Consider the following 42,127-nt stretch of genomic DNA (forward strand, 5'->3'; position numbering starts at 1 on the left):
ATTTCCGCCAGAACCTGCTGATCCACGGGATCCTGCCGGTTATGCCCTCACGAAAAGACCGCAGTGTTCCACAAAAAAACAGACTGGCGACGTTACAGGGACCGCAACCGCATCGAGCGGATGTTCAACCACCTCAAGCAGATGCGCCGCAGCGCGACCCGCTACGACAAGACCGCCCTGTCCTTCATGAGTTTCCTCAATATCGCCGCAGCAAGGCTCTGGATCAACTCTTTTGTCAACGTGACCTAGCGAGTCACTCAAAAATCGATATTACCCCACAACGAAAGGGACAGACACAGTCCCATTAAGGATTCAAGGCGCCACGGACTACGTTTCATCACAATAACAAAACGAGAGTTTTCGATAGAAATTTAAATCAACAACCGATTAGAATCATCTTCAGACTAATGGCTCAATCTCTACAATACGCAATTATTTTACCAAAACATATTGTTAGCAATAAGATTCTATAGTAGCAAAAAAAACACTCCGTGACACCCTGGGTAGAAATTGACACAAAAAGACATACAAATCGTCGGAAAATCAATTTCTGTCTATTTCGAGTTATTATGAAAGATAGCCAAATGATTAAGATTAACAAAATTCATCTCAATGGGAAATATTCATCACGAAAAATATATATGTACTACACAATATACATAATGCTGGCTTTCTCGTATCAAAAAGCGTTCGCCAAGACGGTTTCTCTTCAAGGCTCCAGTACAACGCCCATCTCGATCTCCGGAGATGATGCGCTTTCCTTAACTTCCGGTACTACGCTCTCCACCGGCAATGAAAAAGCGGTTGTCATAAAAAAACCAACCGACATATCCATAAATATCGGTGTGGGTTCTAGCATCATCAGCGAAGATGATGGTGTGCAAGCGAAATCCTACACGGAAGGGTCAGCTGTAATTTCGCTAACAAACAGCGGAACCATTGAAAGCACATCAGGAGGTCAGAGTATTGATTTCGATAATATTTCATCACCATCTTCTTCAACAACAATAGTAAATACCTCTACAGGGTCTTTGATTTCAGATGATGCTGATGGAGTTCGTCCCGGGAATAACGCTACTGTCATCAATGACGGAAAAATATACGCTGACGGCGCAACAGGCGACAGTCATGATGGTATAGATTTTCAGGATTACGCCGGAACCGTAATAAATAATCAGTCCGGCACTATTTCCGGAAAACGTCATGGCATTACATCTTCCGTTGATGTGAACGTTGTTAATTACGGAACAATTGTAGGCAGAAACGGTTCTGGCGTTGGCTCGGATGGTGATGGTTCTGTTATGAATTATGGAACAATCATCGGAGAATATGATGGCTCAGGAACCGGCGATGGCGACGGCGTAGATATCGACAATAAGGCCGTTATTGAAAATTACGGACTTATTCAAAGCACCGGAGCAGCTGGATATGACAAAAACGGAGAAGGAAACGCTTCAGAAGCTGTTGCTGTAACAGGCGGCCTCGACCTCACAAATTATGCATCGGGCGTTATCGATGGACAGTGGGTGGGAGTTACAGCATTAAATAACACCAATAATATTAATAACCTTGGAGAAATAAAAGGTACTGGCTACGGATTGTACATGGATGGAAATGATAACATCTTGAATAAGGGCGATATTCAAGGTGAAGTCGTAGGCGTCTGGTCAAACGGAAATTTAAATATCACGAATTATGGGTCCATAGAGAGTAATGGATTCTCCGGTGGCGATGGTCACGCCATTGATACAACCGGCAATGGCTCAGTGAATATATATAATTTTGGGACAATATCATCAAACTCATACGCCATCCAATTAGAATACAACGGAACTCAACAGGAAAATAACCTCTACATTGAAAAAGGATCTTCAATTACAGGACTGGTTTCCGCGGACTCCAGAAACAATAGTAATAATATTTTCCTGGAAGATGGATCCGTATTTTCTTCCGCTGTAGGCTTTCATCTGTTGACAGCATCTGGATCGACTACCGTTACCGGTGATAGCGTTATAGATAATGTTGTTGTGAACAGTGGATCTTCCATAAATTTTGGTGTCGGCGGCAGCACTGGAATTATATCTGGAAACATACTTGATAATGGGGTGGTTGATTTTAACCATTCCAATGATTTGACGTTCTCCAATGCCCTTGAAGGATCAGGCGTCCTTGTTAAAGACGGTTCCAACAACCTGACTCTTTCCAATGCCAATACTTATACTGGAGGCACAATCCTGAATTCAGGTACCCTGACCGGTACCTCATCCAGTTTTGGTAGTGGTGCCATAACGGATAATGCCGCCCTGACTATTACACAGGACACGGACGGCACTCTGTCCAACTCCATCAGTGGCACTGGAACCTTGACCAAAGCCGGGAGCGGTAATGTCACACTGACGGGAATTAATACCTTTGCCGGTGGCACACTGATTTCAACCGGAACCCTGACGGGGGGAACGTCAAGCTTCGGCAGCGGCACCATAACGGATAATGCGACCCTGGCTATTGCACAGGATACGGACGGCACTCTGTCCAACCCCATCAGCGGCACTGGAACCTTGACCAAAGCCGGGAGCGGCAATGTCACACTGACGGGAACTAATACCTTTGCAGGCGGCACACTGATTTCAACCGGAACCCTGACGGGGGGAACGTCAAGCTTCGGTAGCGGCACCATAACGGATAATGCAGCACTGGCTATTGCGCAGGACACGGACGGCACTCTGTCCAACTCCATCAGCGGCACTGGAACCTTGACCAAAGCCGGGAGCGGTAATGTTACGCTTGATGCTTATACTACCTATACGGGTGATACGACGATTGAGAATGGAACGCTGACAGTCTCCGGTTCTATAGGAAACTCGGCGGTTACTGTGGATGATGGTGCAACGCTATCCGGCACTGGAACCGTTGGTACTACAAATATTCGTAGCTCCGGTACACTTGATACCTCAGCGAACGGTCTGGATAGCATCCTGCACGTAAATGGTAACCTGACGCTGGAACAAGGGGCGAATTATCTGGCTGTGGTAGGAGAGAATGGTCACTCAAGCCAGACAGAAGTGAATGGAGAGGTCATCCTCAACGGTAATACCCTGACTGTAAACACCGTTGGTAGCCCCATTCTATCCGCCAATAGCCGTTATCAGATTCTAACTGCTTCCAATGGGATTTCTGGCACCTTTGGTACAATTAATGATAGCGAACTAGTTAATAATTATTACTTCCTCTCCCCGACCATCGACTACACAGCGGACAGCATTTATCTGGATATGGATCGTAACAGCCGTAGCTTTGCTTCTGCTGCGGTAACACGTAACCAGTACGCCGTGGGAAGTGCCCTAGACAGCATGGGGGCTGCTGGCGGTGCTGTCACTGGGGCTGTTGAACTCCTGAATGAGAAGCAGGCTCGTCATGCCTATAATTCCCTGTCGGGTGAAATCCACGCCTCGGCGCGTACAACAATGATTGAAAACAGCTTCTACATCCGGAATGCTGCCCTTGATCGGCTGGTCTCATCAGATTGCATCGATGGCGTCAGCCAAAGCACGATCAAGACTGTATCCATCGGCACTGCCAGCAATGCCTCCGCTTGTCGCGAGCCCGGCCTGACGATGTGGGGCACAGCTTACGGGTCATGGGGTCACAATGGGGGCGGCAGCAATGCCGGCAGCCTCCATCACGAACTGGGCGGCTTTGTGATGGGAGCTGATACTCAAGCATTCCAGACATGGCGTATTGGTGGCCTCGTGAGCTATGGTCACTCAGCATTCAGCAGCAATGCAGTGCAGTCTTCCGGACACAGTAATGATGTCAATGTCGGTGGTTATGCTGGCACTCACTGGGGGCATCTCCATCTCCGGCTTGGAGCTTTTTACAGCTGGGATATTCTGGGTCTGAATCGGACCGTGAAAGCTCCAGGTCTCAGCGACCACCTATCGAGCAGCTATCTGGGCGGTACAGCGCAGACATTTGGCGACATCGCATATCAGTTCCGCTTTGGACGGGCCACACGGATCGAACCCTTTGCCAATGTGGCCTATGTAAATGTGCATACGAACGGCTACCATGAAGATGGCGGAAAGACTGCTGCCCTGAATGGGCGCGGCATGGATACAGGCACCACGTATTCCACTTTTGGTGTTCGCGGCTCCACCGTTTTCCATGTAGGGAATATCGTACTGATGCCTAATGGTAGCCTGGGTTATCGGCATAGTTACGGCGTCATAACACCAACAGCACACCAGAGCTTTGCAACGGGAAGCTCGGATTTTGAGGCGGCCGGCGCTCTTCTGGCTCAGGATGCGGCTGTCATCAATGCCGGGACAGCAGTACGTCTATCCGATCGTCTGAATGCTAACGTGTCGTATGTTGGTCAGTACGGCGCCAACTATATCGATAGTGGTATTCGCGGAAAAATTATCTGGAATTTTTAAGTCCCTCTGACGCGAAATACGCCTCTTGTTTAGATAACTCCACAGGTTAAAGCGCTATACCCAGATGATCTTATACTGGTTTAGCTGTTACTCTCCCTGACCCCAGGTTGCCCCTGGGTCAGGGAATACTCTCAAGTTACAAGAGACTTTTGAGCACTGAAACAAACGTATCCTGCCATAGCTCCCCATAAACGCTCATGAAGACGCTATCGAGCCAGCGTTCTTGGGCACGGATTATGGTATAGCCAATCGTCAAAAAATCGGGCTCAATCGACCTTCAGACCGACTGGACAAACAGCAATCGACCTTTCACTCTGGACACAGGCGAAGGAAACCAACTCATGTCCTATGATGACAACGACACAGATTCGGAAATTCTCGAGCTTCTCGGTGAACTTCAGGCCGATGCGGAACGACTGAATATCACTGCGGACAAATCAGACGTTCCAGAAAATTTAAAACACATGATTGCCGCACTGGCGGACAAGATCGACGGACTGGCTTCACTGATCCGCTAGGCTCCATTCTCTTCAAGCGACAGTTTCGCGGCAGTTTCAGGATGCCGCGCTACAACCAGACTGATGATCCGATGGTGCAGAGCCGCGGGGGTCAGGGATATACCATCGAGCCGTGACATGGCCGACAACGCCCCGAAACCTTTAACAACAACCGGCGTATGACGCGCACCCCCCGGCATGACGGCACCGGGAAGCGAGGGGCGATGATCCCCATAAAACACCAAAAGAGCGTCTCGACCGGTCTGCCCAAGAGCCTGCGTCACACGCCCCAGAAGCTCATCCCCTTGTTGAAGATGCTGAAGATAATCGGCCACTCCTCCTGACCAGGGACCATGATTTTCGATCGTAACCGTGAAAATGAATGTTCCCGAAGGCTTGGAGACACCCTCATCGATCAGTGCCAGTATCCGGTCTCCCACGGCATGATCTGCAATATGACCTTCCCCTTGCACCGCAGCAGCGAACCCTTCGGTACCGATCAGCCGGTTAAAGCCTGCGATCGGCATCAGGACGTCCCGCCCATAAAACCTGAGATCGTGGGGATGCAGAAAGACCCTGTCCCCACAGACCGAGGCCAGCCGCGCCGCAAGCGCGTCGGCAGCCTGCTTTTCTGCCGTGAGATAAGGATCGAAACGACAGAAGCCGAGCTCACTCTCCTCATGACCGAACAGCACACCGTATTCCGTGCGCATGGTATAGGCACCGAACCCCGAGACCTGGAGTTTTCCAACCTCCCCTTCCCGTTCTGCACACAGTAGATGAGGCAGCACACAGGCTGACACATCTTCGAGACCGAACTCGCGGGGATCGGCAAACGATTCACACTGGATCACCACAATCAGGGGAGCCTGATCCAGCTGCCCTGCGGACACCGGTGGCCAGCCAGGTAATTTCCGACGACGGTCGTCCTTCCATCTCAGCCAGCTCAGTACAATGGTTGCCAACAGACCGTAGCGCTGTTCTCCCATATCCAAATCCGCAGCAGGCAGCAGTCTGCGCGCCAACCCAGCACGCCCTAGGATATCAAGACAGAACCATCCGGTCACGAACAGGCATAGCCCCTGCACCCGAACGAAAAGACCAGAGCCGCTCCGAAGCCAGAGCGCATCCTCCAGAAGCAATCCGAAAAAGGATGCCCCCAGAAACGCCAGTCCTGCCAGCACCAAAATCCGGGCGAACGGCGGAATGGCCCCGATATAGAATCTGGGATGCCGCACAAAGGCACCAATGACCGCGACATCGCTGAACATCAGCGGCTCTCCAAGGACATTCCTTTTCAGACCCGAGCCAAAAACCAGCAGAACTCCAGTCAGAACTGCCAACACCGCAGCCGCCAGAGGATGTCCCACAAGCGCAACCAGTGCCCCAAAAATCATAAATACCGCAAAGAATCGGAAAATAATTCCCCGACAGAAAACAACCAAAACCCTACCATTCTGAGGATTTTTTCTTGAAAATTCGACATAACTGGATGTAATCAAGTCCATAAACTCAAAAACAACACAAACCGTAAATAAAAAATATAGCAATATCACATATTTATCCCGATTTATTTACTTGTTTATTATATTTAAATAATTTTAAATACTTATGAGAATCCATATTTTTATTTCATTTCATTTTGTAATTAATTTTTTATCTTTCATGCATACTCTTTGAATGTTAGACCATCCGATAAGATTTACACAGCCCCGCAGAAACGACACTGGACGAGGGCAAGAGAAAAGAAGAGTACCGGTCTTGCGTCCAGGAGCCATTTCGCCCGTCAATTCACTCCCACTCATTCTTTCTGCACCCCCTTTAGGAAATCCGGTCCAGCCACTGACGCAAATCCGATCCGTCATCCCCCCCCTGACGGCTGAAGACCTGGTTTCGCCCGAGCATATCCGAAACAACCCCGCTGTGCGGATGATTTCGGAAGCACGGGTGGGTGGTCTATTCTGGGAGCGTCCCGCGGCAACGACAGCCCCAATAGTAGTCTGCGCGCCCCCTCATGCAGAATATGCCCGACAGATGTGGCGGAAAGCAAAAGAGTGGACCAGCCCTACCCGACTCCTTCTTGTAACGCCGCATGACGGCGTGCAATGGCGCAGAATGCGGAACGAGGCCCGAGCCGAAGGAGCGCAAGCCCTCTCCGAAAATGTTGACGCGCACTCTCTTCTGGATGGAACGCGCACATTTTTCTTGCCCCCCGAAGGCCTGACGACACTGTCAGCACTCGGTGCACTGACCGGACATCCGGTTCTGCGCCCGGACAGCAACATGGGATGGCGACCGGACCTAAACGCCCCCTCCACCGCATTGCATATCCTTCACTCCGCAACGGAATACCGGTCACCATTTTCGGGGCTGCCGATCGACATCCTGGATGCGCTCTCTCTCTTAACGGAATGGAAGCACATCCTCACATCCAATCGCACCATCCGCGTGTGTGTCGGCATGTCGTTCTGGAAACGCGCCCGGATGAAAACATTTTTCGCCACCGCGGAAAAACGTCGTCCATTTCCCCTCTTCCGCCGCACGACAACCGGTGCCCTGACCGCAGCGCACAATCACAGAGGCCAGAATGGCATTGCTGTCTGGGCGACACGCATACCGCACAAACTGGAACAGGCAGCCCAGAAAAACCATCTTCCCCTTTTCCGCATCGAGGATGGTTTCATACGCTCTGTCGGTCTTGGCAGCGGTTTCCTGCCTCCTGCTTCAATCATCGCGGACAGCAGGGGCCCCTATTATGATCCCGCACGTCCCAGCGATCTGGAAGTCCTGCTAGCCACCCACCCGCTTGGAGAGACTCTTCAGGAACGCGCGCGCTCGCTGATCGGGCTAATCCGCACACAGAATATTTCCAAGTATTCGGCAGGCGGCAGCATTCCCGCACTCGACGCACCAGCAGGTCGACGGATCATCCTCGTCCCCGGCCAGGTGGCGGACGACATGTCCGTCCGACTGGGCGGTGGAAGCATAAAGGGTAACATGGACCTCCTGCGCCGTGTCCGAGCGACCTGTCCCGATGCTTTCATCGTCTATCGTCCGCATCCCGACGTGGATGCAGGCCACCGCGCCGGCGCCATTCCTGATGCCGATATCCTGCACGTGGCGGACCGGATTTCCCGCGGAGGAGGCATGGCGCCCCTGCTGGATGCCGTCGATGAAGTCCATACACTAACGTCGCTGACAGGCTTCGAAGCCATCATGCGCGGCCTGCCTGTCACGACATACGGACAGCCTTTCTACGCTGGCTGGGGTCTCACCGACGATCTGGCACCTGTCGCACGACGGACCCGGCGTCTGAACATCGCTCAGCTCACGGCTGCCACATTGCTGCTTTATCCACGATATATTGATCCCCTGACTGGCCTGTTCTGCGGACCGGAAGTTCTTATCGACCGCTTCAAAACCCCCGAAGTCTGGCGACCTGGTCTTCTCATGCGACTGCGCGGAGCCCAGGGGGGAATCAGAAGAGCCTTTGTTCAGGGAGTTCATACGGTGTTGCAAACACGCGCGAAAAAGAAGGACTGGTCATGACTTCCGTCAGGACATCTCCTTCCGCGGGAGATCATGCGTCCAATACAACGCACGGCACCGAAGGCGTACAGCGCAACATCCTGCTCCTTCAGGGGCTGATGGGACCATTTTTCCGACTGATCGGCAGGGAACTGCGTCGCCGGGGATACGGAGTCTGGAAAGTCAATTTCAATGGCGGTGACCGGCTTTTCTGGCGCCTGCCCGGCGGCATTGACTTCACTGGCCGCGCCGATGAATGGCCGGACGCCCTGACCCGGATCATCATTGAGCACGACATTACCGATGTTGTGCTGTTCGGAGACTGCCGCCCGCTACACAGCGCGGCCATCGCCGTCTGCGCACGGCTGCACATTCCGGTACACGTCTTTGAAGAAGGCTATCTCCGCCCCGACTGGGTGACGTTCGAGCTCGGAGGCGTCAATGGCAACTCCACTCTCTCTCGCGATCCAGCCTACTACGTCGAGCGCGCCAGAACCCTTCCCGCTCTGCCACCGCACCACCCGGTTCCGTCTTCTTTCCGGACGCGTGCCCTTCAGGGACTGGCGTACAATACCGCCGATCTTCTTTCCCGCTGGCATTATCGCCACTGGAACAATTACCGCCCCTGGCATCCCCTGACAGAAGGCATCGGCTGGCTGCGCAAACTGCTCGCCCGTGACGAACGTCGTGCCAGAAGCCAGAAGACACTCGAGGCGCTCCGGGCCTCCGACAGCCCTTACATGCTGTTTCCCCTTCAGCTCGACGCCGATGCCCAGGTCCGCCTCCATTCCTCCTTCAGCGGCATGGCAGAAGCCATCCGGGTCGTGATCGCCTCTTTCACGTCCCACGCCCCCCACGGCATGCGCCTCGTCATCAAGGAACATCCGCTCGACAACAATATCCGGAACTGGTGTCACGAAGTTGCCATGCAGGCCGCAGCGTACGGCGTCTCAGACCGTGTGGACTATTTCGAAACGGGCGATATCGCAGATCTGGTTCGCACTGCCACCGGTGTCATTACCATCAACAGCACAACTGGAACGCTGGCCCTCGCTGAAGGCAAACCCGTCATCACGCTGGGAAATGCCGTCTACGACATTCCAGGCATCACGTTTCAGGGCCCTCTGGAGAAATTCTGGTCGAATCCGGGACAACCAGACCCGGAAATCTTCGCAGCCTATCGCCGTGTCCTGATCGAACGCTGCCTGATTCCTGGAGGCTTTTTCTCGAATGAAGGCATGGCCAAGCTGGTGCGCCACGCAATCGACCGGCTGACACGCCACAGCCCGCGGGACTTTGCCACCGCGTCACGTGCCGAAATGGCCCGCCGCGAAACCCTGCGCCAGGAACTGGCCTGCCATCCCGATACGCCGGCAGAAATCATCTCTCCGGTTCTGCCTGAAACGGAGGCTGAGGCTCTGGAAAAGGTCTCATCATGAGCCAGTCACGATCTGACAACATGCCATTCTATACACTCGACATCTCGCGGATCCTCACCCGCGCGGGCGCCCGCGTTCCCACAGGAATCGACCGCGTCGAACTCGAATATGCGCGCTACCTGCATCAGAACGCGCCCGACCATCTCGAATTCGCAGCAGTCCACCCGATCGGCCGGTTCGCCGCTCTCCCCTATGACAGGGCTCTCGCCTTTATCAGGGCCATTGGCACCGTCTGGGATAATGGAGTTGATGACGGAGGACGGGCTGCCAGACTGGGCCGGGCCCTTCTGCATGGCCTTCTCTTCCCCCGCCCCGTCCGTTCTACCGCGCCACACGCGCGAACCGACGGTCGCAATATCTATCTTCTGGTCTCCCATCACCATCTGACGCGACCCGGACTGATCGCGGCTGCAATCCGGCGGCGCAATGGCCTGTTCGTTCCAATGATCCAGGACCTGATCCCGCTCGAATTCCCTGAATACGCGCGGGAGCGGGAGCCGGCACGGCACCTGCGCCGTATCGAGACGGTCGTCCAGTATGCCGACGCAGTCCTGGTCCCGTCACAGGCTACCCAACAGTCTCTTCTTCCCTATTTTAAAAACGCACACCGAAACGTACCCATATGGCCCGTCCCACTCGGGGTCCATCTGCGTGCCGCCTCGGAAACAGACATCCTTCCTGGCGACGAAGCCGATAGGGTTACCCGACGCAGCCATCCCTATTTCGTCTGTCTGGGAACCATCGAGGCTCGCAAGAACCATCTTCTGCTTCTCAACCTGTGGCGACGCCTTGTCGATATCCACGGAAAGGCCGCGCCCCATCTCGTCATCGTGGGCAAACGGGGCTGGGAGAACGAACAGGTCATCGACATGCTGGAGCGATCTCCGGCTCTCAAGGGAATGGTGGAAGAACACAACTCCCTGCCCGACACAACGGTCGTTGACCTGCTCCGCAAGGCCAGAGCTCTTCTGTTCCCGTCATTCTCCGAAGGGTTCGGCCTGCCTCTGGCCGAAGCTCTGGCACTGGGCACACGCGTTCTGTGCTCGGATATTCCGGTCTTTCACGAAATTGGCCGCGCTTGCGCCACATATCTCGACCCGCTGGATGGTCCGGCATGGATCCGGGCCATAGAGACCCTGTCTGGACTGACACCGGACAGAGCAGAACCTGCTCCAGCAGTGCCCCTGGCCGAAGAGCAGATCCTCACCTGGCCTCAGAGCATCGCCCGTGCGCTCGCACATATCCAGACCCTGTCCTAGCAAGCTGCGGCGTTTGGCATCCGGAAAAACCCTCCCCCGTCTTCTTCCTCCTTCGGCAGGACATACCCTTTGATGTTTTTCAAGCGGCTCTGGCCTTTCTCCACCCGACAGGCAGATACGGCGCAGCGCACGGACACACGTGTACATTCACCATCCGTGCCCGTGGAAGAACTGCTGACGTTGTGCCGTCAGGAAGACTGGCCCCGACTTGCCGGCCAGGAAGGTATTTCAGATGTGCGTACCCTTTGGGATCTTCGTCCTGCAACCTGCCAGCGGTGGATGACGACCCTGACCCGGGAAGCGGATCAGATGAGGGACAGTGGCAACCCCGCAGACGCCGCAAATTTCTACAGGGGTGCCTTCGCGCTCGCACCCTGGCGTCTCGATCTCGGCATGCAGCTGGGCAACATGCTCAAGGATAGCGGACAGCTCGAAACCGCCGAACATATCTACCGCACCATTATCACCCAGGCCCCAGAAGAGGCCGAAACCTATCTTCAACTCGGTCACGTCTACAAGATCCAGGGCCGTCGCATTCTGGCGCTGAACCATTACCGTGAGGCTCTTGAACGCGATCCCACGTGCGAAGCCGCACATCGGGAACTTTTCCTCGCAGGCGACACAGCCGCGCAGCGGGCCAGCATGTCACATCGGCATCTGTCCCACGGCACCGAACAAAGCCTTCACCTTGCGGCAACCCTGACCGACATGCGTCGCCGGCTGGACGACATGACCGCCGTGCTCCCGGACATTTCCGCATTCAACGCTTTCCCGAGCGAAGATTACGCGATCTTCCGAAAACTCTTCCGTATTCCGCCTCCCCCTTCCGCCCCGCCGCTACCGCTTACAGTCATCATTGCGCAGGATGATGTCTCAGAAGCCGTTGCCGCAGCCCAGATGACGGCTCTGGGCAGCATGCCATCCCTCACGAGGCTTTATACAACCGGCGCTTCCTCCACCCTTCGTGATGCATGGAACACGAGGATGCGACCGGGTCTTTCCCTAACCCATCTGCCTGATGCAGGCGCAATTCCAGCTACCTTGCCTCACACCGAAGAACAGGTCTCCGGAAACGTCCTGCTCCTCGGCTCTGATTGCATTCCCTCCCCGCTTCTCGCGGACTGGATTGCCTGTGCCGTCCAGACCGGCACCTGCGACATTGCTTTCTTCGACGCCGAAACCCTGACCCCGTCGATCTCCCGCAGTGCCCTATTCGAAGCCACAGCCCTTCAACCACGCCCCGGCGCAGACGCTATATGGCTTGAACAGGAAGACACTATTGGAGACGCCATCGCCTTCTCCGCAGAGCTATGGCCGACATATCGCGGCAAAAATCCTGCCGGGGTCATCCGCGATGGACTGACAACAGGGCAGCGTATCGCTCATATTCCCTACCCGCTCGTCGCCAGTCCCCGGCCGTCGGACCGCCCCCTCTGCAGCGCCCCCCACCCCCTTCCGGAGCGGTTCGTCATTCACAACCTGCCCGAACCCTGCACGGTCGTCATCTGCACCCGGGACAATGCCGCAGACTGCTGCACAATGGTGGACAGCCTGTTCGCAACGGCACGGCACCCCGACCGCATCCACTGCCTGATCGTGGACAACGGCACCAGAATTGCAAAAGACCTCCTTCTTCTTGAAAAACTCGCCACGCGTCATCCCGGTGTGAACATTCTGCGCGACCCGTCTCCCTTCAACTGGTCCCGCCTGAACAATGAAGCCACCGCCGGGATCAGCACACCCAACATCCTGTTCTGTAACGACGACATGCAAATGCTGTCGGAGAACTGGGACATGGTGCTCGCCGGCCTGCTCCGCGCTCCCTCAACAGGAGCGGTGGGCGCCCGGCTGCTTTATTCGGACAATACCATCCAGCACGCCGGCGTGCTGCTGGGATGGCAGGGCTCCGTCATTCACGACGGCCTTTACGAACCGCGCGACAGCAATGCCCATTTCGGCCGCTGGCAATGCACCCGGCAGGTCTCTGCCGTCACCGGAGCATTTCTGGGCATCCGGACCGAGGTCTTCGCCACGGCCGGCGGTTTTGATGCCGAACGGATGCCCATAAGCTACAGCGATATCGACCTGTGCCTGCGTCTGCAGGAACAGGGCCTGCAAATTCTCTGGACGCCTCTCATCGAAGCCCGTCACGATGAATCTGCTTCCCGAGGACTGGACCATCTGAATCCCCTTCGGCATTCTCTCGGAACGATGGAGCGCGCGGCGTTCGAAAACATCTGGGGAGTGAGGAAGCTGAGCATGGATCCTACCGTCAATCCTGTCTGGGTCGATGCGACACTTCCGTTACGCCTGATCCGGCCCGTCTCTCCGGCCGTGGCCCTGCGCCATATTCAGGCGACGTAAATTTTCTTCCCCACACAGACCAGAAATTCACCTCCCCTCTTCATTCTTCCTGATATTCCGCCGAACGTCCCACCAGGTATCGTGATCATGATTTTTCCATTCAAAAGTGCTCCCCGCCTTCGCGATCTGGCTCGCAATGCGGACACGGCCAGGGACGCGAAACAATGGCCGGAAGCCGCCCTGGCTTACAGGAACCTCCTCACCCGATATCCAGATCGCGTGGATATGTGGATCCAGTATGGGCATGCCCTGAAGGAGAGCGGCTATCTCGTGGATGCCGAACTGGCCTACCGGCAGGCCATTCAACGTAGCCCGACACAGGCGGAAGGATACATTCAGCTTGGACACGCCCTGAAACTCCAGAACAGACGCGAAGAAGCGGCAGCAGCCTACCGGGAAGCCCTGCGCCATGATCCCGACGCCACAGTCGCAACTGTTGAACTCGCAGCACTTGGTTTCTAATTCCCCAGATTTCTGAAAACCCTGTCTTTATCTGAAAGCGGATCAGGCCCTCCTAATGCAGAAAATTTTTTCCCTGTCTGAAATCGGCGCCTCCGACGTAAGCCACGATCTCGTTTCCTTCGATATTTTCGATACGCTCGTCTATCGCCGATATCTGGAGGTCAATGAGGTTCATGATCTTGCCAGCGCCTATGCCCTCAGCCTTCTGGGACAATTCGGCAAGGAAAATCCGGGCGCTCTGACCCTGACGCGCTACGACATCACCAATGTGATGAAAGCTGCCGCACATGAACGTATCGAGGAACCAACCCTGGAAGCTGTCTGGAGCCGTCTTTTCACCGCCCGGATCGGCCATACGGAAAAAGCCCTGACTCTGGGTCGGAAGGTCGCAGCCTTCGAATACGAGATTGACCGCCAGAACCTGTACGCGGTCGAAGGTGCCGCCGAAATGCTTGCTGCGCTCAAGGCACAGGGCAAGACGGTCATCGCCATCTCGGATATGTATTTTTCCCAGACCGAGATTGAGGGCATCCTGCTTCAGACAGGGCTTGCCCGGCATATTGATCGCGTTTTCGTATCCTCGCAGGAAAACCTTACGAAACATTCGGGCAATCTCTTCACCCATGTGTGGAAGCAGTTCGACATTGCCCCTGCGAAGACGCTGCATCTGGGAGACAATACGCATTCCGACGTCGCCATGCCCACCAGCCTGGGCGGTAATGCGATCCACGTCGCCCATGCTCCGCTGCTTCGGATCAAGCGCCCCGATTACGGACGCCGTCCCGACATTCACATGGAAATCGGCGATCTTTCCAAGCTTTTCCTGACGCAGCTGCTGCTTTGCGCACAGAGCGATGGCAGCGACAGACTGTTCTTCCTGAGCCGTGACGGATGCCTGTTGCACAAGGTGCTGGAAAAGTGGAATTCGCCGCTGTTCCGCAACTTCTTCACTCCCATTCACTCGGAAGACCTGTTCCTCAGCCGCGCCGTCACCTGCTGGCTGAATGTCAATTTCCAGGACAAATGGCTCCTGCAGTCGATCGGGCACGCGTTCTGGCTGCATCACGGCAAAGCCACGCCCCGCCAGATTTCCGGAATGCTCGGTATCGACGCCACTCCAGCCGGTCTGGAGGCGGACAAGGTCTACCACTCCTCGATGGATACCTTCACGGTTCTGGAAGCCTATGAAGCATCCGGTCTGGTCGAGGAGATCCGCACGGCACTCCTGCACAAGCGTGCCATGGCCGCGTCCTATCTGAAGGATGCTGGCGTTCTGAATCACCAAAGCGTCCATGTCTGCGACGTCGGCTATTCCGGAACCGTCGTACGGGACCTCAACACCTTCTTCCTTCAGGAAGGCCCGCAGGGACTGGGTGGCTCCATTCCGCAGGTATATTTTCATTGCATCGCCAGCAATGCGAATTATTCGGGCAATGCCCGAACGGCGCTGCCCCACGTCATTTTCCAGAAAGACGTCATCCTGAATGACGGCCTTCTTCCGGGCGAACTGAAGGACAGCTTCGCCTGGCTGGAGATGTTCTTCAAACATCCGCTGTACGGCCCCCTGCTGGGCTACCGCAAGGATGGAGACCGGACCGTGCCGTCCTATGACGTCGCAGCGCAGGAAGATCCCCATCATCCCTGCCACCTGATCCTCAACACCATCAAATCCGATCCCTCGGATATCGTTCTGCTATGGATGAGCGCCGTCGGGTTCTGGTCCCAGTTCACATCTCCCCTGATCGAGCGCTTCCTGAACCCGGATGAGTCCACGATCGAACAGATGTTGAGTGACGTGTACGAAGTGGATGCCGTAAGCGGGAAGACCCGCAGCGTCGTCCTCGTCGCACCGGAGCTATCAGACGATGAAATCCGTCATCGCGCCCAGCGGGAGGATTACTGGATCCCGGGCTCCCTCGTCGCATCGCGGCTGGCACGGACAAGGTCAGCCTTCGAAACGGACGCTGAGCAGAAGTCGCTCGTCAACAAGCTGCGTGCCCTCGCGAACGGCGGCACGGCCGGAAAAGGTAGCAAACAGGCGGAGAAGAATCAGGATGCTTTCGATCCGGCGTTCTACCGTCGCTTCTATCGCGACCTGAGTGCCCTGCCGAACGACCGTGCTCTTGAAGATCACTATTTCACCCATGGCAAACTGGTCGGCCGGTATGGGTCGGAAGCCATGATGAAAAGGGAACAGGCCGCTCTTGAACAGCGCCTCCCGAGAGATTTTGACGCCGGCGCCTATTTCATGGCCAACCCTGATCTGCCTGTCACCCAGCCCGTTTCGTGGACCGCTACCCGACATTACCTTAACATCGGAGCCGCCCAGAACCGTCCGTATCATTACCATTTTCCCGGTCTGGACGAAGCCTTCGAGGCCCTCCTCGCCACGAATGAGATTTCCCTGAGTGACGCCGAGAGAAAGGATTATCAGGACGGCGTTCCCGCCCGTATCCTGCTCCTGCGTCGTCTGGGTGCGATCAGCGCGCCGTGGTTCAACATGCTGGACCTCCAGGAATTCAGCGCACTCAACTTCGAATGGTGCGGCAAACCCGCTTCAGCGGCTGAAGCGATCCTGACCTTCCTGAAAGACGGTATCGAGCGTATCGCCCCGCTCTCGGTTTCCGTGGCATTCGATCCGGACTTCTATCGCCGCCAGTACACCGATACCGCTGATCTGTCCGACGTTGATGCCTACCGCCACTGGCTGGAGGCTGGCAGCCTCATGCATCGTGCCCCGTCCGAGGAATGGGCCCTGCAGCACATGATCGGCCAGCGAACCTATCCCCCGGCATTCCACTGGGATCGCTTTCAGGCCACCGACCGGGCACGCTTCGCCCGCTCCACGCGTCTCGACCTGCTGGATGCCTTCCTGTCCACTGCCGTGCCCCCACGCGATGATCTGGTGGGCGGCCCGGGCGCCGGCGACCTCTGGACCTGGCGTGCAGCACGGGCCCAGGGAGCAGGCGACCAGCATCTCTCCACGGAATGTCTACGCGAAGCCGCCCGTGTTGAACCGCATCGCGGCGTTTTCTGGCATACGCTGGGTGACCGGCTTCAGTCACAGGGAGATCTGCACGGAGCTCTTGAAGCCTATACACGATGCCTGAAGACGGACACGCCGAACCGTTGGAGCCACATCAACTGCATCCGCCTGTCGGCAGATCTCGGCTTCTACAAAAAAGGCCTGGAGCATCTCCGCGCCGCCCAGGCAGCCTGGAAAGAAATGCAGCCTTGGCGCGAGGCCCGGACCCATCTGTTCATGCGCTGGTTCGATCACGCCGCACACCACAGCTACGACAGAATCACGCAGGACGACATCCGGGCCAGAACCCATCCTGACGCACGCTTCCTCGCGTTCATGAACACCTTTGTTCCAGCCGTGGCGTCGATAGGCATCCCCGCCCCACTGACCCTTGCCCGGACAGACGGACCGATCCTCATCCTCTCGGGCTCCGGACTATCGGAAAGGACCCGCTGGGAAGCCTCGCTGCGTATCGCACCCGAGGACGCGAGACAGGTTATCGTCTTCTCCCGTGAGCAGGTCGCCCTGTTTGCGGAAAGCCTGCCCGGCGCCTCAGTAGCCCTGTACCATGAGGTTGAGACCGACGGACTGATCGTCGATACCCTGCTGCGTGCAAAAGCCCTCGGCGTGCGCAACATCTACTGGGCCGGTCCGCTGGGCCGCGATAGCACAGGCGAAGGCCCGGATCTGTCCGACCTGGCATGGAGCGACTTCCTCCTGTATCGCGACAGCCGTGAAACCGGACGTACCCTGCGTTCGATCCATGCAGCAACGATGTGTGACGACGTGGTCCTGACCATGCCTTCCCTCATCACCCGCTTTCACGACCTCGGCCTGCGCCCCCGTCTCGGCGTCTCCGCCCTGATGGAGGCCCTGGCCGACATGCCGCGCACCACAGAAACGGCGCCGGGAAAAATCCGCATTTTCTGCTCCCTGACGGGCCGACCAGTTCGTGTATCTACGTCGGATGAGGACGCCTATGCCCCACGGATCGGGCAAAAGGCTCTCTTGAAGGCGCTCGACACCCTCCTCGAGACCTATCCGGATGTTTCGCTTCTCGTGGAAGGTGTCGATCCTGCTCTGCCACTGTCGATCCGCAATTCTACGCGTATCGAGCGCCTTGGAAGTGAACTGACATCGGATCAGCGTCTCGCCGCCCTGAGCCGCTCCTCCATCGCCCTCGACCTGCGCCACGTCCCCCGCGACCAGCGTTCGCTGGCGGATGAAGCAACATGGTCCGGCATTCCGTGCCTCGTGCTCTCGGACAATCCTGCACTGGGCAGCGCATCAACGCCGGGCTATGCCAAATGGGCACAGATTTCCGAAATCCTGAAAGCCTGGATCGGCCAGCCCCAGACACTGGAAGACGTCACCCTCGCGGCCCGTACGCACTTTGAGGAAGCCGCCTCCCCGACGCCTGTCGTCTGGTCACCCGTCCGGGCGGTCCCGACCACCAAGGCCAGGCCACGTATCCTGTTCGCCAATCTTTTCGCCCCGCCCCAGACTACCGGTGGTGCAACACGCGTCCTTTCGGACAATGCAGGCTATATGCTGGCTCATGCCGGTGACGATTATGATTTCGCGATCCTGGCATCTGATGACGAGAACAGTCATCGTGGCGTCACTCGTGTCGACAGCTGGAAAGGCGCACCGGTCTTCCGGATCGCCACGCCTCAGGAAATCGACATGGACTGGCGGACCTACAATTCCGAAGTCGATGCCCAGACACGCCGCATCATCACCCTGTTCAAGCCGGATCTGGTCCACATCCACTGTCTGCCGCGTCTTTCTGTCGCGGTCGCAGAGGCATGTCGCAGACTGGGCATCCCGTATGTCATCACGCTGCATGATGCCTGGTGGCTGTCGGACTTCCCCTTCCTTGTCCAGGAAGACGGAGAACCGGCCCGTATCAGCATTGACCCGGCAACACAGTCCTATTCGCACCGGATTGGCCTGCCGCGCAGTCTCGAACGGGCCGCTCGGCTGCGCAGCGCCCTGCATCACGCGCAGGAGCTGCTGTCGGTTTCCGAAGAATTTGCGGAAATCTATCGCAAGGCAGGTTTCCAGGTATCCACGATCGCCAATGGCGTGTCGGCGCTCGTCGCCCCCGTGCGCACTCCGCGGAAGGGTCGGGTCCGGCTGGGCCATCTGGGCGGACTGGAACATCACAAGGGCGCCTATCTTGTCGAAGCAGCCCTTCGCAGCCGTCCTTTCCGGAACCTCTCCCTGACCATCCTCGAACATGCTCGGGATCCCGGCTCCCCGCTCGAAACGCGATGGGGGAGTACGCCTGTCACCATCCGGGGAAAAGTTCCGGCAGACAGGATCGCCACACTCTATGGAGATATGGACATCCTGCTGGCCCCGTCCACCTGGCCCGAAAGTTTCGGCCTCGTAACCCGCGAAGCCGCCCAGTGCGGCGCATGGGTTATTGGCAGCAATCAGGGCGCCATGGGTACTGATATCGTCGAGGGAGTGAACGGCTTCGTAGTCGATACGACCTCGCCAGCGGATCTCGTCCGGGTTCTGGAGATGATTGACGCTGATCCGGAGCGCTACCTGACACGTCCCCCTCAGCCGGACACTCCGCTGCGTCATGCCGATGATCAGGCGCGGGACATCCTGTCCCTTTATCGTACCCTTCTGGCTTCCCGCCCATGAAACCATGGCGGATCGGCCGACTGTTCAGGACGTCTCTCCCTGCGGATCACCATATCCGTCAGGGAAACGCCCATAACAGCGACCGGAACTGGGCACAGGCCGCGAGAGCCTATCAGGCGGCACTGGCGGTCGATCCGGGCCTGGCGCATATCTGGATCCAACTCGGCCACGCCCTCAAGGAGCAGGGAGACCTTTCCCAGGCCGAACATGCCTACCGTCAGGCAACCCTTCTCTCGCCACATGATCCCGATGGCTGGCTTCAGCTCGGTCATCTGCTGTCCCTCGCGGGCAACGTCCGCGACAGTATCACCGCACTGGAAGAAGGCCAGCGCATTTCCGGCGATCCCCTCTTCGCGGCGCAGGACATCGCTGCCCTGCGCGAGCGCCAGAAGCAGCCCCAGCGTTCATGGCGACAGCCGGAATGGGTGACACCCGACATTACCGCGCTCTGGACCAGCGAGGGCTTCTGCCCCGCCGGAATGGAACTGTTCGACCCCTGGGCTTACTGGCAAATCAATCCTGAATTGCTCCAGACGTTCGACATCCCCGTGGCTCTGGACCTCGTGCGGCATTTCTGCACCTCCGGTGTCTCGAAATGCCTCCCCTTCAGCCTCATCGAGAGTTTTGATCCCGATTTTTATCGCAGGTTCTGTCTGAACGGCATCGCCTTCACGGATGCCGGCGCCTACCGACACTGGCTCACCACTGGTATTGCACAGCACGTCCCTGCGAACGAAAAACGCTGGATCCAGAGCCTTCTGGGCGACCGGATCACTAAGCTCGAAGACGTGGATCCCCTCCTCTCGTCGGCCTTCCGAGACGAAAACGCCGCCACCCATACCCAACGCACCCTGGTCGAAGGCTTCATCTCCGATCTCCTCACCGATCCCCAGCGCCCCGTCACGCCCACACCGCGCAACGCTCCCCTCCTGCACGCCATTGCCTGCCGTGGTGAAAAGGGCACTGAGCTCCATCAGGAGGGAGCCAGACGACTACGGGAAAAAATCTATCTTCATGTCCCGACCTATCGGGAGAATACCCGTGCCCTCACACGGACGATGACGACCCAAGGCCTCGATATCGCAGCACATCCCCTCCTGAAGGATCTGGCCGGACACCCGGATGAGCCTGCCGAAACCCTGATCGCTCTGGCCAAATGCGAAAACCGCCTAGGGAGCCTCGACGCTGCCGTCACAACCCTGCGGACAGCTACAGGGAAGAAACCGGGACGCCCTGATCTGCGGATCTGCCACGATCTTCAGGAAGACCGGAATTATCATCATGCCTGGAATACAGCTCTGGCCTTGGCCCGGACCGGACAGCTGGAAGCCGGACAGCTTCACTTGCGGGCCTATCTGGACAGCCTACCTTTTATGCTGCCAGACCACAGGCCCCTTCGTCCCCGATCGGGCGCAGTCGCCATTGTGGGTAAGCTGAATCTTCTTCAGTGCCGTCTCTATCGTGTCGAACAGCGACGGGATCATCTGCTGGCTGCCGGTTACACCGTCGAAATCTTTGACGTCGATACCGATCTCGATGTCTTCACCGCAAAGATTGCGGCCTTCGAAAGCGTGATCTTCTACCGCCTGCCCGCATGGCCCGCGGTTATCCGCGCCATCCATCTGGCCCGTTCCCTCGGCCTGACCACGTTCTACGATATCGACGATCCCCTCTTCGACGCCGACCTCTACCCCGAACCCTTCGAGACCTATGGCGGTACCATCAGCCGGGAAACCTATTACGGCCTTGCTCTGGGCGTTCCGCTGTTCGCAAAGGCCCTGAGCCTGTGCGAATACGCCATAGCCTCCACAGAACCTCTCGCCGAGCGCATGCGACGCCATCACATTGGCGAAGTCTTCGTCCAGCCGAACGGCCTTGGAGAGGCGCATGCAATCGCGATGCGGCGTCACGGTAGAAAATCTCCCTCTCCCGATCAGCCCGTGACGATCTTCTACGGCAGCAACACGAAAGCAAACCGTTCAGAAATCGTTTCCGTGCTCGAACCCGCCCTGATGCGGATTCTTAAAAAACATGGCCAGCGGGTCCGGCTCTGCATCGTCGGCGACCTGCCCGAGGACAGCGTTCTCAGAAATCTGAGAGAGAACATCACACTTCTTCCCCCTTTGCCGGATGTGCAGGCCTACTGGTCCCTTCTCTCTTCGGCCGACATCAATCTCGCCATCCTTGGCCAATCCCCCACAACCGACACAAAAAGCGGCATCAAATGGCTGGAAGCGGCCATGTTCGGCATCCCCTCCGTCCTTAGCGACACTGCCGGCTACAGAGATGTTGCCAGAGAGAACGAAACCGCTCTTTTCGCCACGGACACCGACAGCTGGGTGCGGGCACTGGACCAGCTCGTGACAGATCCTGCACTGCGAACCCGGATCGGTAAAGCCGCCCATACCCATGCCCTCACCACCTACGGCGCAACCCCGCTCGCCAGCCATGCCAAAGCATTCATGGAACGAACCGCGCCGCCGGACACGACAGCACGGCACCGCATTCTCGGCGTCAATGTCTTCTATCCTCCCCAGGCCATCGGCGGAGCCACCAGGGTCTTCCACGACAACCTCAGCGACCTTTCCGCTCCGGAAGACAGACGCTTTCTGTTCGAAGTCTTTACGTCCCAGGTCGAACCCGACAGCGAAAAACTCCGGGTTTACGCGCAGGACGGCATCCTTATCACATCGATTGCCCCTCTGGACGTGGACGACAAGGACCGTATCGCTGAAGACCCCAACATGGTCGCGCAGTTCCGTAAAGTCGTCGAACGCTTCCGTCCCCACCTCGTGCACTTCCACTGCATCCAGCGCCTGACCGCCGGTATCATTGATGTGCTCCTTGAACTGGACATTCCCTACTGCATCACCCTTCACGATGCCTGGTGGATTTCGGACCGACAGTTTGTCATCGACGAACTCGGACAGCCGCGTCTCTATAATTACTCTTCGCCTCTTGAAACCCTCGAACGGTGCGGTGCGAAGGCCGTGGCACGCATGGAGAGTCTGCGCGACAGGCTCTTCGGCGCAAAAGCAGTTCTGGCCGTCTCGGAAGCGTTTGCAGAACTCTATCGTACTGCCGGGGTCCATCAGGTCCAGACCATTGAAAACGGTGTCAGCGTCCTTACGCCCCGTCCACGTCTGCGCGAAGAATCCGGGCGTATCCGCCTGGGCTTTATCGGAGGTCTGGCACGTCACAAGGGGTGGGACCTGATCCAGATTGCCCTTCGGGCAGGGAGTTTCCACAATCTCGAACTTCTGGCCATCGATCATGCGATGAGTCCCGGCGATGAGCGGACAGATGTCTTCGGGCAGACGCCGGTCGTTTTCCGCGGCAAAATGTCCCAGAATGAAGTGGCCGATCTCTACGCGAGCATCGATGTCCTGCTGGCTCCCTCGATCTGGCCGGAAAGTTTCGGACTCGTCACCCGTGAAGCCACGCTTTGCGGATGCTGGGTGGTCGCATCAGATCGTGGCGCCATCGGTGATACCATCAGCGATGATATCAATGGCTTCCGGATCGATGTTTCCAGCGCAGCAGACCTGCGCCGCGTCCTGACGCTGATCGATGAGTCCCCCGCCTGCTTCAGGCAGCCCGCCCCAGAATTAAAAATATCCCGGACTGCGCGCGACCAGGCGCAGGATCTGGGCGTTCTGTACGAAAAACTTCTTCAATCTGGAGAGAACTAAACATGTCCCGTCGAGCCGACCGCGTACATCCCGATGTCAACCGCCGCCGGGCACTGGTCGGCATGGGTCTTGCGGCGCCTTTCCTCGCCGCGACTTCGGCTTCCGCGGAGAAAAGAGTTTCGTCACTGCGAATTGATGAAGCCGAACTCCGGCGTCGTGGAGCGGCTCTTGATGGGAAAACGGACGACCTGCACGTCCTGCAGGGATGCATCGACGAAAGCAGCGTCACCACTCCAGACATGGCGTGCCCTTCCATCCTGTTTGATCTTCCGGCTGTGACGATCTGTCTTTCGGGACCACTACAGACGAGAGGCCGCAATCTTACCATCCGGGGGGCCGGACAGGACCTGACGGTCCTGGTGATGGAAACGGGCGGTAAGGGGGTCCTGACACATGGGACCTCCAGTGAGCCAGCAAGAGGTTATCTTCAGCTTCAGGACATCGGTTTCGATGACGGTAACCCGAAAGGCAGTGGATGCACCGGCATTTCCGTCCATTTCGCTGCAGAAGCCCCACAGGCATGCATGACCTGGCAAGGCGTCGCTCTGCGGAAATGGAGCCAGGGTGCCACGATCGTGAACTGCCCACGGAACTGGCATTGCGAAAACGTGACGGTATTCGGGCCCGACTTCGCAATGCAGGATGCGGCTGGTTTCAAGATCATCAGCGAACCCCATTTCACACAGGGATGCTTCACTTATATCTTCATCAATGTCCTGGTCGCCAATTACAGCTGGGGATGGGACTATGACATCCGCTCTCCGCTGGAAGGACAGCGCTTCTATTCCTGCACCTGTTACAATGGTTGGGGGATGGTGCGGTCGCGGGTCCATGCTTCACCGGACCGTCGGAACAGTATTGATGAGACCTATCGCAGCGTCATCTGGTACTTCATGGAATGTGACTGGCAGGGCTTCGGATATGCTCTGGATCTGGTCCACTGCAGAAACATCATCGTTCGCGGCGGCTTCTACATCGCCAATCGCAACGTGGATCACCTGCCCATTCCCGATGGACGGCCAAGACGGCGTTATATGAGCTTTGTCGATTGCGGGGATATCCTGCTCGACGGCGTGAAATTTGACGTCTTTGCGGGCAGTGAACCTGACCTGTCCCTCGTTTATGTCGACGGACGCTCTGACAATTTCCGTGCCCGCGATACCAATGTCCTGTCCTATGCCCCGATCTATTGCGCTTTTGAATTCGCGGATCCGGCACTTCCAAATCCCAAACGTAACACGCTCTCCGAGATGGACACCCTCTGGGCCGCCTGGTCCGGCGGAGAAAAGGTCCGCGATGCTGGGGGAAACCAGATCAGCCAGACCTCACTCCGTGAAATCGGGGGCGAGATAACATCAGGGGGACAGATCAGCCTTCATGGGAGAACGAAGGCAAAGCAGGGACGCATAGAAATCTTTTTCCCCAAACGGCCTCTGGGCCATAACTGTTTTTTTGCGGCACCACTCCTGCTTGCACAGGCTCACGGAGAAAATGCAACAGCCACCGTAACAAGTGTTTCTGCTGTCAGCTTTACCATCCTGGCGAGCAAAGCAGACTGTGAGATCGTCTGGACGGCAACGGGCCAATAACGGACTTTAGACGACCGATATAAATCGCCGCACCCGCAAGGTCAGGGAGAGACCAATGATCAAAAGAATGATCGTCGCATAGGCATCATAAACCATGTCGTAGTAGGGATGAATCGTTTCCCCAAACTGCCCTCCCCGGATCATTTCGATATTATTGACGGAGGGCGACCACAGTAAAACTTCGCGCGCTTTCTGCGGAAGCCAACTGCAAAATGCGAATGCTCCTGAAAACGGCAGAGAAAGATAGGAAAATACACTTACGGACTTTTCCACCAGCTCGGAGCGCTGGCTCAGAGCCGCCACAAGCAGGGCAGTCGCGTAAGAGTAGGCCGCCTGATAGATGATCCCGACATACAACAGGCCAATGTCCTTGGGAGGAGACATGTAACCCAGAAGGATAGCCCCTGTACAAACAATCAGCCCGGCCATAATCGTTCCGCTGATTTCCAGAACACTTCGAGCGGTAATGATATCCAAGGGCGTGACTTGCCGATGGAAAAGCAGGCTGCCATTTGCTTCGAACGCTCGAATGGAAACCATGAGACAATGCCGCCACATGGTCAGTGGCACATAACCCGTAATGACCACTGCCGTTGTCTGCAGACCATGCTCGTGAGCAGGACGAATTGCGGTCCATGCGATCGCAACGCCGGCACAGAAAAGAATGGGCTCACCCACAATCCAGAGATATCCGAGATTCTCTCGCCCGAAACGCGTGTGAAGCTCACGCATCATCAGTGCAGCAATGACCTTGATCTGAAGTTTTACCAATGACACCAGACTGTTCTGATAATGACGCATGTAAATGAAACATCTCCAATGTAGAGAAAAATATTTCTCAGATATGCATTCTAACGCACCAATCCGGCATCTTGCCTTTCAGGGGGCGGTCTACCATAGTTAGCCCTCTTCACAAAAGCGAAGAGGGGTCTCGATCCCTTGACGCACAGGACAATCGACAGGGAATTGCAGACAGACATGAACCCCACGACCCCTTCAAGGATTTTCTCATGATCCTTAGAGATGTTACCACAATCTGGGGAAACGATCATCTGGTCCGTTCACGCCCGTCCATAGAAGAGCATTTTGACGTTCTCTTTGTGCCGTTCACTGTGGGGGTACACCTCGACCACGACCGGCAATGGGGAATTTTTTCCCGTGACGGACGTCTGATCGATAGTTCGGGATATTTTCGTGGACAACATGCCCTCGTCTGTGGAAACAGCACGACAGATATAAATTTTGATGATGTCCCCTATGCGCCGGAACACCATTATATCTACGGTGGCCCGATCATAAACCACTTCGGGCATTTCCTGATCAGTTCCTTGTCACGGCTGTGGTTTTTGGAGTTTCACGAAAAGACTTCACCTATTCTCTGCCATAGTCACGGGGCAATTCCGGACTGGTTCAATCCTTCTTACAGAGCGGAACTTTGGAAAGGAGCGAAGCTTGAAGCCCAGGATTTCGCCACGTTCGAAACTCCTGTCCGGATTCGTCATCTCTCCATTCCCAGAACTTCTCTGGAAGAGCAGAATTTCGTACATGACGTCTATGGCAGAATGATGCGGAAGATTGGCGACCGTATCGTTGGACAGAAGCCCATTCACTCCAACACAACACCAGCTTATCTCAGCAAACACCAGATGCGAAACGGTGTCACCAAAATCGGGAACGAAGAAGAAATCATCGATGTCCTTCGGGACGCAGGCGTGGAAATTTTCTGCCCGGAAACCATGTCTCTCCCAGACCAAATTTCTTTATTTCGAGAACGCCAGACCATTATTGGCACCTCTTCTTCCGCATTTCACATGAGTATATTTTCCGAGTTGGAGAATGATATTTTTTGCATTCTCCCTACAAATCTCCTCAACAGCAATTTCAAACTAATAGACAAAGCAGCAAAAAATAAAAGTCGATATTTATTTCCAAAATCCGGAACTGAACAACACGAAAATACCCTAGGGTTCAATCTGTACAGTATCGTATCCGATCCCAAAGGCATTGCGCGCGAAATCTTATCAAGAATTTCCTAAGGAATACACATTGTCTCTGTATGATGCATTCACCAGCGTCAAAAGCGGTGAGATTGAGAAAAACGTGCACTTCTTCTCGATTTACGAGCGATACCTTGCATCTTATAAAGATCGTCCCTGCGTTCTCTTCCTGATTATTGATGAGCCGCATGCTCAGGCACAGGCAGAAATGTGGGCCCGGTATCTAGGGGCCTTTTCAAAAATTGTCTGCCTCACCAATGGGTACAAGGATCAAGATCAGATCGCCTTCAGGGCCGGAAACCTGGATAATCCCTTGTTCCGAAAACAGCTTGTCATAGAATTCGGCGCGCCGGACATCGTGATAGATGACGGATCGCATCTTCCGGAGGATACTATTTCAAGTTTCGAGAACCTGAATTCCATCATCAAGAATAATGGACTCTATTTTATAGAAGATACTTACACGTCCTACTGGAGAAACTATAAAGGATCATTGGGAGAGTCAGGCACAATCTTGGGATATGCCAAAGATTTGATCGACGAGATGCATGCCCATCACACGGGACAGGTCATTCCTCCCAACTCTTTCAGCGAAAACGTACAAAGCATGCATATCTACGACGGTTTGCTGGTATTTGAGTATGGGCGATATCTTGATCGACGCAGCGTAAAAAATTTCTGAGGCCTCGTCTGCCGGCATGCTTTCAGTCATAAACCCTTCAATGGGTGGACCTGCTATCCACTCTAAGTCTACACAACGCGCTGACAAGGATTTTCCCGAGGGTTCAACTTCTATGACCGTTCCGCGTATCAGCCTGTCGTGCCCACGCTGGTCGGCCCGTTTTGCCAAGCATAGCATAGCATATGCATTCGCCCTTGCTCTTGCTGGATGCAGCGCCATGCCAGACAGCGGTCCCACTGAGAGCGGTGTGCTGCAGGCATCACGGGATACAAAACATAATCCTCTGGACTTTGCCGTACTCCCCGTTACTCCGAACGTAGCGGCGATTCTGGCGGCTGAGATTCCTCCGTTCATTTCTTCGCTGGATACGGCTGACAATGCCCCAGCCCAGAATGATCGGGTAGGAGCGGGCGACGTCCTGACCATCACGGTCTTCGAATTGGGGAACGGTCTTTTCTCATCGGGCGGCAGCCTGTCGGCCGTCACCCAGTCCAATGGCATGGGTGCCGCCTCGGGAGGTGCCACTGGCGTCACCGCTGAGACGCTTCCGCCGACTGAAGTCGAAACCGACGGGACAATCCTCGTTCCGTATGCAGGACGCCTGCATGTCGCGGGCAAGACCCCGCAGGCTGTTGCCGCAATGATCAGTGCGGGGCTGGCTGGGAAGTCACAGAACCCTCAGGTCATGGTCAGGATTGCCAGTGACATTTCCAATACGGTCATTGTTTCTGGTGAAGTCCATCATCCAGGCCGCGTCACACTGAGCACCGCTCAGGAGCGTCTGTCCGACCTGATCGCCATCGCAGGCGGTGCCATCTATCCTCCCGAAGACACTCATGTGCAGCTTGTGCGCCGGGAACATACGGCAGCCACCGATCTGGGGACGCTGGAATCCTATCCGGCCCAGGATATCCGTGCCCGGCCTGGAGACCGACTGCATGTCATCTATCAGCCGCGTACCTACACGGTATTTGGAGCAGCAGGACGGGAAGCAACAGAAACACCGTTCAAGTCTCCTCATGTCTCCCTCGCAGAAGCTCTGGCGCGGGTCGGTGGCCCATCTGACAGCCGTGCGGACCCGAACGCAGCTTTCCTGTTCCGTTTTGAAACTCCTGAGACGGCAAGAACGCTGAAAATCACGACACCCGCCACACCGCTTGGTGTCCCGGTCGTCTATCAACTGGATCTCATGAATCCGACGTCGTATTTCGCCGCTCAGCGAGTTCCTATGAAGAATCACGACGTGCTTGTCATCGCCAATGCAAAAACCAACCGTTTCTACAAATTTACGCAGCTTATCAGCACACTGATCAGCCCGGCGATTACAGCGGCCTGGCTTGCCCGCTAAGAAGACGCAATTCCCTCTCATCCTGCTCCGAAAGGATGAGAGGGTCTATCGCGCGTTTCATAGGTTTTCGTAAACAGCGATCGCTTCCTCGAGCGTCTCATAAGGTTTGAGATGGCCTTCATCGAGAACACCGACCCTGTCGCAGGTATCGCGCATGAACCCCATATCGTGCGAAACGACGATCATGGCTCGCTCACTGCGTTTATTGAACAATTCGTCCTGACATCGCTTGTGGAAACGGGCGTCACCAACCATGATCACCTCATCGATCAGATAACAGTCGAATTCGATCACAATGGACAGGGCAAAGGCCAACCGGGCCCGCATTCCTGAAGAGTAGGTTTTGACCGGCTCAAGAAGCTGCCGCCCCAATTCCGCAAAATCGTCCACGAACGCCCGTGTGTAGGCATAGTCCAGATCATAAATCCGCGAAACGAACTTCAGGTTATCCAACCCGGTCAGGCTCCCCTGAAACGCTCCTCCAAATGCCAGCGGCCAGGACACAGTCATGGTGCGTTCGATACGCCCGGCCGTCATCGGCTCTACCCCCCCGATCAGACGGATCAGGGTAGATTTTCCTGCGCCGTTACGCCCAAGGATACCAAGCTTTTCCCCTCTGTTGAGAGTAAAATTCACCTTGTCCAGAACCCGGCGTTGACCGCCATGGACGGGATAATCCTTCGTGACGTCGATACAGCGCAACATATCTCAGACGCTCTTATGTTCGCGGGCACCAGACACCAGAAGGGCGCCCATCAGATATAATGCCAGCATGGTGGCAAATACGATTGCTATGTTGGCAAGTGTCCGGGGATAGGCCGCATAGTCCGGCCGATTGGGTTTTGTGACCTCTTCAAGATAAAGCTGCTGTCTGTCCGCCTGGATCCGCGCTGCATCAAGAGCAGCATCAGCCGCACTCACTTCCCGTTCCAGAAGCTGGCGCTGGAACAGAAGGTCTTCATAGCCACTGATCTTGGGAACAAGAGTATCCTTCCCTCCTGTTACACGGGAAGAAGAATGGGTAATTTCCTGGTCAAAAGCTGCCATTCGACGCTTAAGCACGGGAATGAGCGGGCTATCTGGTGTGGAATGCTGGAGCTGTTCGAGTTGAACGCGCGTGGCCATTTTCATTGTTTCCAGCCCTGCAATATCTGTCAGGAGAGGCTGGGACTGGCGCTGGGGATCAAGCATCGCGATTTCATTGCGATATGAGTCAATCTGGCTGTTGACTCCCCTCAGCCTTTCAATTGCAAGATCGCGCTCCTTGCGGGATGCGGAAATCGTGTTTTCCCGCTGCCGTTCATTCATTTCATTGACAAGCTGCTCGGCCGCAGCAATCAGCGCTTTGGCAATTCTCTGTGAATCGTCAGCCCTGAATGTTCGTACACGCAACGTGGACAAACCAGTGGTCGTGTCCAGTTCAGCCTTCACGTGCCGCTGGTAATAGGAATAAAAATGCTCGAACGTAAGACCCGAGTAGAAGTTGGGGTAACGCGCCAGAGCGTCCGTTCCCGGCCGGTCAAAAACGCTAGCCAGATCCTGCGTATGGAGCAGAAGTTGCGCTGCGTCACGTGACGTCACGTATTCCTGAACGACGTAGGTATCTTCTGTCCCACCAGAACTCCCGCCGGACAACAATCCAGCCAGCATCCCAGGCGACTGGGACGGCTGCCCCCGGACAACGAATTCTGCCTCTGACTGGTATTGTGGGGAAGCAACCAGCCCGTAATAGCCCGCCGCAAGAACGGTCGGGAGGACAACAACCCCCAGAAAAACGGACCGGCGCCGTATCCAGGAAATGGTCTGGTGCATTCTGCCAGGAGATCTATTTTCTCCGGTCATCCTGTCATTCTCGAAACCTACGGACACCCTGTTCATATGGATCGGTTTGCCTCACACTTCTGATCTTGCCACCATATATCAGTCTTGCCGTTCTGAGGACCTCTGTCGGACATTCTCCTGAAAACCTTGTTCGACACTTGGTTGTTCCGTCTGTATGTAACGGTTTGGCAGACATTGAGATCTTACCGCGATTTACAGGGAACTGGCTGGATGATAGGACGTAAAGTCACGGGTTGCTTCTGTAAAGACAGGTGAGGTTTGCAATGATGGTCCGCGCTTTCAGGGCACATCCGACGCGGGTCCGCCTGTTTCGAAACAAATGGCTCGAGTTGACGACGCTGACTCCCTTCCCTTTGTTTTTCAGCGTCTGGTTTCCAATCGACATTCTTGCGATCGCGACCGCTTTCCGGTCGGACTCAGGCTGGAAAATGGTGACAGGCTTCCTGACGGGACTGCTCGCCTGGATTCTTTTCGAATATGTCGCACACCGCCATATCTTCCATCTCAAACTCAGTTCCGCGATGGGACGTCATCTCATCTTTCTGATCCACGGCAATCATCATGCGGATCCGAAGGACCCGTTGCGCAGCATCATGCCCCTGACCGTCAGTCTTCCTCTTGGGTTTCTGATATGGCTTGCCTGCCGCCATTCCGGACTTCCTGCCCAAAACTCAGGCTTTGCCGGATTCGTCACGGGTTATACCGTCTATGATACGGTACACTGGGCCTGCCATCAGACGAATTCTCGCAGACGACTGCCCCGGATTTTGCGCAAGCATCATCTGCTGCATCATCATGCGCCTGTCCATGGCAATTACGCCACGACAGTTCCCCTGCTGGATCGCATCTTTCGAACCCATATCCGGCCGCGATAAGTCTACAACTTCATGCGGATCATTCTAGACGCCCGAAATACCGGCCGCGCCATGGGTACTGGCGTCACGACCTATACGAAAACACTTGCCGAAGCCCTGAAGAACCAGCAGGGAATCTCGGTAGGGTGGCTCCATGAAACGTCCGGTTTACAGCCAGCCGCCTCGCAGCATTCACATTCGTTTGCCGCCCGCAGCCTCCGGTTCGCACGGGCCCTGAGCAGTCGGCAACGCAAAGGTTTCGCTGGTACAGGCCCCCAGACAGGCAACCTGATTGCCGAAGATATCTTCCGGATCGGGCATGTCCATTTCAATATCTTTGGAAAACTTCTGGCAGTCGAGCCCACTGAAGAGCCTTCGATCATGCACTGGACCTGTCCACTGCCGCTCTACATGCCCGGCTGTCCCAACATCGTCACGATCCATGACCTCATCCCCATTCTGCACCCCGAATTCTGCCAGACGGATCCCAGGCGGACCCAGCGGATGCTCGAGCGTGTGATTGATCGGGCAGATCTGATCATCACGATTTCGGAAAGCGTCAAAAAAGATATCATGACGCATTTCGCTCTGCCGCCGGAGCGGATCCACGCCATCCATCAGGCGACCAACATCCAGGCAGAACTCTCCCGCACTCATTCAATAGGACAGACACCCTGCCCTGATGGAAGCTTCATCCATATCGGCACCATCGAACGCCGCAAAAATATCGCACGCCTGATCCGGGCTCACAGCCTCAGCCGTACCAAGCGCATGCTGGTTCTGATTGGTCCGGACGGCTTCGGCGCACAGCAGGAACTCGTGGCCCTCTCAGAGCATCTCCATCCAGAGCGCGTCATACGGCTCCCCTGGATTAGCCGACCTGATCTTCTTGCAGCCCTCACCAAAGCCCGCGCCATCGTTTTTCCCTCTTTGGCCGAAGGGTTCGGGCTTCCTATCGTGGAAGGCATGGCTCTGGGTATTCCGGTTCTCACCTCTCAGGGCGGCACCACTGAGGAAATTGCGGGGGGCGCCGGCTGTCTGGTGGACCCGCTCGATATCGGGTCGATCGCGGAAGGCCTGATCGCGCTGGACCGGAACGAGACCTTATGCCGAAATCTCGTTGCCCTTGGCCGCGAACGTGTAAAGCATTTCAATCCCCATGATTACGGATTGCGCTTCAGCGCCCTGTATCGTGAGGTCTTGGCCGGAAGACAGCCTTCTTCCTGCCACAACCCGACGGTCTGATGCCGTATTCCCCGTTTCCGTTCAAGGAGTTCAAGTGTCCGTTCAATCTCGCCTTCACGTCGCTCTCGATGGTTTCAATCTTGCCCTTCCCCGCGGCACGGGAGTAGCGACCTACGCACGGACACTGAGTTATGCCCTCAAGGAAATGTCCTGCGAGGTCGACGTACTGTACGGCCTGAACATTCCTTCCAAGGCACCAAGCCTGCTGCGTGAAATCCTGTTTTTCGATCAGGTCTGCGCAGAGGAACCAAGCCGTCGAGCACGCTTTCTGGGCGCCCGATGGAAAGAACGGGCTCGTGCCGAGATTCTGGGACACCGAGCTGTCAGCGTTCCGGTAGACCAGCATGTAGATGCCCGTTCTTTCTCAAAACGGCTTCCAGCTTTTGACAGTATTCTCAATGCAAGAGACCTGTTTATCACAGCATGGGCACATTACCGTCGGACACGACGTTTCCTGAACATTACTCTTCCCAATACCCCGAATGTCATGCACTGGACCTATCCACTGCCAATCCGGGCTCGGAATACAAAGAACGTCTATACCATTCACGACCTTGTACCCCTCCGCCTCCCTCACACCACACTGGACAACAAGACCAACCACCTTCGGTTGATTACGGATATCGTACGGCATGCAGATGCGATCTGTACCGTCTCAGAAGCGTCCCGACGGGATATCATAGACTTTGCACCGCAGGCTGCAGCGATCACGCACAACACCTATCAGTCAGTGCGGGAACAGACCGCTGTTCAGAACCTTTCCGCTGACATTATTACCCAAACACTCAATCGCCTTTATGACCTCAGAACAGATGGATATTTTCTCTACTATGGTTCCATTGAACCCAAGAAGAACATTGCCCGTCTGATTGAGGCTTTTCTGGCCTCCGAAACTCAGAGACAACTGGTCGTGGTTGGTGCCATGGCCTGGAAATCAGAAGGCGAACAACAGCTTCTGGAGCGTGGCAAGCGTCTGGGACGTATTATCCAGATGGAATACCTGCCTGAAAATGACCTCATGATGCTCATCCGTGGGGCGAGGGCCGTTCTATTTCCTTCCCTCACCGAAGGCTTCGGTCTGCCCGTCGTGGAAGCGATGATGATGGGGACACCTGTTCTGACCTCAGGAGAAGCATCGCTGCCGGAAGTCGTAGGAGAGGCCGGGCTGATGGTGGATGCCTATGATACGATCAGCATCATGGAAGGTATCCAGGAGCTCGACAGGAACGATAATCTCTGTCAGCAAATGCATCGGGATGGCCCCGTACAGGCCCGAAAATTCGACATGGCAAATTATCAAATTGCCCTGAAGAAATTCTATAACGCTGTACTTGTCTGAAAACGCGGCGAGAAATGTGGCATTTGCATATCAAGACTTTCTTCTGCCTCAATCCGGACCGCTAGTGACATAAAGGCTCGAAAAACCTTCTGGTTTTGAGGAGCCTTTTTCATCGTCCTGACGCCAGCAGAACAGGTTATTCGCTTTGGTCACTTCCTGAGACAGGCTGAGTTTGTGCCGAAAAAGAAACCGGATTTTGTGGAACGTCGTTAACGCGCAGACTGAAAATGTCGGGACGGGCATAATGACCTGCAACATCCAAGTCATATTTTGCCCGGATAATATCTTCCAGATCGATATCGGCTGCCAAAATCGCTTCACGGTCATAAACCGGTCCTGCGATGATCTCTCCCAACGGGCTGACAATAATGCTGCCTCCCCGGATAAAAACCGTTTCGGGATTATTTCCTTGATGACACGCGTAGTTTTCCGGGGCGTCAGCACGCGTCATGAACTGACAGGCGCTCAAAACGAAAGTTCGACCTTCATAAGCAATATGACGCATGGAAGCCTGCCAGATATCACGCTCGTCCACCGTGGGCGCGCACCAAAGGTTGATCCCCCGCGCATACATGCTCTGACGGAGATCCGGCATATAGTTTTCCCAGCAAATCGCAGCACCAAGGCGTCCAATCTCGGTATTGAAAACCGGAATGGTGGACCCATCTCCCTGTCCCCAGACCAAACGCTCGGTACCCGTCGGCATTAACTTGCGATGCTTGCCCAAAAGCGCTCCATCAGGCCCAAAAAAAAGTGCCGTGCAGTAGAGGGTTGCACCATCCCGCTCGATCACCCCAACGACTAGGTATGCTGTCATTCTCTGGGCAAAAGACCCGATCCGCTCTGTTTCAAGGCCCGGAACCACAATGGCTGACTTCCAGTACCGCAGATAATCATCCCGTCCTTCAGGAAAACGGCTTCCCAAAACGGCACCAAAGGCTAGTCCTTTAGGGTATCCGCCAATATAGGCCTCCGGAAAAACTGCCAAATCAATACCTTGCATGGCAGCAGCCTCGCAGTGCGCTTCCATGCGATCAAGAGTTGCAGGCGTATCAAACAGGCTACTTCCGGCCTGAATAACGGCAACACGCAGCTTGTTCATACACAATTCTCCCGGATATTCAGCACGGTTCAGTCCTGACGAATAACTTGCTCCCTACAGGAACGAGAGCATACGTAGTGTAATTTTCCTATCCGAACTGTCAGATCCCAAAGCGACGAAGCAAATCCGCTATTCTGCTTCTTCCCCAGGCGCCCCCAACGCAACAAAAAAACCCCGCTAAGCCGTTGACTTAGCGGGGTTTCAGAAACTGCAAGTGGTTGCGGGGGCAGGATTGCTTCTCAAATTGCGACAATCGCAAGGTGAGAATAAAGCGGGTTTAGATAATTGTTTTGAAAAGATTTTTTCTGCGCTCGCTTGATCTTTCCCCAATCATAGCGCCTCCTATCTCCTAGGAGTAGGACAACTCCCATTCAACGCCATGACCGTTGTCGCGAACTGATCCCAACGGTTCAGATCGGTTCGTATCCACCACCCTCTCGTTCGTACGTCCGCTTTAGGCGATCACCAAAGACGATTGACGGCGAAGTTATCAAACAAAGCCTCGTTGGAGATCAGCGTCATACCCTCGGCCTGCGCCTGGGCAATCAGGAAACGGTCAAACGGGTCTTTATGAGTAATGTTCATCTCGCCCGCGATGCGAGCATGAGTAACGCTGATTGGCAGCTCAATAAACTCCTGCCCAGCAACAATAGCCTCAAAATCCTGCGCCAGCAGGGCCGCCCCCGGCAGTTTACCGATGCGGAACTTGGTTGCGATCTCCATAGCCGACGCTGCGCTCACGGCTATGACATTATCTTCATCCGCTATGGCTTCCTGGGCGCGACGACTTAAATGTTCGTCGCCCGCCAGCCACCAGATCAACGCATGTGTATCAAGCAGTAGCCTCAAGCGAGATTCCACCCGTCCAGTTCGTCGTCGGGCAGTGTCTCATTGAAGGTCTTATCCAGGGTGATCTTGCCTTTAAGCGCCCCAAACACGCGACGACCCTGCGGTTCCACCGGCACAAGGCGCACGACGGGTACAGAACCACGCGCAATCACCACATCACCACCCGCAAGCGCTTCGGCAATCAGGCGAGACAGGTTGGTTTTGGCATCGTGAACCGAAAACTGGGCCATGAGATATCTCCTTAGCTAACTATATAGCTAAGACACCTTCCGTCGGCAAGAGTCGTCTTCCATTCTGACCACGTTATTACGCGCCTTCGTCCGTTGGAGACCCGTAATCCAGGCGAATACAATTAAGATAAAGCTACCATCCGAATGCTCCGAATCTCCCTCTATCCAATTCACCAATTCCCTCCCATAAGTCCTGCGCCGGACAATTATGGCTCCGTATCCGTTGTACTGGCTAAAACATTTCGGAAGGGAGTCAAACGCTCCGCTAGATAGAGACGGTGCATCCGCCGCAATTCGTCAGGCGCGCCTGGCGTCGTGGGCGCGTCCTTCGCCAGCATGCCGCGCAACACTTTCATAGTGTTTAGAACGACCGCAGCAATATCTCTCGATAGTGCGTCCTCCAACCCTGGCGCACAGACACGCAACGCTGCAGCAATTCCGACTATGGCATGTCCCCGTGCACGTTCGCGGATCTCCATGCTGTCAGTCCGTGCCTCCATCAGAGCAGACAGGGATTTCACACGAGGATGAAGCGTGACAAGCAGTTCGATGAGAACGTCCGCCAGAGCGTCCGGCGAGAGCATGGCTGCACGTTTGGCGAGTGCCGCGTATTCGTCTTCCAGAACAGCGATATGCCGCTTCACCAAAGCGTCCGCCACAGCCTCCTTGTTCGGAAAGAAGCGATAGAGCGAGCCGATCTTCGCCGCCGCGCGCGCGGCGATCTCCGCCATGGTTGTCGCCTCGTACCCTCGTTCCGCCATGAGGTCGGACGCGGCCTCCAGTAACTCCTCGACGCGCTGACGCCCAGCCGCGCGCATCGGCTGAAGAGACGTCCGTTTACCTCTTGACGAACTTGAGTCCATAATCAAATAATGCTCCTGCTTGAGTGTATACTCAACTTACTAACGTTTCCGCGTGTTCCGGACAACAGTTCGGGATGGCCGTCGAACGTCAACAGGGAAGGTCTTGCCATGATTTCACTCCCAGCCACCAGGACGGCCCTCGTCCTGATCGATCTCCAGAAGGGCATCACGGGGCTTCCCCTGGCTCCGACACCGGGGGCTGCGATTGTTGAGCGATCGAAAGAGCTTGCAACGCGTTTTCGGGCTGCCGGCGCACCGGTCATTCTGGTAAACGTTGCGTTCGCGCCAGATTTCGCCGATGCTGTGCATTCGGTCGTCGATCGCTCCTTTTCGCCGCCTGGCGGCCTCGCGCCGGACTGGGCCGAACTGGTTGACGGACTTGCCGAACCGACCGATCTGCGCGTCACGAAACGGCAATGGGGTGCCTTCTACGGCACGGATCTCGACCTTCAGTTGCGGCGGCGTGGCATCACCACCATCGTGCTCGGCGGAATCGCCACCAATCTGGGTGTGGAATCCACCGCCCGGGCGGCGCATGAGCATGGATATAATGTCGTGCTTGCAGACGATCTCATGTCCACCTTCACGGACGAGATGCAGCGCTTTGCCTGCGAGGAGATTTTTCCTCGCCTCGGCCGTGTGACGACGAGCGAAGCGATCACGCTGGATGCGTAAACGCATGGCGGATGTCTGCGCGTCTCGCGGTTCCCGGCGAGATCATTCATGAACGCCGGAACGTCGTCGCCAGCCTCAGGCCCGGATCAACTGCCTTCAGGTACATGGAAAATCGTGAGCGTCGCGGCGATCGGATCTTTCATGGCGCAACTGGACGCCACGATCGTCAATGTGTCGCTCCCCGATCTCGTCGCGACCCTGCACGCGCCTTTTTCACACATTCAGTGGGTGGTCAGCGGCTATTTGCTGGCGCTCGCCCTGACGTTGCCGCTGAATGGATGGCTCGTGAGTCGCCTCGGGGGGCGAGCGGTCTATTTATGGTGCTTCGGTGCCTTCACGCTGACATCAGGCCTGTGCGCGCTGGCGTGGTCTGCGCTGTCCCTAATCGTATTCCGTCTGCTGCAAGGCATGGCGGGCGGCCTGCTTGCCCCTATGGCGCAGATGACGGTTGCCCGTGTGGCGGGCCGTCAGATGCCGAGGGTCGCGAGCGCGATGACGGCGCCTGTTCTGCTCGCGCCGCTTCTTGGACCCGTCGTCGCCGGTGCCATTCTCTCCATCGCGTCTTGGCGATGGATCTTTCTTCTCAATGTGCCGGTCGGGCTTGCGGCTTTTGCCCTTGCCGTTCTGTTTCTCCCTGACGATCGGCATGACGAGCGCCCCCGTCCACTTGACCTGACAGGGCTAGGATTTCTCGCGCCCGCTCTCGTCTCGTTTCTCTACGGCATGGATCATGTCGCCCGGCCTTATGGACAGGCGACGTTGGGTGCGTCCATCGGGCTGTTCGTCCTGTATGTTCGATCCGCGCGATGCAAGGGCGCTGACGCGCTGATCGACCTGCGCCTGCTGCGTGCACCCACCTTTTCGGTGTCGGCGATCATCATGTTTCTGACGAACGGGGTGTCGTTCGCGGGTCAGATGCTTCTGCCGGTATGGCTGATCCACGCCTGCGGTGTCTCGCCCGAGCGGACAGGCCTGTTCATGGCACCCCTGGGTCTGGGGATGATGTGCGTCTATCCGTTCATTGGCCGTCTGAGCGAGCGGTTTGACGCACGCGACTTGACTGGTTGCGGGGCTCTTTTGTCCTTTGTCGGAACAGTGATCTTGATGATGCTCGCCTATAGCGGCCTAAACGTTGCCCTGCTGACCATAGCATTGTTATTGCGTGGCGGCGGCGGGGGGGCCGTCGGCATTCCGGCAATGAGCGCGGGATACGCTTCGATCGCCCGCGAGGATATCCCGATGGCGACGACCGCGCTGAACATCATGCAAAGGATTGGCGGGCCGACATTGATTACAGCATGCGCCACATTCCTTGGGTGGCAGCTTGCGACGGTCGGCCCGTCCCATGCCGGGTCGGAAGCTTATGCCGAAACATTTGCATTGCTCGCGTTATTCCATGGCACTCTGTTGCTCGCCACGCGTTTTATCAAGCCTTCGGAAAAGAAACGCCGGTTCGGACCGAACTGAAACTATCGGGCATTGATACTCACCTGAGTGAATAAAAGTCACTCAGGCAAGCTTGAGCGCGTCGGTAATCTGAAAGCAAGGACGCGACGGATTGCCATCATGGCCATGGCGAGAAAGCTCCTGATTGCGTTGTGGCGCTATGTGGAGGCTGGACCGATGCCGGAGGGTCTCGCATTCGGCACGGGAACGACCGCGGGATAGATAGACAGAATTGCCGCGGGCCGATCAGTCGCTGGCTGCGATACGGGGAACGCGACCGTCTTCTTCTTTGGTTGCGCTGTGCTACCGCGTTTCAGCCATCCCGCGCGCCCGAACTGAACCCGGTTGATAATGGCTGGCAGTTCCTACGCGCCAACTGGCTGTTCGATACCGTCTTCGACGGTATCCGGGCATATCATCTATGCTGCCAGACCAGCCTGGAACAATCTCACTGCCGTGCCGGGGACCATCCGATCCATCCGTCTCACAACGTGGGCTTACATAGGTGCGTCTCTATAATCTTTGGCATTAACGGCGTCCTACACAAAAGAATTCACCAGCGCCGCCACCAGCCTCTTCGCCAGATGTAGCCGCGCGGAGTCCAGAACCAGCGGCCCGGCTCCCAGACATAGCCTCGGCGTGGCAAGGGCACCATTTCGTAGGGTGGCACCGATGGTGGGGGGCGAATGATCGTGATGGGAGGCGGTGTAATCACGACAGGCGGAGGTGGCGGCGCGACCACGACTGGTGGTGGAACGACAACTGGTGGTCCAGCATAAATCCACGGCCTGGCCTCCGCCGGAGCCGCACTCAGCATGGTCGCGGCGAAAGCCACGGCCAGAAACTTCCATCTGACGCTATCAGGCATTGTTCTGGTCCACTCTGAACACGCGATGATGCTTTATAGCATGATGCTCGTGAAATGGGCATCGGTCCGTCTCACTCGCGAAGACGCGCAGGCAATGAAGACGCGAACGATAGAGGACGCCCAAACCTGCCCTTCTGCATTTTTGATGCCTCTTGACACCATGCATGGAGTTCCCAGATTGAATTTGCCGACCGCCGAAGGGGTCGGCAGACAGAACTATCAGTTTTGATCTTGTGTCCATGTTGCTCAAAGGAGGATATGGCTATGAGAGCCACCGTTGATTTTGCTCCCCTGTTCCGTTCGAGCGTGGGCTTTGACAGAATGCTCAATGCCCTTGATCTCGCCGGTCGAATTCCGACGGCCGATAACTGGCCACCTTACGATATCATCAAGACCGGTGAGGATGATTACCGCATCGACATGGCGGTTGCCGGACTTGCCGAGAACGACCTAGCGATCACCCAGGAGCGCAATACTCTTGTCGTGACAGGACGAAAGGCACCGGAGCCGCAAAGCGCCGCCGAATATCTCCATCGGGGTATTGCGGGCAGAGAATTCGAACGCCGCTTCGATCTGGCCGAGCATATGAAAGTCACCGATGCGCACTTCGAGAACGGACTTCTGTCCATTACCCTGAAACGTGAGATACCCGAAGCGATGAAGCCGCGTCGTATCGCGATTACGTCCTCTACGACACGCGCGGAGGAAGCCGTGCCCCAGATCGAGGCGCGGAAAGAGGCAGCCTGATGGCGTGACGAAACCTCTCCCCCGGCCATTCATCCGGCCGGGGGAGAGTCTCGAAAGGTCATGAGCATGAAGAGGATGAAAATATTTCTGCCGTGCGCTGCTCTGGGCTTGTCTCTACTGGGCCAGTCGGACGCACATGCTGCTGATCTTGCACGGGCGGCTGCAACATCGTTCGATGCGAGGGCGACTGAGGGAACGTCCACAATCCCCAAAACCGGAGCTCGCGCTCATTACGAAGACGGCACAGGTGATATGCTGGTCGACAGCTTGAACGCAAGCCAGTTGGATCAGAATTACAAGGGGCCGGTCTATTATCCCGGACAACCCATTCCGCCGTTCCGGCCCATCGACACAGATCATCTGGCGCCGTCAGGGCCAGAGACGACGAAGAACACGCCCTCATCGCACGGGACGTAATGGGGCTTTGAGTAAAGGCGGCGTTAGAGACCGCCTTTACCTCGATTCTTCAGGATGAAGACCGTTCAGGCTCACAGCGGGCCGCAGGATTATCTTCGAGAGGCGCCTGTTCCCTGGCGTCGCGCGCGACACGCGCATCCTGCTCGCGAACCAGCCAGTAGACGATGCCCAGAGCCAGAACAGCCGCCGAGAGAGCGAACAGTTCCACGGCAGTCACATCATGCAGATCCAGCAGGATGAATTTGCGGGCAATCGCCAGGAGAGCGATCAGGACGATGGTCCGCACCCGGATGACGTTCTCATGCTGGGCAAGAACGACCAGCAGGGAGTGTTTGAACTCAAGAGCGATGATAACAGTAAAGATCGCGCCGAAAATCGCCTGGAAGATCGTCTGGTTAATCGGATCGATTCCGACATCGACGACCAGATGCCATACCGCGCCGATCAGATGAATCGTCGCGATGGCGGTGACCAGCATGATGAGCGCAATCAGGGTCAGAATGATCGCCTGTTCAAAACGCTCGTAGAATGTCAGGCCCCTGAACAGCTTGATGAGGCGGGACCAGTCCCTGCTCTGCCAGGAACGTTTCATGGAGCGGTCTTCCATAGCCGTTTTCCCATCTATTAATTGCGTTATAGTTCCCACGTCCTGGGTCTGGTTTTTCTTTTAG

General features: G+C 56.0%; 31 protein-coding genes and 2 pseudogenes. 23 read left to right on the forward strand and 10 right to left on the reverse strand.

Going from position 1 to position 42,127, the window contains the following annotated elements:
- Positions 1 to 63: 63 nt before the first annotated feature.
- The 3 genes from KP701_RS13475 to KP701_RS13485 all read left to right on the forward strand — a co-directional run bounded on the left by KP701_RS13475 (position 64) and on the right by KP701_RS13485 (position 4,954).
- Positions 64 to 249, forward strand: coding sequence for a transposase (locus KP701_RS13475; RefSeq protein ID WP_215747491.1), 186 nt, complete (start codon positions 64 to 66; stop codon positions 247 to 249).
- A 320-nt stretch (positions 250 to 569) separates the two neighbouring features.
- Positions 570 to 4,436: an autotransporter domain-containing protein gene (locus KP701_RS13480; RefSeq protein ID WP_215747492.1), complete on the forward strand. Its 3,867-nt coding sequence runs from the start codon at positions 570 to 572 to the stop codon at positions 4,434 to 4,436.
- Between the two features lie 341 nt (positions 4,437 to 4,777).
- Positions 4,778 to 4,954: a hypothetical protein gene (locus tag KP701_RS13485; RefSeq protein WP_215747493.1), complete on the forward strand. Its 177-nt coding sequence runs from the start codon at positions 4,778 to 4,780 to the stop codon at positions 4,952 to 4,954.
- Here the strand turns inward: KP701_RS13485 and KP701_RS13490 are convergent.
- Complete coding sequence (locus KP701_RS13490; RefSeq protein WP_252345628.1) at positions 4,951 to 6,204, reverse strand: sulfatase-like hydrolase/transferase; 1,254 nt, start codon at positions 6,202 to 6,204, stop codon at positions 4,951 to 4,953. The genes KP701_RS13485 and KP701_RS13490 overlap by 4 nt on opposite strands.
- A 934-nt stretch (positions 6,205 to 7,138) precedes the next feature.
- On the opposite strand from KP701_RS13490, the gene KP701_RS13495 reads away from it, so the two are divergent.
- From KP701_RS13495 to KP701_RS13530, 8 genes are all read left to right on the forward strand, one after another.
- Entirely contained in the window at positions 7,139 to 8,482 is a 1,344-nt protein-coding gene (locus KP701_RS13495; protein WP_252345629.1) for a capsular biosynthesis protein, read from the forward strand.
- A complete protein-coding gene (locus KP701_RS13500; protein WP_215747496.1) occupies positions 8,479 to 9,900 on the forward strand; it encodes a capsule biosynthesis protein in 1,422 nt (473 codons plus the stop codon). Before KP701_RS13495 ends, KP701_RS13500 begins: the two co-directional genes overlap by 4 nt.
- Positions 9,897 to 11,159 carry a glycosyltransferase family 1 protein gene (locus tag KP701_RS13505; RefSeq protein WP_215747497.1) on the forward strand — a complete coding sequence of 421 codons (1,263 nt, stop codon included), beginning with the start codon at positions 9,897 to 9,899 and terminating at the stop codon, positions 11,157 to 11,159. Before KP701_RS13500 ends, KP701_RS13505 begins: the two co-directional genes overlap by 4 nt.
- A 72-nt stretch (positions 11,160 to 11,231) precedes the next feature.
- Complete coding sequence (locus KP701_RS13510; RefSeq protein ID WP_215747498.1) at positions 11,232 to 13,523, forward strand: glycosyltransferase; 2,292 nt, start codon at positions 11,232 to 11,234, stop codon at positions 13,521 to 13,523.
- 87 nt (positions 13,524 to 13,610) lie between these two features.
- Positions 13,611 to 13,985, forward strand: a complete 375-nt coding sequence (locus KP701_RS13515) for a tetratricopeptide repeat protein (RefSeq protein ID WP_215747499.1) — start codon at positions 13,611 to 13,613, stop codon at positions 13,983 to 13,985.
- 55 nt (positions 13,986 to 14,040) lie between these two features.
- Entirely contained in the window at positions 14,041 to 19,671 is a 5,631-nt protein-coding gene (locus KP701_RS13520; protein ID WP_215747500.1) for a glycosyltransferase, read from the forward strand.
- A complete protein-coding gene (locus tag KP701_RS13525; RefSeq protein ID WP_215747501.1) occupies positions 19,668 to 23,363 on the forward strand; it encodes a glycosyltransferase in 3,696 nt (1,231 codons plus the stop codon). The genes KP701_RS13520 and KP701_RS13525 overlap by 4 nt, the downstream gene beginning before the upstream one ends.
- Positions 23,364 to 23,365: 2 nt before the next feature.
- A complete protein-coding gene (locus KP701_RS13530) occupies positions 23,366 to 24,952 on the forward strand; it encodes a hypothetical protein (protein ID WP_215747502.1) in 1,587 nt (528 codons plus the stop codon).
- Between the two features lie 6 nt (positions 24,953 to 24,958).
- Here the strand turns inward: KP701_RS13530 and KP701_RS13535 are convergent, their stop codons facing one another.
- On the reverse strand, positions 24,959 to 25,753 hold the full coding sequence (locus KP701_RS13535) for an ABC transporter permease (protein WP_041111597.1): 795 nt from the start codon (positions 25,751 to 25,753) through the stop codon (positions 24,959 to 24,961).
- Positions 25,754 to 25,962: 209 nt separating this feature from the next.
- On the opposite strand from KP701_RS13535, the gene KP701_RS13540 reads away from it, so the two are divergent.
- The 3 genes from KP701_RS13540 to KP701_RS13550 all read left to right on the forward strand — a co-directional run bounded on the left by KP701_RS13540 (position 25,963) and on the right by KP701_RS13550 (position 28,979).
- Positions 25,963 to 26,988, forward strand: a complete 1,026-nt coding sequence (locus KP701_RS13540) for a DUF563 domain-containing protein (protein ID WP_215747503.1) — start codon at positions 25,963 to 25,965, stop codon at positions 26,986 to 26,988.
- Positions 26,989 to 26,998: 10 nt separating this feature from the next.
- Positions 26,999 to 27,631 carry a hypothetical protein gene (locus KP701_RS13545; RefSeq protein ID WP_215747504.1) on the forward strand — a complete coding sequence of 211 codons (633 nt, stop codon included), beginning with the start codon at positions 26,999 to 27,001 and terminating at the stop codon, positions 27,629 to 27,631.
- 217 nt (positions 27,632 to 27,848) lie between these two features.
- Positions 27,849 to 28,979, forward strand: a complete 1,131-nt coding sequence (locus KP701_RS13550; protein WP_225199360.1) for a polysaccharide biosynthesis/export family protein — start codon at positions 27,849 to 27,851, stop codon at positions 28,977 to 28,979.
- 57 nt (positions 28,980 to 29,036) lie between these two features.
- On the opposite strand, the gene KP701_RS13555 is transcribed toward KP701_RS13550, so the two are convergent.
- Both KP701_RS13555 and KP701_RS13560 read right to left on the reverse strand, forming a co-directional pair.
- The gene (locus tag KP701_RS13555) at positions 29,037 to 29,684 is read right to left on the reverse strand and encodes an ABC transporter ATP-binding protein (RefSeq protein ID WP_215747505.1); all 648 of its coding nucleotides are present in this window, start codon (positions 29,682 to 29,684) and stop codon (positions 29,037 to 29,039) included.
- A 3-nt stretch (positions 29,685 to 29,687) separates the two neighbouring features.
- Positions 29,688 to 30,560, reverse strand: coding sequence for a capsule biosynthesis protein (locus KP701_RS13560; protein WP_252345630.1), 873 nt, complete (start codon positions 30,558 to 30,560; stop codon positions 29,688 to 29,690).
- A 524-nt stretch (positions 30,561 to 31,084) separates the two neighbouring features.
- On the opposite strand from KP701_RS13560, the gene KP701_RS13565 reads away from it, so the two are divergent.
- From KP701_RS13565 to KP701_RS13575, 3 genes are read left to right on the forward strand one after another with little or no spacing between them, the layout of a single operon-like run.
- Entirely contained in the window at positions 31,085 to 31,696 is a 612-nt protein-coding gene (locus KP701_RS13565) for a sterol desaturase family protein (protein ID WP_215747507.1), read from the forward strand.
- Positions 31,697 to 31,708: 12 nt separating this feature from the next.
- A complete protein-coding gene (locus KP701_RS13570; protein WP_215747508.1) occupies positions 31,709 to 32,920 on the forward strand; it encodes a glycosyltransferase family 1 protein in 1,212 nt (403 codons plus the stop codon).
- 34 nt (positions 32,921 to 32,954) lie between these two features.
- Positions 32,955 to 34,259, forward strand: a complete 1,305-nt coding sequence (locus KP701_RS13575; RefSeq protein ID WP_215747509.1) for a glycosyltransferase family 1 protein — start codon at positions 32,955 to 32,957, stop codon at positions 34,257 to 34,259.
- Between the two features lie 136 nt (positions 34,260 to 34,395).
- Here KP701_RS13575 and KP701_RS13580 read toward each other — a convergent pair whose 3' ends face one another.
- From KP701_RS13580 to KP701_RS13595, 4 genes are all read right to left on the reverse strand, one after another.
- On the reverse strand, positions 34,396 to 35,361 hold the full coding sequence (locus KP701_RS13580) for a carbon-nitrogen hydrolase family protein (protein WP_215747510.1): 966 nt from the start codon (positions 35,359 to 35,361) through the stop codon (positions 34,396 to 34,398).
- A 462-nt stretch (positions 35,362 to 35,823) separates the two neighbouring features.
- Entirely contained in the window at positions 35,824 to 36,210 is a 387-nt protein-coding gene (locus KP701_RS13585; RefSeq protein ID WP_086646689.1) for a type II toxin-antitoxin system VapC family toxin, read from the reverse strand.
- Positions 36,207 to 36,440 (reverse strand): type II toxin-antitoxin system Phd/YefM family antitoxin, encoded by a 234-nt coding sequence (locus tag KP701_RS13590; protein ID WP_086646690.1) that lies wholly within the window; start codon positions 36,438 to 36,440, stop codon positions 36,207 to 36,209. Before KP701_RS13590 ends, KP701_RS13585 begins: the two co-directional genes overlap by 4 nt.
- 206 nt (positions 36,441 to 36,646) lie before the next feature.
- Complete coding sequence (locus KP701_RS13595; protein ID WP_086646691.1) at positions 36,647 to 37,303, reverse strand: TetR/AcrR family transcriptional regulator; 657 nt, start codon at positions 37,301 to 37,303, stop codon at positions 36,647 to 36,649.
- A 108-nt stretch (positions 37,304 to 37,411) separates the two neighbouring features.
- On the opposite strand from KP701_RS13595, the gene KP701_RS13600 reads away from it, so the two are divergent.
- The 4 genes and pseudogenes from KP701_RS13600 to KP701_RS13615 form a co-directional block, all read left to right on the forward strand.
- Positions 37,412 to 37,978: a hydrolase gene (locus tag KP701_RS13600; protein ID WP_086646728.1), complete on the forward strand. Its 567-nt coding sequence runs from the start codon at positions 37,412 to 37,414 to the stop codon at positions 37,976 to 37,978.
- 48 nt (positions 37,979 to 38,026) lie between these two features.
- Complete coding sequence (locus tag KP701_RS13605) at positions 38,027 to 39,445, forward strand: DHA2 family efflux MFS transporter permease subunit (protein ID WP_086646692.1); 1,419 nt, start codon at positions 38,027 to 38,029, stop codon at positions 39,443 to 39,445.
- Between the two features lie 54 nt (positions 39,446 to 39,499).
- Positions 39,500 to 39,646: pseudogene (locus KP701_RS13610) on the forward strand (IS110 family transposase); the annotation flags it as partial.
- Between the two features lie 53 nt (positions 39,647 to 39,699).
- Positions 39,700 to 39,943: pseudogene (locus KP701_RS13615) on the forward strand (IS630 family transposase); the annotation flags it as partial.
- A gap of 34 nt (positions 39,944 to 39,977) precedes the next feature.
- Here the strand turns inward: KP701_RS13615 and KP701_RS13620 are convergent.
- Positions 39,978 to 40,292 (reverse strand): YXWGXW repeat-containing protein, encoded by a 315-nt coding sequence (locus KP701_RS13620; RefSeq protein WP_143296477.1) that lies wholly within the window; start codon positions 40,290 to 40,292, stop codon positions 39,978 to 39,980.
- A gap of 264 nt (positions 40,293 to 40,556) precedes the next feature.
- Between KP701_RS13620 and KP701_RS13625 the strand changes: the two genes are divergently transcribed.
- Both KP701_RS13625 and KP701_RS13630 read left to right on the forward strand, forming a co-directional pair.
- Positions 40,557 to 41,039, forward strand: a complete 483-nt coding sequence (locus KP701_RS13625) for an Hsp20 family protein (protein WP_075624222.1) — start codon at positions 40,557 to 40,559, stop codon at positions 41,037 to 41,039.
- A 75-nt stretch (positions 41,040 to 41,114) separates the two neighbouring features.
- A complete protein-coding gene (locus KP701_RS13630) occupies positions 41,115 to 41,456 on the forward strand; it encodes a hypothetical protein (RefSeq protein WP_215747511.1) in 342 nt (113 codons plus the stop codon).
- Positions 41,457 to 41,505: 49 nt separating this feature from the next.
- Here the strand turns inward: KP701_RS13630 and KP701_RS13635 are convergent, their stop codons facing one another.
- Positions 41,506 to 42,063: a phosphate-starvation-inducible PsiE family protein gene (locus tag KP701_RS13635; protein WP_086646729.1), complete on the reverse strand. Its 558-nt coding sequence runs from the start codon at positions 42,061 to 42,063 to the stop codon at positions 41,506 to 41,508.
- Between the last annotated feature and the right edge of the window lie 64 nt (positions 42,064 to 42,127).

Origin of the sequence: Gluconobacter sp. P1C6_b (assembly GCF_018811945.1) — a bacterium.
Classification (GTDB): domain Bacteria; phylum Pseudomonadota; class Alphaproteobacteria; order Acetobacterales; family Acetobacteraceae; genus Gluconobacter.

What these genes read in the sequence shown, in the direction of transcription:
- KP701_RS13510 (WP_215747498.1), top strand. Translation starts at nt 11,232, where the DNA reads ATGTTTTTCAAGCGGCTCTGGCCTTTCTCCACCCGACAGGCAGATACG.
- KP701_RS13590 (WP_086646690.1), bottom strand. Translation starts at nt 36,440, where the DNA reads ATGGCCCAGTTTTCGGTTCACGATGCCAAAACCAACCTGTCTCGCCTG.
- KP701_RS13570 (WP_215747508.1), top strand. Translation starts at nt 31,709, where the DNA reads ATGCGGATCATTCTAGACGCCCGAAATACCGGCCGCGCCATGGGTACT.
- KP701_RS13595 (WP_086646691.1), bottom strand. Translation starts at nt 37,303, where the DNA reads ATGGACTCAAGTTCGTCAAGAGGTAAACGGACGTCTCTTCAGCCGATG.
- KP701_RS13555 (WP_215747505.1), bottom strand. Translation starts at nt 29,684, where the DNA reads ATGTTGCGCTGTATCGACGTCACGAAGGATTATCCCGTCCATGGCGGT.
- KP701_RS13515 (WP_215747499.1), top strand. Translation starts at nt 13,611, where the DNA reads ATGATTTTTCCATTCAAAAGTGCTCCCCGCCTTCGCGATCTGGCTCGC.
- KP701_RS13635 (WP_086646729.1), bottom strand. Translation starts at nt 42,063, where the DNA reads ATGGAAGACCGCTCCATGAAACGTTCCTGGCAGAGCAGGGACTGGTCC.
- KP701_RS13525 (WP_215747501.1), top strand. Translation starts at nt 19,668, where the DNA reads ATGAAACCATGGCGGATCGGCCGACTGTTCAGGACGTCTCTCCCTGCG.
- KP701_RS13530 (WP_215747502.1), top strand. Translation starts at nt 23,366, where the DNA reads ATGTCCCGTCGAGCCGACCGCGTACATCCCGATGTCAACCGCCGCCGG.
- KP701_RS13600 (WP_086646728.1), top strand. Translation starts at nt 37,412, where the DNA reads ATGATTTCACTCCCAGCCACCAGGACGGCCCTCGTCCTGATCGATCTC.
- KP701_RS13490 (WP_252345628.1), bottom strand. Translation starts at nt 6,204, where the DNA reads ATGTTCAGCGATGTCGCGGTCATTGGTGCCTTTGTGCGGCATCCCAGA.
- KP701_RS13550 (WP_225199360.1), top strand. Translation starts at nt 27,849, where the DNA reads ATGCCAGACAGCGGTCCCACTGAGAGCGGTGTGCTGCAGGCATCACGG.
- KP701_RS13625 (WP_075624222.1), top strand. Translation starts at nt 40,557, where the DNA reads ATGAGAGCCACCGTTGATTTTGCTCCCCTGTTCCGTTCGAGCGTGGGC.
- KP701_RS13565 (WP_215747507.1), top strand. Translation starts at nt 31,085, where the DNA reads ATGATGGTCCGCGCTTTCAGGGCACATCCGACGCGGGTCCGCCTGTTT.
- KP701_RS13620 (WP_143296477.1), bottom strand. Translation starts at nt 40,292, where the DNA reads ATGCCTGATAGCGTCAGATGGAAGTTTCTGGCCGTGGCTTTCGCCGCG.
- KP701_RS13480 (WP_215747492.1), top strand. Translation starts at nt 570, where the DNA reads ATGAAAGATAGCCAAATGATTAAGATTAACAAAATTCATCTCAATGGG.
- KP701_RS13485 (WP_215747493.1), top strand. Translation starts at nt 4,778, where the DNA reads ATGTCCTATGATGACAACGACACAGATTCGGAAATTCTCGAGCTTCTC.
- KP701_RS13580 (WP_215747510.1), bottom strand. Translation starts at nt 35,361, where the DNA reads ATGAACAAGCTGCGTGTTGCCGTTATTCAGGCCGGAAGTAGCCTGTTT.
- KP701_RS13630 (WP_215747511.1), top strand. Translation starts at nt 41,115, where the DNA reads ATGAAAATATTTCTGCCGTGCGCTGCTCTGGGCTTGTCTCTACTGGGC.
- KP701_RS13500 (WP_215747496.1), top strand. Translation starts at nt 8,479, where the DNA reads ATGACTTCCGTCAGGACATCTCCTTCCGCGGGAGATCATGCGTCCAAT.
- KP701_RS13540 (WP_215747503.1), top strand. Translation starts at nt 25,963, where the DNA reads ATGATCCTTAGAGATGTTACCACAATCTGGGGAAACGATCATCTGGTC.
- KP701_RS13520 (WP_215747500.1), top strand. Translation starts at nt 14,041, where the DNA reads ATGCAGAAAATTTTTTCCCTGTCTGAAATCGGCGCCTCCGACGTAAGC.
- KP701_RS13605 (WP_086646692.1), top strand. Translation starts at nt 38,027, where the DNA reads ATGAACGCCGGAACGTCGTCGCCAGCCTCAGGCCCGGATCAACTGCCT.
- KP701_RS13535 (WP_041111597.1), bottom strand. Translation starts at nt 25,753, where the DNA reads ATGCGTCATTATCAGAACAGTCTGGTGTCATTGGTAAAACTTCAGATC.
- KP701_RS13505 (WP_215747497.1), top strand. Translation starts at nt 9,897, where the DNA reads ATGAGCCAGTCACGATCTGACAACATGCCATTCTATACACTCGACATC.